General features: G+C 38.7%; 51 protein-coding genes (2 of these 51 only partly in view). 8 read left to right on the top strand and 43 right to left on the bottom strand.

The window, feature by feature from the left end:
• The 3 genes from M3175_RS11825 to M3175_RS11815 all read right to left on the bottom strand — a co-directional run.
• Positions 1-181, bottom strand: partial view of an MFS transporter gene (locus M3175_RS11825; protein WP_251519174.1) — the 5' portion only. 1,058 nt of this gene lie to the left of the window's left edge; the window shows 181 of its 1,239 coding nt (coding positions 1-181); the start codon lies at positions 179-181; the stop codon falls past the left edge of the window.
• A 124-nt stretch (positions 182-305) separates the two neighbouring features.
• A complete protein-coding gene (locus M3175_RS11820; RefSeq protein WP_251519173.1) occupies positions 306-1,259 on the bottom strand; it encodes a Gfo/Idh/MocA family protein in 954 nt (317 codons plus the stop codon).
• A gap of 151 nt (positions 1,260-1,410) precedes the next feature.
• Positions 1,411-1,647: a group-specific protein gene (locus tag M3175_RS11815; protein ID WP_251519172.1), complete on the bottom strand. Its 237-nt coding sequence runs from the start codon at positions 1,645-1,647 to the stop codon at positions 1,411-1,413.
• Positions 1,648-1,764: 117 nt separating this feature from the next.
• On the opposite strand from M3175_RS11815, the gene M3175_RS11810 reads away from it, so the two are divergent.
• Complete coding sequence (locus tag M3175_RS11810) at positions 1,765-2,376, top strand: YczE/YyaS/YitT family protein (protein WP_251519170.1); 612 nt, start codon at positions 1,765-1,767, stop codon at positions 2,374-2,376.
• A 16-nt stretch (positions 2,377-2,392) separates the two neighbouring features.
• Here M3175_RS11810 and M3175_RS11805 read toward each other — a convergent pair whose 3' ends face one another.
• Positions 2,393-3,784 carry a PAS domain S-box protein gene (locus M3175_RS11805; protein WP_251519169.1) on the bottom strand — a complete coding sequence of 464 codons (1,392 nt, stop codon included), beginning with the start codon at positions 3,782-3,784 and terminating at the stop codon, positions 2,393-2,395.
• A 122-nt stretch (positions 3,785-3,906) separates the two neighbouring features.
• Here M3175_RS11805 and M3175_RS11800 point away from each other — a divergent pair, with 122 nt between their 5' ends.
• Both M3175_RS11800 and M3175_RS11795 read left to right on the top strand, forming a co-directional pair.
• Entirely contained in the window at positions 3,907-4,959 is a 1,053-nt protein-coding gene (locus M3175_RS11800; RefSeq protein WP_251519167.1) for a M42 family metallopeptidase, read from the top strand.
• 73 nt (positions 4,960-5,032) lie between these two features.
• Positions 5,033-5,206 (top strand): hypothetical protein, encoded by a 174-nt coding sequence (locus tag M3175_RS11795; RefSeq protein ID WP_251519264.1) that lies wholly within the window; start codon positions 5,033-5,035, stop codon positions 5,204-5,206.
• A gap of 94 nt (positions 5,207-5,300) precedes the next feature.
• On the opposite strand, the gene M3175_RS11790 is transcribed toward M3175_RS11795, so the two are convergent.
• Complete coding sequence (locus tag M3175_RS11790) at positions 5,301-6,080, bottom strand: C40 family peptidase (RefSeq protein WP_251519165.1); 780 nt, start codon at positions 6,078-6,080, stop codon at positions 5,301-5,303.
• A gap of 444 nt (positions 6,081-6,524) precedes the next feature.
• Between M3175_RS11790 and M3175_RS11785 the strand changes: the two genes are divergently transcribed.
• A complete protein-coding gene (locus tag M3175_RS11785; protein WP_251519164.1) occupies positions 6,525-8,180 on the top strand; it encodes a glutamine--tRNA ligase/YqeY domain fusion protein in 1,656 nt (551 codons plus the stop codon).
• 130 nt (positions 8,181-8,310) lie between these two features.
• The gene (locus tag M3175_RS11780; RefSeq protein ID WP_251519162.1) at positions 8,311-8,772 is read left to right on the top strand and encodes a CBO0543 family protein; all 462 of its coding nucleotides are present in this window, start codon (positions 8,311-8,313) and stop codon (positions 8,770-8,772) included.
• Between the two features lie 33 nt (positions 8,773-8,805).
• Here M3175_RS11780 and ltaS read toward each other — a convergent pair whose 3' ends face one another.
• From ltaS to M3175_RS11665, 23 genes are all read right to left on the bottom strand, one after another.
• On the bottom strand, positions 8,806-10,782 hold the full coding sequence (ltaS, locus tag M3175_RS11775) for a lipoteichoic acid synthase (RefSeq protein WP_251519161.1): 1,977 nt from the start codon (positions 10,780-10,782) through the stop codon (positions 8,806-8,808).
• A 238-nt stretch (positions 10,783-11,020) separates the two neighbouring features.
• Positions 11,021-11,650: a precorrin-2 dehydrogenase/sirohydrochlorin ferrochelatase family protein gene (locus tag M3175_RS11770; RefSeq protein ID WP_251519159.1), complete on the bottom strand. Its 630-nt coding sequence runs from the start codon at positions 11,648-11,650 to the stop codon at positions 11,021-11,023.
• An 18-nt stretch (positions 11,651-11,668) separates the two neighbouring features.
• The gene (gene cobA, locus M3175_RS11765; protein WP_251519158.1) at positions 11,669-13,138 is read right to left on the bottom strand and encodes a uroporphyrinogen-III C-methyltransferase; all 1,470 of its coding nucleotides are present in this window, start codon (positions 13,136-13,138) and stop codon (positions 11,669-11,671) included.
• A 48-nt stretch (positions 13,139-13,186) separates the two neighbouring features.
• Positions 13,187-13,507, bottom strand: a complete 321-nt coding sequence (nirD, locus tag M3175_RS11760) for a nitrite reductase small subunit NirD (RefSeq protein WP_251519222.1) — start codon at positions 13,505-13,507, stop codon at positions 13,187-13,189.
• 76 nt (positions 13,508-13,583) lie between these two features.
• Entirely contained in the window at positions 13,584-16,019 is a 2,436-nt protein-coding gene (gene nirB / locus M3175_RS11755) for a nitrite reductase large subunit NirB (RefSeq protein WP_251519157.1), read from the bottom strand.
• 203 nt (positions 16,020-16,222) lie between these two features.
• Positions 16,223-18,931: a tetratricopeptide repeat protein gene (locus tag M3175_RS11750; RefSeq protein ID WP_251519155.1), complete on the bottom strand. Its 2,709-nt coding sequence runs from the start codon at positions 18,929-18,931 to the stop codon at positions 16,223-16,225.
• 244 nt (positions 18,932-19,175) lie between these two features.
• Positions 19,176-20,423 carry a M20 family metallo-hydrolase gene (locus tag M3175_RS11745; protein WP_251519154.1) on the bottom strand — a complete coding sequence of 416 codons (1,248 nt, stop codon included), beginning with the start codon at positions 20,421-20,423 and terminating at the stop codon, positions 19,176-19,178.
• 19 nt (positions 20,424-20,442) lie between these two features.
• The gene (gene ald / locus M3175_RS11740; RefSeq protein ID WP_251519152.1) at positions 20,443-21,546 is read right to left on the bottom strand and encodes an alanine dehydrogenase; all 1,104 of its coding nucleotides are present in this window, start codon (positions 21,544-21,546) and stop codon (positions 20,443-20,445) included.
• A 50-nt stretch (positions 21,547-21,596) separates the two neighbouring features.
• Positions 21,597-22,952, bottom strand: a complete 1,356-nt coding sequence (locus tag M3175_RS11735) for an aspartate aminotransferase family protein (RefSeq protein WP_251519150.1) — start codon at positions 22,950-22,952, stop codon at positions 21,597-21,599.
• Positions 22,953-22,983: 31 nt separating this feature from the next.
• The gene (locus tag M3175_RS11730; protein ID WP_251519149.1) at positions 22,984-24,450 is read right to left on the bottom strand and encodes a CoA-acylating methylmalonate-semialdehyde dehydrogenase; all 1,467 of its coding nucleotides are present in this window, start codon (positions 24,448-24,450) and stop codon (positions 22,984-22,986) included.
• A gap of 107 nt (positions 24,451-24,557) precedes the next feature.
• A complete protein-coding gene (locus M3175_RS11725; protein WP_251519147.1) occupies positions 24,558-26,207 on the bottom strand; it encodes a PucR family transcriptional regulator in 1,650 nt (549 codons plus the stop codon).
• A 73-nt stretch (positions 26,208-26,280) separates the two neighbouring features.
• Positions 26,281-26,502, bottom strand: coding sequence for a hypothetical protein (locus M3175_RS11720; protein ID WP_251519146.1), 222 nt, complete (start codon positions 26,500-26,502; stop codon positions 26,281-26,283).
• 14 nt (positions 26,503-26,516) lie between these two features.
• Positions 26,517-27,989, bottom strand: coding sequence for an NCS1 family transporter (locus M3175_RS11715; protein WP_251519144.1), 1,473 nt, complete (start codon positions 27,987-27,989; stop codon positions 26,517-26,519).
• A 92-nt stretch (positions 27,990-28,081) separates the two neighbouring features.
• Positions 28,082-29,497 carry a dihydropyrimidinase gene (gene hydA / locus M3175_RS11710; RefSeq protein ID WP_251519143.1) on the bottom strand — a complete coding sequence of 472 codons (1,416 nt, stop codon included), beginning with the start codon at positions 29,495-29,497 and terminating at the stop codon, positions 28,082-28,084.
• 22 nt (positions 29,498-29,519) lie between these two features.
• Positions 29,520-30,806: an NAD-dependent dihydropyrimidine dehydrogenase subunit PreA gene (gene preA / locus M3175_RS11705; RefSeq protein WP_251519142.1), complete on the bottom strand. Its 1,287-nt coding sequence runs from the start codon at positions 30,804-30,806 to the stop codon at positions 29,520-29,522.
• Between the two features lie 31 nt (positions 30,807-30,837).
• Positions 30,838-32,211, bottom strand: a complete 1,374-nt coding sequence (locus M3175_RS11700; protein WP_251519140.1) for an NAD(P)-dependent oxidoreductase — start codon at positions 32,209-32,211, stop codon at positions 30,838-30,840.
• 44 nt (positions 32,212-32,255) lie between these two features.
• Positions 32,256-33,140, bottom strand: a complete 885-nt coding sequence (locus M3175_RS11695; protein WP_251519137.1) for a nitrilase-related carbon-nitrogen hydrolase — start codon at positions 33,138-33,140, stop codon at positions 32,256-32,258.
• Between the two features lie 585 nt (positions 33,141-33,725).
• Entirely contained in the window at positions 33,726-34,556 is an 831-nt protein-coding gene (locus M3175_RS11690) for an STAS domain-containing protein (RefSeq protein WP_251519135.1), read from the bottom strand.
• A 56-nt stretch (positions 34,557-34,612) separates the two neighbouring features.
• The gene (selB, locus tag M3175_RS11685) at positions 34,613-36,493 is read right to left on the bottom strand and encodes a selenocysteine-specific translation elongation factor (RefSeq protein WP_285852247.1); all 1,881 of its coding nucleotides are present in this window, start codon (positions 36,491-36,493) and stop codon (positions 34,613-34,615) included.
• A 163-nt stretch (positions 36,494-36,656) separates the two neighbouring features.
• Entirely contained in the window at positions 36,657-39,794 is a 3,138-nt protein-coding gene (locus M3175_RS11680) for an AAA family ATPase (RefSeq protein ID WP_251519132.1), read from the bottom strand.
• Between the two features lies 1 nt (position 39,795).
• Positions 39,796-40,935 (bottom strand): exonuclease SbcCD subunit D, encoded by a 1,140-nt coding sequence (locus M3175_RS11675; RefSeq protein WP_251519129.1) that lies wholly within the window; start codon positions 40,933-40,935, stop codon positions 39,796-39,798.
• 150 nt (positions 40,936-41,085) lie between these two features.
• Positions 41,086-41,286 carry a cold-shock protein gene (locus M3175_RS11670; RefSeq protein ID WP_251519127.1) on the bottom strand — a complete coding sequence of 67 codons (201 nt, stop codon included), beginning with the start codon at positions 41,284-41,286 and terminating at the stop codon, positions 41,086-41,088.
• Positions 41,287-41,506: 220 nt separating this feature from the next.
• Complete coding sequence (locus tag M3175_RS11665) at positions 41,507-41,650, bottom strand: YvrJ family protein (protein WP_251519126.1); 144 nt, start codon at positions 41,648-41,650, stop codon at positions 41,507-41,509.
• Between the two features lie 195 nt (positions 41,651-41,845).
• On the opposite strand from M3175_RS11665, the gene M3175_RS11660 reads away from it, so the two are divergent.
• A complete protein-coding gene (locus M3175_RS11660) occupies positions 41,846-42,097 on the top strand; it encodes a phage holin family protein (protein WP_119708441.1) in 252 nt (83 codons plus the stop codon).
• Positions 42,098-42,384: 287 nt separating this feature from the next.
• Here the strand turns inward: M3175_RS11660 and M3175_RS11655 are convergent, their stop codons facing one another.
• On the bottom strand, positions 42,385-43,047 hold the full coding sequence (locus M3175_RS11655; protein WP_251519124.1) for a hypothetical protein: 663 nt from the start codon (positions 43,045-43,047) through the stop codon (positions 42,385-42,387).
• 165 nt (positions 43,048-43,212) lie between these two features.
• On the opposite strand from M3175_RS11655, the gene M3175_RS11650 reads away from it, so the two are divergent.
• A complete protein-coding gene (locus tag M3175_RS11650; RefSeq protein ID WP_251519118.1) occupies positions 43,213-44,877 on the top strand; it encodes a hypothetical protein in 1,665 nt (554 codons plus the stop codon).
• A gap of 53 nt (positions 44,878-44,930) precedes the next feature.
• On the opposite strand, the gene pepF is transcribed toward M3175_RS11650, so the two are convergent.
• The 11 genes from pepF to M3175_RS11595 all read right to left on the bottom strand — a co-directional run bounded on the left by pepF (position 44,931) and on the right by M3175_RS11595 (position 55,157).
• Entirely contained in the window at positions 44,931-46,718 is a 1,788-nt protein-coding gene (gene pepF, locus M3175_RS11645; protein WP_251519069.1) for an oligoendopeptidase F, read from the bottom strand.
• A 123-nt stretch (positions 46,719-46,841) separates the two neighbouring features.
• Positions 46,842-47,036, bottom strand: coding sequence for an IDEAL domain-containing protein (locus tag M3175_RS11640; protein ID WP_066049157.1), 195 nt, complete (start codon positions 47,034-47,036; stop codon positions 46,842-46,844).
• Positions 47,037-47,152: 116 nt separating this feature from the next.
• On the bottom strand, positions 47,153-47,803 hold the full coding sequence (locus tag M3175_RS11635) for a PspA/IM30 family protein (protein ID WP_251519067.1): 651 nt from the start codon (positions 47,801-47,803) through the stop codon (positions 47,153-47,155).
• A gap of 20 nt (positions 47,804-47,823) precedes the next feature.
• A complete protein-coding gene (locus tag M3175_RS11630; RefSeq protein WP_251519065.1) occupies positions 47,824-48,210 on the bottom strand; it encodes a hypothetical protein in 387 nt (128 codons plus the stop codon).
• 243 nt (positions 48,211-48,453) lie between these two features.
• Positions 48,454-49,329 carry a GNAT family N-acetyltransferase gene (locus M3175_RS11625; protein ID WP_251519064.1) on the bottom strand — a complete coding sequence of 292 codons (876 nt, stop codon included), beginning with the start codon at positions 49,327-49,329 and terminating at the stop codon, positions 48,454-48,456.
• Between the two features lie 72 nt (positions 49,330-49,401).
• Positions 49,402-50,916 (bottom strand): carboxypeptidase M32, encoded by a 1,515-nt coding sequence (locus tag M3175_RS11620; RefSeq protein ID WP_251519062.1) that lies wholly within the window; start codon positions 50,914-50,916, stop codon positions 49,402-49,404.
• 148 nt (positions 50,917-51,064) lie between these two features.
• A complete protein-coding gene (locus M3175_RS11615) occupies positions 51,065-51,676 on the bottom strand; it encodes a TetR/AcrR family transcriptional regulator (protein WP_251519060.1) in 612 nt (203 codons plus the stop codon).
• 11 nt (positions 51,677-51,687) lie between these two features.
• Positions 51,688-52,296 (bottom strand): TetR/AcrR family transcriptional regulator, encoded by a 609-nt coding sequence (locus tag M3175_RS11610; RefSeq protein ID WP_251519058.1) that lies wholly within the window; start codon positions 52,294-52,296, stop codon positions 51,688-51,690.
• A 266-nt stretch (positions 52,297-52,562) separates the two neighbouring features.
• The gene (locus tag M3175_RS11605; RefSeq protein ID WP_251519056.1) at positions 52,563-53,369 is read right to left on the bottom strand and encodes a Cof-type HAD-IIB family hydrolase; all 807 of its coding nucleotides are present in this window, start codon (positions 53,367-53,369) and stop codon (positions 52,563-52,565) included.
• Between the two features lie 101 nt (positions 53,370-53,470).
• A complete protein-coding gene (locus tag M3175_RS11600; RefSeq protein ID WP_251519054.1) occupies positions 53,471-54,601 on the bottom strand; it encodes a hypothetical protein in 1,131 nt (376 codons plus the stop codon).
• A complete protein-coding gene (locus M3175_RS11595; protein ID WP_251519052.1) occupies positions 54,594-55,157 on the bottom strand; it encodes a sigma-70 family RNA polymerase sigma factor in 564 nt (187 codons plus the stop codon). Before M3175_RS11595 ends, M3175_RS11600 begins: the two co-directional genes overlap by 8 nt.
• A gap of 221 nt (positions 55,158-55,378) precedes the next feature.
• Here M3175_RS11595 and M3175_RS11590 point away from each other — a divergent pair, with 221 nt between their 5' ends.
• The gene (locus tag M3175_RS11590) at positions 55,379-56,296 is read left to right on the top strand and encodes a Gfo/Idh/MocA family protein (RefSeq protein ID WP_251519049.1); all 918 of its coding nucleotides are present in this window, start codon (positions 55,379-55,381) and stop codon (positions 56,294-56,296) included.
• Between the two features lie 23 nt (positions 56,297-56,319).
• Here M3175_RS11590 and M3175_RS11585 read toward each other — a convergent pair whose 3' ends face one another.
• The 3 genes from M3175_RS11585 to M3175_RS11575 form a co-directional block, all read right to left on the bottom strand.
• On the bottom strand, positions 56,320-56,721 hold the full coding sequence (locus tag M3175_RS11585) for a PepSY domain-containing protein (RefSeq protein ID WP_251519047.1): 402 nt from the start codon (positions 56,719-56,721) through the stop codon (positions 56,320-56,322).
• Between the two features lie 101 nt (positions 56,722-56,822).
• Positions 56,823-57,365: a PepSY domain-containing protein gene (locus M3175_RS11580; RefSeq protein ID WP_251519045.1), complete on the bottom strand. Its 543-nt coding sequence runs from the start codon at positions 57,363-57,365 to the stop codon at positions 56,823-56,825.
• A gap of 53 nt (positions 57,366-57,418) precedes the next feature.
• Positions 57,419-57,671 carry the 3' portion of a sensor histidine kinase gene (locus M3175_RS11575; protein WP_251519043.1) on the bottom strand. Its footprint extends 1,112 nt past the window's final position, so 253 of the gene's 1,365 nt are visible here — the last part of the coding sequence; the start codon falls outside the window, past its right edge — the gene reads right to left on this strand; its stop codon occupies positions 57,419-57,421.

Raw genomic sequence — 57,671 nt, 5'->3', positions numbered from 1 at the left:
TGGCAAACATTCCAATAAATTGAGGAAGGGAATTCATTAATCCGATTTGATAATTGCTTGCTCCTAAGGCGCTGATGGCAAATAAAGTGAAGTAATTATTCGTAATATTTGTGACGATCGTTGAAGCGATACCATTTTGAATGCTAAGCTTTTCATTATACTCATAGGAAGAATGTTTCATACACTCAGCTTCTTTCTTTTTCCATTTTCACTATACAAAAATTATCATACTCCCAATCGGTTTCTCCCTGCAATAGGAATCTTTCGAATACCGAAAAAAGACACCCTGCAAGGTGTCTTTTGTGCTATTTTTTTAACATTTGCTCTAACACTTGTTGTACTTGATAGCCATGTTCAAACGTTACTATTTTTGCATCTTTTCCTTCAATGGCATTAAGAATCTCCATAACAATATCATGCTGTTCGGTCCTCTCAATCGGCAGAACTGTTGTCGGTTTATCTGGTGAACTCATAGAAAGCTGGCTCCAGTTTGTTAAATCAAGCGTACCCTTTTCTCCAAACACTTTAAATGAGAGATGCTCCTTCTGTCCAATTCCACTTACCCCGTTAAATAATACAGTTACACCATTTGGAAGTTTCATAAGTGAGACAAATGAGGTTTCGCAAAAAGACACGTCCTCAGGATAATCGACAAGCGATGTTACGTCTTGCAGTTCTCCAAGCATATCGTGAATCATGTGAATATAGTGTGGTGCAACTTCCCTTATAAAGCCGCCTTGCTCACGGCTAGAAATCCAATTATTTTTCTGCCAAGCACGGGGCCATTCGGTAAAATGTAAATGTACCTCTACTCTTTTTACCTCCCCAATTTCTCCAGTTATCACTTTATCTTTAAATAATTGATACACATTTGTATACACCATTGGAAAATTCATCGCATGTGTAACTTGAGCTTCCCTTGCTGCCTGGAGCATTTCAAGGGCTTCATTTAATGAATTGGCTAATGGTTTTTCACATAAAACATGCTTCTTTTGTTGTAATACGTATAAAGCAACTTCATGATGATATTTGGGAGGGACTGCAATATATACCAAATCAATCTCATTTTTCTGTAACATGTCTACATAGTCAGTATGTAGAGAAACGTCTTCCAGGTCTTCTTTGAGCGTCTGTAATTTTTCAGCATTCTGGTCACAAACAGCAACGAGCTCCACGCCTGAATGGTACTGGAATTTACGCAGAACACGTTCTCCAATTGCCCCAATTCCAATCATCGCTACCTTTACTTCCTTTTTCATGTCGACACCCCAAATTTTTTAAACATTATATTCATTATAGCTTCTCTTAATGAATTTTGAAATTTTCAATTTATTTCTATATAAATAGACGATACAACAGGTTTGTCCGGTTACAAAAAGAAAAGCGAACTTGATTGTCCGCTTCAATTTTTTATACATTATGTAACACCATATATAACCGGTTATTTCTTTGTTCTCTTTCTTCTTCTGTCGCAAGATCGTATTTCTTTAATAGATGAAACACATCATTTAAGATGTCCTGTGTATGTTCATGGGTAAAAAATGCTTCAAAAGAGGAAATCATGTCTGATGGTAAATACTCTTTTTGGGTTTCGTATTTGTTTCGAACGTCTTCAATGGGATGATTTAGTTTGCATTTGTTTTCCAAAATAACTACCTCCAGTATTTAAGCCTACTCTATATCATCTATAGCACAATTGGCAAGTTGTATGTTCATACTTAGTGTGGAGATAATAGTTTGTATTAGTTCAAAAAGGAGTAGCTTATGAAAAACAGAATTTTATTTTTTCTTATCGGAATTATGATACTTACTTTTGGTGTCTGCCTGATCATTCAAGCAGGTTTAGGTGCAGGTGCATGGGATGCGTTAGCGATTGGAGAAGCACGTGTATTTGGCCTTAGCATGGGGACATGTGTATTGATTAATGGAATTATCCTAATTATAATTAATTCCATTCTTCAAAAAAAGAAGCCAGAATATTTAGCTGGCCTTACAATTTTATCGATTGGTTTATTAATTGACTTTTGGTTTTTTGTCCTATTTGATCATTATCATCCTGAGTCACTTCTGTTAAAAATCATCTCACTTATTTGTGGAATTCTCATTTTGGGTCTGGGTATCTCTGTTTATCTTCAGGCCAAGCTACCATCAAGTCCCATGGATGTATTAATGGTTGCAATTCATGAGCGTTTTGGTCTCTCACTTGGATTTGCTAGGGTGATCGCTGAAGGGTCTGCATTTATTCTTGCCCTTCTCTTCAAAGGAGAAATTGGAGTAGGTACGATTGTTGTTACGTTAACTCTCGGGTATGTGGTTCAGCATTTACACCCATACTTTGAACGAATGTATCAGAAAAAAATGAGAGCTCACAGCTGATGAGCTCTCATTTTTTTTATGCCTCTTTTTCGATGTATGGGAACGAAATCGTAACCGTCGTTCCCTCTCCTTCTTTACTTTCAAAGCTAATCGTTCCATCATGGTTTTCTATGATATTGTAGCTTGTCATTAAACCTAATCCTGTTCCTCTTTCCTTTGTAGAGTAGAAAGGCTCTCCAATCAATTTGATCCGTTCTTCTGGCATTCCACAACCGTTGTCAATAATACGAACACAAAGGACCTCTCCACCTTCTTCAAGGTTAACCATAATTCTTCCCTTTTCCTCGATAGCGTCTAAAGCATTTTGTAACACATTATAGAACACTTGTTTCAGGGAGTTGCTATCGCCATTAATTTTTTTACTTAACTGTCTATTTTTTTGAAAAATAATTTCCTTGTTCGCTAAAAATGCCTGTGGTGTGAAAATTTGAATTACCTGTTCTAACAGTTCATTTACACAGATCGCTTCCATCTTCTTTTCCGCTGGCTTCGCAAGAGAAAGAAACTCAGATAGGATGGATTCAATTCGACTGATTTCATTTAGCAAGATGGCTGAGTATTGACTAGAAACCTCGGCACCTGAGTTAAGCAACTGCATAAACCCTTTTATCGGAGTTAAAGGGTTACGAATTTCGTGTGCAACTGCAGCAGCCATTTGCCCCACAACAGCTAATTTTTCCGACTTTCTTAGGAGCTCGTCGGTTTCTTTCCTTTTTTGAATATTACGTGTAACTGTAATAAATTGCGACATGGAAATGCATTCATCATCGATGACTTTTTTAATAGCTGTTTCCATCCATATATATGAACCGTTTTTCTTTTTTGCACGAAAGGAAATTGTTTGTTCTTCTAGCGTAACAACGTCCTGATCATCAGGATGTACGAGTTTCGGTGAGTAACAGCCAATCAATTCTTCTGGCTCGTAACCAAGCTCTCCTTTGATGGACGGACTAATATAAAGAATATGACCATGAGAGTCATGCAAACAAATAATATCAGAGCTGTTCTCTGCAAGAAGTCGATATTTTTGCTCACTTTGCCGTAATCCCTCATAAATCTTCGTGAATTCAGTTAGATCGTAAACCTGTCCTAAATAAAATACATGTTTTGTGTCGCGATCATGAATTTTAGACACTTTTAATCGGCCAGTTTTAATGGATCCATTTTTATGTATGTAGCGCTTCACCAACTCATATTCAGATATAATCCCCTTCTTTAATCTCTGAAATTGCCGATAATCCATTAGGAAATCATCAGGATGTGAGACACTTTCAATAGTAAGTGAAGCATACTCTTCTCTTGTGTATCCAAGAAATTGGCAGAAAGCATGATTTATTTCTAGATATGTTAAATCAGGTTCAATGATGACCTGTGGTAAGCTGGACTGATGAAATATATCTCTATACATCGGTTCTCTCCTTTTTCAATTCTCGTTTTCCATCTATATCCAAATTTATCCTTTTATAAAACTCACTGCTGTATTTTTTCCAATACGAATGCTACTATTTAGTTGAAAAGGAGGAATCATGCATGGCATACATAGATATAAACGAAACATTAGATTTATTAACCGAATTAGTCTCCATACCGAGTCCTTCAGGTAACACAAATGATGTTATTACATTTGTTGAGCAGTTTTTAGAGGGAATTGGAGTTGAATCCAAAAGGAATCGCAAAGGTGGCTTACTTGCAACGATTAAGGGGCGTGTGGACAGCCATCACAGAATGCTAACTGCGCATGTTGACACATTAGGGGCAATGGTGAAGGAAATTAAGTCAAACGGTCGTCTGAAGATTGATTTAATCGGTGGCTTTCAATACAACTCTATTGAGGGCGAGTATTGCCAAATTGAGACACGAAATGGGAAAAGAATTACGGGTACTATTTTAATGCGCCAAACGTCTGTTCATGTATATAAGGATGCAGGAAAAGCAGAAAGAAACCAAGAAAATATGGAAGTCCGTATTGATGAAGTGGTAAAAAATATAGAAGATGTTAGAAAGCTTGGAATTGAGGTAGGAGATTTTGTTTCATTTGACCCACGAGTAGAGCGAACAGAAAGTGGATTTATTAAGTCACGCCATCTCGATGATAAAGCAAGTGTAGCTATTTTATTACAATTGATCAAAACGATTAAAAAACAATCGATCGAACTCCCATACACAACGCATTTTCTTATATCTAACAATGAAGAAATCGGTTATGGTGGGAACTCCAATATCACACCCGAAACCATTGAGTATTTAGCAGTTGATATGGGTGCCATGGGCGATGGCCAATCAACAGATGAATACACGGTATCGATATGTGTCAAGGATGCGAGTGGTCCCTATCATTATGAACTTCGAAAACAATTGGTACAGTTAGCTGAAGAAAATAATATTGGGTATAAGCTCGATATTTATCCATATTACGGTTCTGACGCTTCTGCAGCGATTCGGTCTGGGCACGATATCGTTCATGGGTTAATCGGACCTGGTATCGATTCTTCTCATGCGTTTGAGCGTACTCATGAGTCTTCTATTGAGAATACAGGAAAGCTTTTGTATCATTACCTTCAGTCTCAAATGGTGCAATCATAAAGTAGGAATCTCTTGCCTCTTACTTAGAATAGATGGTGATTGATCGAACATACTATTCTTTGAGGTGAGTCATTTGAAAAATGAAGATATGACAAGTAGTGAATCGGAAATGAGACGAGCAAGCAAACGTGGTGCAGTTGAAGATATCATACATGTGGCATCAGATGAGGATGGTCATGATCTGCGTGTCTCCAACCGATTTGGAGCCAACTTAAAACAAGAAATTAACGATAGCGAAAACATGTAGTTTCAGGACGGAATATGTCTGTGAAAAATAAAAACCCGTCCACCCAGTTATGATGATCATGAACTGTGTGGACAGGTTCTCTTCTACTTTTACATTAAAAAGTAGTACGTGCTCCTAGGTAACGAGATTTCCAGTAAGTGTTGTTCATATCTGATATCGTTACACCTTGAGAAGAACTAGCATGGATAAATTGATTGTTTCCGAGATAAATACCTGCATGCGAAGGACCTGCTTTATACGTTGTAAAGAAGACTAAGTCCCCTACTCTAGGTGCTGATACAGACTTTGTAGCTCCCCAAATCGTCTCCACTGTGCGAGGAATAGAAACTCCTACTTTTGCAAATACATAATTTAAATAACCGCTACAATCGAAACCAGATGGTGTACTTCCACCCCAAACATATGGAACCCCAATATACTTTTTTGATTCTGCAATTAAAGCATTAATTGTATTAGAGGTTAAAGTTGTTGGTGCTGTAGCTGTACCAGACAATTTTAGTACCTGTCCAACATACAATGTGTTTGTTGTTAAATTGTTTAACGCTTTTAGTTGGTCAACAGTCATACCATTTCTTGTTGCAATACCCCAAAGTGTATCACCAGCTTTTACTGTGTACGTAGAAGAAGTGGTGCTTGTTGTTTCGTGAGTGTGTGGTGCAAGTAATGTTAATGTTTGTCCAACATATATGCTAGAAGTAGAAAGCTTGTTCCACTCCATAATTTGTGAGACTGATAGATTATTGTTTACAGCAATTCGATAGAGAGTATCTCCAGAAGATACTTTATATGTTTTTTCATGTGCGCTCGCTGTACCATTGAAGGATGTGAAAAGTAAACCTGCTGTCACTGCGGCTGCAAATAGTTGTTTTTTCATGTATTCCCTCCTGTTACTCTTGTTGATACCTTAATGATAGTTGGTATTTTACTAGAAAGGTATAACTAATAAATGGAGGGAATGTTATATTCAACCATGAACGGAATTTTTAATATATCTTTGAAAAAAGATCCTTTTATATTACATGTATATTACAGGATCGAATGTACGGCTGTAATTGTTTGTGATAGGAATGTTACAGAAATATTACAAGAATGAAATTTAAATGGGATACTTTTTTATAATTGGTCAGTATTACCAACAAAACGTTTACAGGTATAGGAATCGAGTTTCCTGTATATGAATATTAAAATAATTTTCTGAAAACAAGTCTTGACATTATTAACAAATCACCAATATTAAGGGTTTTTAATTATGTTGCTGATATATTATAATGAAAGACAAAAGATATTTAAAACAGTTACATAGAAAGGCTGATTTTGGTTGGAAACTTCAAATTTTATTAAAACAATTATTAAGGAGGATTTAGAAGCGGGAAAACATAAAGAGATTATTACCCGCTTCCCTCCTGAACCAAACGGATACTTACATATTGGTCATGCAAAATCGATTGTAATTAACTTTGGTTTAGCTGACGAGTTTAATGGACGTACAAATCTACGCTTTGATGATACGAACCCATTGAAAGAGGATCAAGAATACGTTGATTCTATTAAGGAAGACGTAAAGTGGCTTGGCTTTGAGTGGGAAGAGCTTCGATTTGCTTCAGACTACTTCGAGGAGATGTATAATAGAGCCGTATTATTAATCAATAAAGGTCTTGCCTATGTGGATGATTTAACGGCAGATGAGATTCGTGAATATCGTGGAACACTTACAGAGCCAGGGAAAGAAAGCCCTTATAGAACTCGTTCAATTGAAGAAAATCTTGATTTATTCGCTCGTATGCGCAAGGGAGAATTCGAAAACGGTCAAAAAGTCCTTCGTGCAAAAATTGACATGAGTTCACCAAATATTAACCTTCGTGATCCTGTTATCTATCGTGTTTCTCATGCAAGTCATCATAATACAGGTGATAAATGGTGTATCTACCCTATGTACGCTTTTGCACACCCATTAGAGGATGCAATTGAAGGTGTAACTCACTCATTATGTACAACGGAATTTGAAGATCAACGCCCTCTTTATAATTGGGTTGTTGAACAATGTGAAATGGAGTGCCAACCACAACAAATTGAGTTTGGTCGCCTAGGGCTTACCAATACGGTAATGAGTAAGAGAAAACTAAAACAGCTTGTTGATGAAGGCTTTGTTGATGGATGGGACGATCCTCGGATGCCAACGATTTCTGGGTTACGAAGAAAGGGCTATACTCCAGAAGCTATTCGTGAGTTTGTAAAAGAAACAGGAATATCAAAAGGATCAGGTGTGGTTGATTCTGCTATGCTTGAGCATTTTGTTCGTGAAGATCTAAAGTTGAAAGCACCAAGAACGATGGGCGTGCTTCGACCGTTAAAAGTTGTTATTACGAATTATCCTGAAGCCCAAGTAGAGATGCTTGATGCAGAGATTAATCCGGAGAATCCTGATATGGGCATCCGACAAATTCCGTTCTCTAGAGAAATATATATTGAGCAAGATGATTTTATGGAGAATCCTCCAAGTAAATACTTCCGCCTCTTCCCTGGTAATGAAGTGAGACTTAAGCATGCTTACTTTATCAAATGTGAAGAAGTCATCAAGGATGAGGATGGCAATGTTGTTGAGATTCACTGTACGTACGATCCAGAGACGAAGAGCGGAACGGGCTTTACGGGAAGAAAGGTTAAGGGTACTCTACATTGGGTGGAAGCATCACAAGCGATTCCAGCAGAGTTTCGTCTGTATGAGCCACTTATTTTAGACAACACTTCTGATGATGTAGAGGAGTCAGTAAACAAAACCTTCCTTGATAATGTAAATGAAAATTCATTACAAAAAATAAACGGATTCATTGAACCAAATATGTCTAACATTCAGGCTCATGATAAATTCCAATTTTTCCGTCATGGTTACTTTAACGTTGATCCAAAGGACTCAAAGTCATCACATATTGTATTTAATCAAATCGTCTCGTTAAAGAGTTCCTTCAAATTATAAAAAATAAGGTCAATCCAAATGGATTGACCTTATTTTAATTATCATGAAATTCTCATTAAAGTTTGGTAATAATAGAAAAGTATTAGTAAACGAAAAGAATTCATCATGCTATAGAAGATGGGTGTTTGGTATGGAGAAGAGAATATTAAAAGGTTTATTTATAATGGGATTATTTCTTGTTCCTTTTACTATCAAGGGTAAACATATAAAAGATTGGATTATTATCTTTTTATTAAAAGGATTTTTTTCCAGTATTATGGATACCTTCTTGATTAGACAAAGTAAAGTGTCTTATCCCAAGCGGTTTTTGCCAAGATATTTTCAGATTAATGTATTATTTGATTATTTACTTTTTCCAATCACTTGTGTCCTTTTTAATCAATCCACCTATCATTCAAACTTGTTAGGAATCATGATAAAAGCTCTATTATTTAGCATTCCTATGACAATTATTGAGACGATACTTGAGAAAAATACAAAGTTAATTAAATTTAGTAAACAATGGACATCCTTTCATACCCTCATCTCTGAAATGTTAACATTTATGGGGACTCGACTATTTATCGGTTTAATTAGAAAATACACTAAATAAAAACGGCAAGGAGATTACTCCTTGCCGTTTTTATTATTGGCTTATATCTTCTTGAGCTGGTACTTCAGACTCTTCAGTTTCTACTTCACTTTCTGTTTTTGCCTCAGCCTTGTTTGTATAGTCATAATCATTAGGGTTTACCGGAGTAAAACCATCTGGTGTATAGAAACGAAGCAAGTCTTTATTTACAATCACGTCAGATGTACGGAGCTTTTCTTCTGTTTGCTCCTTCATGCGAATGATCTCTTCTGTTTCCTCAATCCGCTCACCAGTTGCTGTATTGTAGAGTCTACCATCGATATAAGTAACAGATTCACTAATGAAGTTTCCGTTACGGAATGGTACAACTGCATCATGCTGTGGAGAAAATAAATCCGTACCAAGCTGTACATATTCCTTCGTGCTTACACCAAGTAAATGTAGAACAGTTGGCATTAAATCAATTTGACCACCGTATTGATGCATCGTTCCACCTTCAACACCTGGAATGTGTATGAAAAGTGGTACTCTTTGAAGTTGTGCACTTTCAAATTCATTTACTTCTTTATCAAGCACAATTGACATAGCTTTATTGTGGTTTTCTGAAATCCCATAATGGTCACCATACATAACGATCATTGAATTTTCATATAATCCACTTTCCTTCAGGTACGTAAAGAATTCGCTTAATGCTTCATCTAAATAACGTGCGGTTTGGAAATAGTTATCAACTGAAGTGTCTCCAGTTGTATGCTTTTCGATTGTTGCTTCCTCTTGATCCATTGGATACGGGAAGTGGTTTGATAAAGTAATAAATTTAGCATAGAAAGGCTGTGGTACGGACTCTAATAATGAAACAGATTCCTGGAAGAACGGTTTATCTTTAAGGCCGTAGTTAAGGACATCTTCTTCTTTTGCATTGTAATAGCTTAAATCATAGAACTTATCAAAGCCAAGTCGCTTATAAATTTCATCACGGTTCCAGAACGTACGGTTGTTGCCATGGAACACCGCTGATGTGTAGCCTTGTTGCCCAAGAATGGCAGGAGCTGCTTGGTACGTGTTACGTCCTCTTGTTGAGAATGCAGAACCTTGTGGTAATCCATATAATGAGTTTTCTAACATAAATTCAGCATCAGCAGTTTTCCCTTGCCCAGTCTGATGGAAGAAATTATCAAAGTAAAACGTATTGGAATCTCTTGTTAAAGAATTCATAAACGGAGTTACTTCTTGTCCGTTTAATTGGTAGTCGATTAGAAAGTTTTGAACAGACTCTAAGTGAATATAGATTACGTTCTTCCCTTTCGCGACACCAAATAATTCTGGATTTGGCTCAGCGTACAAAGCTCTTGTGAAGTTTTGCACTTCTGTAATGTCGTCCGTGTCTGCCATTGCACGTTGAGCAGATACACCCGTGCTTTGAATTGCATCATAAATGGTAAAGTTGTACATACCTAAATATTTTACAATATAGTTACGGTCAAATGTTCTTGTTAATAGCTGAGGTCGATCTGTCTCAGCAAGTCCAAGATTGACTGCAAAGAATCCAAGACCAGTAAGAAAAACTAGAGCAAGTTGTCGTCTTTTTAATTGTCCAACCATTGGTGTTACTCGCTTAGTTAGTAACAATGTAAGCAAAATCAATGTGTCTACGAAATACAATGAATCTGTTGGTCGAAGTAACGCTAGAATACTTCCTCCAAGATCCGATGCGTTACCTGTTTGAGTCAATGTTGGCAACGTTATGAAATCGGAGAAAAATCGGTAATACACAATGTTTGCAAACAATAAGAAAGTAAGAAGGAAATTAAATGTTACAAGCATTTTTAGTGATCTTTTCCCTTTGAATAATAAAGCAAGTCCTAGAAAGAGAATTGCTGAACTAATGGGATTTATAAATAATAAAAATTTCTGTATTCCATTATCAAGATCCAAGTTGAATTCAAATCGATAAGCTCCATATGTTTTAATCCACAGAAGAATAATTGCTACAATATAAAATTGTACGTGTGTTATTTTTTTGTTAAGCATATTTAGTCACCTCTTCATCATTAAAACCTTTATTATAATAGCTCATTTTTAGTAATTGTCAATATCTCTAATAGTAGCGAGTAACAAACAATAGTGTACAACATAGTTATTAACAAATTGTGACGACTCTTGTCTTTTCTTAAAAAATATTTAATAATCTCTTAAAAAATGCTTATAATTTTTAGCATTATGTTTACAAAAACAGATTATACCATAAAAAAAAGGAGTAAGGCACCCCTTACTCACAATTATTGTTGATCTCTTTGTAAATTTTTTGGAAGCGCTTTTCTCTCTCTTCCGTACGAAATAACGGATCTTCTACTAGCAATGAGAGCAACTTTCTTCTTTTAACTAGGTCCTTTACACTATCTTGAATATAGACACGCTTTTCCATCAGGAACTCTACATACTCTTCATATTCTTCACCATATAGGCCCTCTAGCTCATTTTTAATCTTTTTTGTTAAGCTTGGACTCGCACCAGAGGTTGTAACAGCAATGGCGAGCTTCCCTCTTCTAACGACAGAAGGTACGATTACGTTAGAAGAGGAATAATCATCTGCAAAGTTCACGAGTTGATGGGGACTGACCGCTTTCTGCAACTCACTACTCACAAGTGGATCATTGGTAGCAGAAATAATGTAAAAAGCATCTTCAATATCACTTAGTTCAAATGTCTTTTGGATCCAATGAACTAAACCATTGTTAACATAAGTAAGAATGGACTCAATGATAGTGGGACTTATGATGGTAATGACCGCTTCTGAGTGCAATAATCTTTCAAGTTTACGAGCAGCAATTTGTCCCCCACCGATTACATATACCTTTTTGTGTTTAAGATTTAAAAAAACAGGATATAAGTTTTCCATATCATCACCATTTGCTTTTTAGGAGTCGGACTTTTTTATTAAAGAAAATAAAAGCGATGGGATGGTGGCTTCTTTTGTTTGCGTTGCCCCTTGTATATCATGTACCAGAAGCGCATCCATCGTTTGATTTCCTAAGCAGTATATTTCCAGTTCTTTTACTGTATCTATTGTTAGAAAATCAGTTTTTTCAATTGCTTTTATGAATATTGGTACTGAAGCTGAACTTGGAAAGATGACTGTATTAAGCATAGAGTCGTCAATCATACGTTTAAAAATAGGAAGATAGCTTTCATCCACTTCTTTTATTGAGGTGGTAAAGGTTTCATAATTCCCAAAGTTTAAGACGTTTTGACTAGTTTCTTCTATATTAATACTATTTCCAATAAGGAGGATAGTCCCTCCTTTTCTTAGATTCTCAATAGGATTTGCTAACAGACCTTTATTCATCAGTTGATTTACTGATTTTCTCGACAAGCCATACAAATCAGCTTGAATGGAGCGAATATCTATTTTCTCATCCATCAAAATCTGGAAGAATTCGTCAACACTCTCCGGAGATGTAAATATGATGGAAGAATACATAGAAAGCTTAGATAAAATGAGGTGATCTGGAGTGATCTTTATGTGTTTCCACTTTGGGAACTCGATCACATCTGCTCCTTGTTCTTCTAATGCCTTTGCTATATTGCTTGTGTTCAACCCTGTTCTTGCTAGCAAAACTTGGCGTCCATACAATGGTTTTTTCTCAAACCAGCTGATTTTTTCTCTAAGAGAAGCAATGTTTCCAACAAGTGTGATGGCTGGATTCGTAAACTTTTCTTCCTCTACACGCTGAACGATCGTTTCTAGAGTACCTTCTAGTGTTTTTTGACGCCCAAATGTTCCCCACTGTATAAGCGTGACTGGTGTTGAAGCTGGTTTGCCATGTGAAAGTAAATTCGTACATATATGCGAAAGATTCCCTACTCCCATGTAAAATGCAATTGTATCAATTCCTTTTGCAAGACCTTCCCAGTTAAGTGAGGATTTCCCATCCTTTGATTTATCATGAGCCGTAACAATGGCAAACGATTCTCCATATTCTCGGTGGGTTACTGGAATACCGGCATAAAGAGGAGCAGCAATACCGGAAGTAATTCCAGGAATCATTTCAAACGAAAGCCCATTTTGAGCTAAAGCCTCTGCTTCTTCCCCTACTCGTCCGAATACACCGGGGTCTCCTCCCTTTAATCGAACGACGATTTTTCCTGCTGCAGTTTTCTCTACAAGAAGATCATTTATTTTTTCCTGCCTGAGGGTATGACGATCAGGAAGCTTTCCACAGTAGATAAACTCACAATTTGGCGGTGCAAAATCCAGAAGCTTTGGGTTTGCAAGTCGGTCATAAAGAATAACCTCCGCTCTTTGAATAGCTTCTAAGCCTTTTACTGTAATGAGACCAATATCCCCTGGTCCTGCTCCTACTAAAAATGCTTTTCCTGTTGTCATACAAACTTCCTCCCCTAAGGCAAATGGGGGCGAAGTCGCCCCCATCCTTTATATTGTTAATAAAATGCGATTATCTTCTACGTTTACTTCATACGTTTTTACTTGTCCTTCGTCTGGTGCTTGCACCTTTCCATCATTCAAAGAGATTTTCCAATCATAAAGGGGACAGTATACATAGCTTCCACTAACTAAGCCATCTGCCAATGTGCCTCCCTTTGGATGTGGGCTTTTGTTCTCAACTGCTTTTACTTCACCAGTTGATAATTTAAAAAGGACTATTTCTTTTTCGCCAAGTCTGATCACTTTTCCTGCTTGATGTGCTAAAGTTTGATAATTTCCGACATCAACCTTTGTTAATGTTTGTGGCATATCAATCACCAAAACCTTTCATTTAATTTTAACCATCATTTTCGTCTTCGTAAATATTAATTTTTCACTTACGATATTAGACTAAAACTACTGGGATTTCCTCTGTTTTGTAGTATTTTTCACGAATTTGTTGATTTTTCAATGCTTCGTTCCAAGGCTCTGAGTATCTAGTTAGGGAACGATCCAGTTTCGCTGTTAATTCTTTTCTTACTTCAGCATCCTGCAATACTTCTTTTACATGCTCTAGTCCCACACGTTCAATCCAAGTAGATGTACGCTCTAGGTAATTCGCGGTTTCACGGTAGTATTGAATATAAGAACTAATCATTTCCATTACTTCTTCTTCAGTCTTTAACGTACAGAGAAGGTCACCAGCACGAAGATCGGTTCCTCCGTTACCTCCTACATATAACTCAAATCCACCATCGATTCCGACTATCCCCATATCTTTAATTCCTGATTCTGCACAGTTACGTGGACAACCAGATACACCCATCTTAAATTTATGTGGAGTGTCTAGACGTTCAAATTTCTTCTCAAGGTCGATTCCGAGTTGCATTGTATCTTGTGTACCATAACGGCAGAATTGAGATCCCACACATGTTTTTACTGTACGTAATGTTTTTCCGTATGCATAACCAGATGGCATACCAAGGTCTTCCCAAACATTTGTCAGATCTTCCTTTTTTACACCTAGTAATGCGATACGCTGCCCACCCGTAAGTTTTACAAGCGGTATATTGTATTTCTCAGTTACTTCAGCAATTTTCTTTAAGTCATCAGCATTCGTTACTCCACCGTACATTCTTGGAACAACAGAATATGTGCCGTCCTTTTGAATGTTTGCGTGCATTTTTTCGTTAACAAGTCGAGAGTCACGTTCATCAAGGTATTCTTCAGGATGAATCATTCCTAAATAGTAGTTAAGAGCAGGACGACATTTGCTGCAGCCTTCCTCATTGTTCCAGCCAAGAACATTCATAACTTCTTTTGTACTCAACATACCTTTTTCTTTAATTTCAGCAACAACCTCGTCACGACTTAATGTTGTACAGCCGCAGAGAGTCTTTTTATTCGCTTTTGTTGCATCAAATGAATCACCCAAAGTGTAAGCAAGAATTTCACCAACAAGGCCCTTACAACGACCGCAAGAACGCCCGGCATTTGTGCAGCTAGATACTTGATCAACCGTTGTAAGCCCTTTTGTTTGAATGGCTTCAACGATGGTTCCTTTAGATACGCCGTTACATCCACACACAATCTCCGTATCTGGCATAGAGTCAACGCTCATGTCTGCTTGACCACCACCACAGCATCCAGAGTCTAAGATACTTGCGCTTGTTTTGCCACTTACATCTTCTTTATCAACAAGCATGCGGAACAATTTTGTGCTATCCTTTGTGTCACCGTATAGAACAATCCCTACCACTCGATTGTCTCTTACTAGTATCTTTTTATAGATCCCTTCAAATTCGTTGTGAACTTTAATTGCTTTAGTTGATTTATCATCAATAATTTCACCCGCAGAATATAGATCAACATCAGATACCTTAAGTTGCGTCCCTGTCACCGTTCCTTCGTAAGGTTCAACGTCCAATCCGAGTATTCTCTGTGCTAAAACCTTCCCTTGTTCATAAAGTGGAGCCACCATTCCATACGTAACTTCTCTATGTTCTGCACATTCTCCTACTGCATATACATTAGGTGTGGTTGTTTCCATAAAGTCATTTACGACAATTCCACGGTTTACGTTAATACCAGCCTCTTTTGCAAGCTGTGTATTTGGTTTAATTCCGACAGCCATAACGACTAGATCTGTTTCGATTTCTGTTCCATCACTAAATCGAAGGCCTTTTACGCGGTCATCTCCAAGAATTTCACTCGTTTGTTTTTCAAATAGGAACTTCATCCCTTGAGCTTCAAGTTCTTCTTTCAACATCGTTGCAGCAGTCTCATCTAGTTGTCTTTCCATTAAATGTGGCATCAAATGAACCACATGTACTTCCATACCAAGGTCAATTAAACCTCTTGCAGCTTCGAGACCAAGAAGGCCACCACCGATGACTACCGCTTTTTTATGTGTACGAGCTACTTCCATCATATTTTCACAATCTTGGATATCACGGAAGCCTGTTACGCCTTGTTTATCTGCACCTGGTACTGGTAGGATGAATGAGCTTGATCCTGTGGCAATAATAAGTTCATCGTAAGCCACGATTCTTCCTGTTGAAGAAATGACGGTTTTTAATTTTGGATTGATCTTCGCTACTGCTTCATTTGTATATAAAGTGATATTATTTTCACGGTACCATTCCCATTCATTTAGGAAAATGTCATCTACAGTAGTTTTCCCTTGTAATACATTTGATAACTGAATTCGGTTGTAGTTTGGATAAGGTTCGTTTCCAAAGATAGTTATATGAAAAGCATCGGGTGTTAGTTTTAGAATTTCCTCTACTACTCTTACTCCTGCCATCCCGTTACCAATAAGAACTAAATGTCGTTTTTCCATTTTGTTATGTCCTCCCCAGCTTGAGCTGTATGCTCGTTATTTCACAATCAACTTGATAGCTCTATTTTAACTTCTTTTATGTTGAAAACTTGTGAAGTTTGTCACACTTTCATGAACTATGTGAATGTATTCACATTTTGTTCAAAGTTTAAGGGGTGAATGAAAAAAGCTGGTGCATCTATTTGCACCAGCTTGAAAATTACTTATACTTCTTGTTTGACTTTAGGAAGTCCAGTAAATAAGAATTCATATTGCTTATAACGGACTGTGAATAGTTTAATGGGATCCTCAAAAGCGGTTGGATTATGCTGAAGCTTAGTTAAAGATTGCTCATACTGGCTGATCTTTTCTACTAAGTCTTCTGCCGTATGTGTTAACTCATCCTTTGGTTTTTGAAAGAATGATTCTAAGTCCCTTTGGATCGCCATAGCAAAAAAATGATAGGGAGCAAAAAACTGTTTGCTCACTTGTTTTGATACTTCTGAATAATCTTCCGTTTCCACATAGCGCTTGTACTTTTGCTGCAGCATGGCTTTATTTTGGCCGATGCCAGCGAACAGCTTACCAGCACCCTTTAGTAATAATTGTGTTGGATTATGCTTTAACATAATGTTGATGTGTTCTAATTGAACACCACTTGTCAACCGTCCAGTGTCTCTTCTCCAGTCATGAAGCAATTGATCATCTACTGGAAATTGGAATTTTTCAATTCCGTATAAGCCATTAAAACTTGTAGCCATTTCGTCTAAATAAGCACGTATCTGCTGTAATTCCTCTTTCGTAAGACCAATCCATTTTTGTAGGGAGGAGTAGAGCTTTGGAAGGGTGGTGTTTTGTAAATATTCCTCCATGCGCCTGTTCATTTCCTCGTTTAATTGAAGATGGATAGTGGCAAGGTTGCTTTGATCCGTAATAGTTTCAGCTGTTTTCTTTAGAACATTAGGTATGTCTGCTTCTACTTCTGTAGAGAGCTCCTGCAGGATCGTAACATAATTGCTCTTCAGTCTTTCTCCGACTTCCAGTTCCAGATCACCAAGCTGCATCGAAGCTCCACTAACCTTGGCTAACATTTCTTTATTCCATTGAATAACATTGATTAATTTTTCTTCTTTATCAGCTCGTTTAGCTAACAAATAGTGTAATGTTTCTTTAATAAAGTAAAGCTCATTTCTTGTTCTTCTTTCGTTGGATTGCTCCCTGTTAACATCTGTCAAAATGTTACTCCAGTCTACCGCATGAGAAGACGTGTATGGGTAGATGTCTGCATTTGAGAAGATAAGATTCAGGTTCTTCTTTATGGTTTCCATATAATAAGAAACGCCAGTCTCTTCTTCTACCGCATTTGGGATCGGAAGGATAAAAATGAACGGTTGATCGTTCGCTTGCTGCTTCATTTGTTTTATCACATTCAATTCCATATCGTTTAAGGGATTTTCCTCATTTAAAACATATATAATGCTATCAGCCATGTGTAAATTAACAGATAGAGAACTTCTTTCTTGAACCGTTCCACGATAAGGTGGTATGGACATTAATGACGTGTTTGCCACTTTTAACATTTCATAAGGTCCTTTAGAGTGGATGTAATGATCAGTTGACCCAATTTCCGTAGGGCTTTCTACTTTGTTGGATACCATAGAATTTACTTCGACTAATTCAGACTCAGGTAAGTAACTATACAACGCTAACTTAGAAGATAATTGGTCTACTTGTTCCTGTCCAAGCACATCACTTAAAATCGTTGTCTGTAGCTTGCTAGTTCCTGTAAACAATGTTATGGTGCTTTGTTTATTTTGTAGGTTCTCCATAATCCATTTCAACTTATTGCTTACCGGAAGATCTTCATCTTCAGCCCATGTAACGATACTAGAGAACAATTGTTTTGTCTGGTACACATCAATAAGTCCACTTGGTGCTGAATTCGATAATGCATGCTTTGCCTCTGTGACGGTGTCTTCATGGATTGTTCCAGGGAAAACTTCATTCCATGCAAGTGCTGCACATGAGGTAAACATAAAATGATTTGAATCTGCGAAACGCATCCAATTTCTAAGCAAAAATGGAATGATTTCTTGAATCTCGTTTAAGGAATACTTTCCATTTAAGAATAACTGAAATGTTTTTAAGTATTGCTGAGATAACAGCTTCCATGATAATTGTTCAGGGAGCTCAGAATGTAGCAGTAATGAATTAAGCTCGCTAACCCAATCGAGTAGCTCAGATTCGTCTTCGTAATTTTCCCAAAGCTTAAAAACAATTTTTTCGAATCGAATGCGATCAAGGCGTAGCAAGTACGATAAAAATGGCGTGTACTCTTCAGGCTTGAAAATGGTGGTTCGTTTTTCATCGCAATATCTTTTAATAACATCGATCCATTCTGGAGAATTAGTACGCATAAATTCTTTCATGGCAAGATTAATTGCGTTAGCCCAATCTTCTATTTCTTCAAAGAAAAGACGGGCAAGTTCAGTTACTCCTGGATAGTCGGGATGGTTGTTAATGATTTCGCTAATAATAGACGTTGCTTCATGGGTACGCCCATCTTTTACGTACAGTCTAAAAAGCTGTAACGAGACTTCTGTATGAAGTACGGTCGACTCGGTACTTACTCTTTTATAGATTTCCTCTGCAGTTGAGTATTGCTCTAACTCCAAGTAAGCATCAGCGATATTCTTTTTCGCCCATGGTGCTAATTCATTTTGAATGCTTTCCCATTTAAAGATCGCTGATTCAAAATCTTTGTATAGGAAATATACTTCCCCTTGCGCAAAACGGATCGGTGTTAAGTCAGGTACGTCCTTTTGTTGCTCCTTATAATAAGCTTCCCCAAGCGAACGTACGGGGAAATCCGTTTCTTGTTCAATTAGGGTTTGATAATATTTTTTCTGAACGAATAACTTCTCTGATGTCATAATAATTCCTCCATATTTTTTCTCCCCATTCATTTTAATAACCGACAGAGTAAAATATGCTATGATGCTATGTAACTCTTTATTGATTCTGTTAATTATAATATGATTCTACATATTTCGGAGAGAAATCTCCTTTTATGTCGTAAAATGAACAAAAACACCTAGCTCAAAGGAACTAGATGTTTGATGTGATTTGTCCACCTCAGACGGACAAAATAACAAATCTGTCCACGAAGGGTGTCTGTCACCCTTTGTAGTGGGTGACGGTACGGTAGAGGAGCTCGGTTCCGAGTGAGATATCCTCAATCGTAGAGAATTCCTTAGGATTGTGACTGATTCCGTCCTTGCATCTCACAAAAATCATGCCATATTCGCATGCATAAGACATGGAAAGAGAATCGTGAAAAGGACCACTCATCAGTTCAATTGGATTAAGACCGATCTCTTCACTTTGTTGCCTCATGATAGTCATTAACCTTTCAGAGCAATACCTTGGTTCACTATTGGTGTCTTCCGTAATGGTACAATGTAAACCATGTGTTTCAGTTATTTCTTTGATTTGATTTCTTAGGTTTGCTTCAAGTACATGTCTTCTATTAATATCAATATCTCGTAAATCCACTGTAAAGGTTACTTTCTCAGGGATAATATTGCGAGAATCTGGGAAAACCTGTAGACTTCCGACGGTTCCAACAGTTGGCGCATTTGGATCCTGACTGGCTAGCTCGTTTAGTGCGACAATGACTTTAGCAGCACCAACTAGTGCGTCTTGGCGCATGGACATCGGAACGGAGCCAGCATGACCGGCAAACCCTTCTAACTCAACAGAAAGCCAAAGCGGCCCAGATATACCCGTCACAATTCCAACAGGAACCCCCTTTGCTTCTAAAATAGGACCCTGTTCAATATGGAGCTCCAAGAAGGCACCAATGCTCCCTTCTTTATACTTTGATTCCTTGAATCTAGTTGGATCACAGCCAAACTCAATTAGAGCCTCTCTTCTTGTTACTCCATTTTTGTCCTTCCTCTCAAGCTCTCCTTCTTCTAGCTTGCCAAGAATTCCTCTTACCCCAAATAGGCCTTTGTTAAATCGACATCCTTCCTCATCACAAAAGGCAACTACTTCGATGGGAGTATCCGGGACTATATTTTTTTCTACCATCGTTTGGACCACTTCTAGAGCACCCAATACACCAATTACTCCATCAAATCTTCCTCCATAAGGCTGTGAATCGATGTGAGAGCCAACCATTAATATAGGTGCATCTGGATTTTTTCCTTCTATCCTGCCAATTAAGTTTCCAAAATGGTCAATTCTTGCCCTTAAGCCTGCATCCTCCATCCACTTTTTAACTTTCTCCACTGCTTGCTTATCTTCCTTCGAGAGAGCTAAGCGACAAACACCTGTTTCGGAAATCTTTCCAATCTCCGCAAGCTCATGTATTCTTTTTTCTAGCCGCTCTTTATTGATGGAAAGTGTTTGTAACGTCATCTATACCCCTCCTCGCCTATTAAATGGTGGAAACGTACGGAAGATTATGTGCCATAGCAACCCCTTCGTAAGCAACCTTTCCATCTATGACATTTAATCCTTTAAATAATGCCTTGTTTTCAGCAAATGCAATTTTATAGCCTTTGTCTGCTATTTCAATAATATATGGAACCGTAACATTTGTGAGTGCAATGGTTGACGTTCTTGGAACAGCCCCAGGCATATTGCCAACTGCATAATGAACAACACCATGCTTCGTATAGGTTGGATCGGCATGTGTGGTCACATGTGTAGCCGTTTCAAAAATTCCTCCCTGGTCAATGGCCACATCAACAATGACAGAGCCTTCCTCCATAAGCCGAACCATTTCATCTGTTACTAACTTAGGAGCTTTCATACCAGGAAGAAGAACTGCACCAATGACTAAGTCCGAATCCGCGACCGATTGGCCAATCGTATATGGATTCGACATAAGTGTCGTAATAGACGAGCCAAAGATATCATCTATTTCTCTTAATCTTGCCGCACTCACATCAAGGATCGATACTTTTGCACCTAGACCAATGGCAATTTTGGCTGCATTTGTTCCAACCACCCCTCCACCGATGATCGTCACTTTCCCACGATTTACACCAGGAACACCACCGAGGAGGATCCCTTTTCCACCTTTGCTTTTTTCTAAATAGGTGGCCCCAATTTGGGCAGCCATTCTTCCTGCTACCTCGCTCATTGGTGTTAATAATGGCAAGCTGCGATCGGGCAGTTGAACGGTTTCGTAGGAGATGGCTACTACCTTTTTCTGAATGAGAGCTTCTGTTAAAGTGAAATTGGCAGCTAAGTGCAAATAGGTGAATAAAATTAATCCTTCATAAAAATAAGCATATTCACTTGGAATGGGTTCTTTTACTTTGATGACCATTTCGCATGCCCAAGCTTCAGCGGCTGTTTCAACGATACACGCTCCCGCTTCTAAATACTCTTCATCAATGAAACCTGAAGCCAATCCGGCTCCCTTTTCTACGAAAACATGATGACCTTTTGTGCTTAATTGAAGGACGCCAGCAGGTGTAAGAGCAACGCGGTTCTCTTGGCTTTTGATTTCTTTTGGTACTCCGATTTTCATAGTATTCTTCCTTTCTAGTAATTTTGGAAAACGCACGATGCTCTAAGTTTTTAGACGAGCGCCTCTAGTTCAGTAGTGACAGTTGTAAATAAGAAGTCGAGATCTTCTTCTTTTATGGATAATGGGGGAGATATCGTAAGAACATTATTAAATCCAGCTACGGTTGCCCCGTTCTTCCCAATTATAAGTCCATTTTTCTTACAGCCAGCGATCACTTGGTTTACCATATCCACATCTAATGGTTCCTTAGTGGCTTTATCCTTCACGAGTTCAATTCCTATTAACAACCCTTTTCCACGAACATCCCCTACGAACGGATGGTTTCGTAAGCTTGAATTCAATCTCTGCTTTAGTTGTTCTCCTAAATTTTTGGAACGATCAAACAGTTTCTCGGTTTCCATGATCTCTAGGTTTTTTAGTGCAAGAGCACAAGCAGCCGGATTCCCACCAAAAGTATTAACATGGCGGAAATAATCGTATTCTTCACTGCCTTTAAAAGCTTCATAGATTTCCTTTTTGACAGCTGTAGCTGATAATGGAAGATAGGCGCTTGTAATGCCTTTTGCCATCGTAATAATATCAGGCTTCACTCCGTAATTCATAAAGCCGAATGCTTTCCCGGTACGACCAAATCCGCAAATCACTTCGTCAACAATTAATAGTGCCCCGTGTTTTTCACACGCTTCCTTAACACCCTTCATATAGTTATCAGGCGGAATAAGGATGCCTCCACCGGTAATGATCGGTTCCATGATAACCCCAGCAATCGTTTCGCTGAGCTCCCATGTCATTACTCGCTCGATATCTTTGACAGATTCGAGTTCCGAGGCTGGACTATCCATTTGATCCTTTGAGCGATAAGAGTCAGGTGGTGGGACATGAATGAAACCAGAAGCTAGTGGTTCATATTTGTACTTACGTTGGGCCTGCCCGGTTGCAGCAAGTGAACCCAGCGTGTTGCCATGGTAGGCTCGATAACGAGAGATGAATTTATATCGTGAGTGGTTCCCTTTTTGCTGATGATATTGTCTAGCAATTTTAAAGGCTGTTTCATTCGCTTCTGAACCACTATTCGAAAAAAAGATCACGTATTCGTCGCCTAAAAGCTCATTAAGCTTTTCAGCTAACTGAATTGCAGGGGTATGGCTTTGGGTGAGTGGGAAATAAGCCATTTTCTTTAACTGCTCATACGCAGCATCGGCAAGCTCTGTCCGACCATATCCTACATTTACACACCAAAGGCCAGCCATTCCATCTAAAAAACGATTTCCCTCATGATCCGTTATCCAAGAGCCTTCTGCTTTTTCAGCAATCATCGTACCGTTTGGATTGTAAGGTTTCATAGAGTGCCATACAAAGTCTTTATCTTTTGTTAGAAAATCTTCTCCCTGCTTCATTTGAGCCATAACATATTCCCCTTTCTCACCCTGTTAGGTTTTAGTAGTCGAAACGGGATGTAATCATTTTCTTTCTTGTAAAGAAATTGACGCCATCCTTTCCATTTACATGTAGATCTCCATAAAAGGAGTCTTTCCAGCCGGAAAATGGGAAAAAAGCCATTGTTGCCGGTACACCAACATTGATTCCAAGCATGCCAGAATCTGCTTCTTCTCGGAATTGACGAATTGCAGCTGCGTCCTTTGTGTAAATGGTTGCTCCATTTCCATAGCGGGACTTGCGAATAAATGATAATGCTTCATCAAGGTCCTTTGCTCGTAATAGGCTTAAAACAGGGGCAAATATTTCATCCTTAGCTATTTTCATATCTGGAGTAACATGGTCGAAAATAGTGGGTCCAAGAAAGCTGCCTTCCTGATGCTGTTCCATCTCTGCTCGACCGTCGCGAACGAGAGTGGCCCCTTCTTTTACACCGATATCAATGTACTGTAACACCTTCTCACGGTGAGAATCACGGATAACGGGGGTTAGTAGTACCTCCTCATCCAGACCATTTCCGATTAGTAATTCGTCTGCCTTTTCCTTAAGTGCAGCAACAAACTTCTCTCCATCTCCAACCACAACGACTGCACTACATGCCATACATCGTTGGCCTGCACTGCCGTAAGCAGAGCTAATAATATGAGAAACTGCTTTTTCAAGATTGGCATCAGGCATGACGACATGATGGTTTTTAGCACCAGATAATGCCTGAACTCTTTTCCCTTGTGCTGCTGCACGCTCGTATACATACTTTGCAACTGGCTGTGACCCAACGAAGGAAATCGCCTTTACATCCTCATGTTCTATCAGCCCGTTTACTACATCATGTGCGCCATGAACAATATTTAGCACTCCTTTAGGTGCTCCGGCTTGAGTAAATAATTCAACTAATTCACTTGCTAAAAGAGGTGTTCGTTCTGATGGTTTTAGGACAAAAGTATTTCCACAGGCAATCGCTAGTGGGAACATCCATAGTGGAACCATCATTGGGAAGTTAAAGGGCGTAATTCCACCGACGACCCCTAAAGGATAACGATACATTTCGGAGTCAATGTCTTCAGCAATATTGGATAAAGTTTCACCCATCATTAATGTAGGAGCTCCCGCTGCAAACTCGACACATTCAATTCCACGTTGAACCTCTCCATATGCTTCTTTATACGCTTTTCCATTTTCTTTAACGACTAGCTCAGCTAGTTTTTCATGGTTTTCAGTTAATAAATAATGGTATTTATATAGAATTCTTGCTCTCTTTGGCACGGGAGTATTTTTCCAAGTTTGAAAAGCCATATTTGCTGCTTTTACGGCTTGGTCAACGTCCTCTTTAGAAGAAAGGGGAACGGTTGCGATCACCTCTGAGGTTGCAGGGTTAAGCACCTCTAATGAATCCGAACTACAAGCCTCAACCCATTCACCATTAATATAGTTTTTGAGCTTTACCGTATGCTTTTTAATAACTGTCATTCCTGCATCCCCCTTATAAAAAAATTAGTTATCTTCTAGTATTATTATCAAGGATATGCTGCCTTTGTGGCATTAGACGTTTTGTAAAAAAATGCTTGTGTTAAATTTTACATTTTGCCTTCATTGGGGAACACCTGGGGCACTCCTTTTTCCTTCTTTAATTGGGAAGAAAGAAGGAACTCGTGAGACAGAATCATGAACTCTATAGCAAGCCTTTTTTCATGATGTAAAAAGTCATCACCAAGAAGCTTTTCTAATTTTTCAATCCGATGGTAGAGCGTTTGGCGAACGATAAATAATCGCTTAGCCGTTTCCTGTTTGGACCCGTTACAAGCTAGATATGTTTTTAACGTTTCTAATAACTTTCCATTGTACATATCGTCATAGGTTAAAACGGGCTCAAGATACTCCATAACAATTTCTTGTAGATTAATATGTTTATTTAATAAGGAAATAAGGCGGAAAATATGCAGATCATCGTAAAAATGACTTTGAGAAGGTACGGTTAACCGGTCTTGGATGCGGATCGTTTCTAAGGAGGCTAAATAGCTTTCGTGAACATGGGATAATTGTGTAACAAATTTTCCTACTCCGAGTACAAAAGGACTTGTTTGGTTGGCCATTTTGATATCTGATTTTTCTAATCGTTGAATCCCTTCCTTCATCCGGGCCTTCCACGTTGATGCATTTCGTTCGTTGATAAAGATAAAAGTAATGGTATGCTTTTTTTCAATTGAAAAGAGTGTAAATCCTTGAGGCTCAAAGAAAGCACGTACGTATAAATTAAAATAGGTGATATCAAGCATGGAAAAGTCTGAGATTGCTTCTAACTTAAATTGACATACAAATGCCCCCTTTGGCTTAATCTTTGGGAAATGATAAGCCAAATAGTCATGAATAGCATCTTCGCTATGCTCCCCATCGAGCCAACCTGTAAGCCATTCAGACTCCTCAATCCGCTTCTTTTCTTCTACGTATAATTGTCTTAAAAGGAGTTGTGCCAGCGCAGTTGCGGTTCGATCGAGTATTAAGTGATCAAATTCTGTGAGCGTGCGGTTTTCTGCAATTAAATATAATTCTGCATATGTATCTCCTAGTATTTGAATCGGAACTTTTGACATCGTTTGTGAGGCAAGAGCAGTACCTTGATTTAACTCACTATGAATCATGTGGATAAATTTCTTTTTTTCACTTGCTTTTACATCCGGTGAAAATTGTATTTCTTGATTGTTGAAGACGATCATAACTTGAATCTGTAAGTATTCCTTGGTAAACTGAAGGATTTCCTTTGTATGGCCGAATGTTAGCAGTTTTTTGTTAAGTTCCTGTGTGTAGCTTTCGAGCTCTGATATCATTTGATATTGTCGATTGATTAGGAGAGCATGTATATCTTGAGTGATTTCTACGAATGGTACTTCGTTGTGAAAAATGAGTAACGGAAATTGATGTAGGTTGCAAAGCTCAATCACTTCATTAGGAATATGTTTGGCGTAAGTACCAAGTTCAATGCATAAGCCAGAAGCGTGTACTTCAATTAATTGCTCCACTACGGATAAAAATAACTCATTGTTGTCATGAAGTAAGGCACAAGTGGATAAAATAAATTCGCCTCCACGCAGTAGATTACGAATATTGGTTACTTCTACAATATGTACCCACTTTACTGGACGTATAAGTCCCTCTTCCCCTGCAAGAATTTCAATATCTTCAAAATGATTTCTTCTTAATAAATCTCCTACTGTAATATACGATTTCAAGGAACAGCCTCCTTCCAATTCAATAGTAAAAACGTGAGTCACGCAGACTTTGTCTGAGTGACTCGCGTTTGTGTTAAGCTCCTTTTTGCTGCTTTATGATCATCACGGAGAAATACTTACGCCCTTCAGCTGTAGCGACATGCAAAGTGACGGTTTCTTTTTCTTCCGATTGCTCGTTTACAAAGTCAACAAAGGATCCACTTAATGTTTCGGTGACACTTTTAATCGTAAATCCTTTTTGAATGAAAAAATCAACCTTCTCTCTCTCTTGTAGAAATTGTTGGTATTCGGACATGAGGCCTCCCCCTTTTATACTTGTGTGTTAATCGGCTCTGTCAAAAGAACCGATTCTTCTCCTGCTTCTATATCCCAATCACGCCCGACGGTGATACCGAGGTATTTTTCGTCGCTAGGATCTACGATCTCAGCTTGCTCATATTTTTTAAACCACCAATACTTGGCTAAGAAATAGTAAATAATGGCTCCTACTAAGAATCCAACAATAAAGGAATAGGTTGATAAATAATATGCTGCTGCGCCTCCAATGATCCATGAAATCATTCCAGCAAGATTGACACCATTCATGTATTTGAACTGACCATTTGCTTCGTAAAGGTCTGCAACGTGAACTCTTCTTTTGCGAATGACATAATAATCGGTAAATAAAATACCAACGATGGCTGATAATACCCCGCCGATCACGAGTAGAGCTGGAACGATCACTCCAAATAAGCTCCAAGGCTGAACGACAATCCCAATCACACCGGCAATGATTACTCCAACCCAGAACGGAACTTTCGGACCGCCAACATTGGAGAAAATCGTAGCTGCTGGTATAACATTTGCTGATGTATTGGTTGACCATTGTGCTAAAACGATCATCAGGAGAAGAATACCTAGAATAAAGCCAGTAGCTGCTTCTTGTAGAGCGACGACCGGGTCATAATTTAAAACGGCAATATAGGATACGGCACCGATAATGACCATAAACGTGTTTGTAATCGGCATGGCAATGATATTTCCAAAAATTTGAGCTTTGTTTCGTTTAAACCAATTTCTTTCGTTTTTAGGTGCTTTGATAAAACGGGATAAAGAAGGCATATCTGCAGCAAGAGTAGCCCAAAATCCCATATTTGCCATAACAACGACCATAAATGCGGTTAAGGCAGCACCACCTGTTACTGGATTTTCTACCCACGTCCAAACGTCTCTACCTTGCTCAATCGCTTTGTCAGATAGGGATGTATACATCCAGGCAGAGATAATAATAATGATAGGGGCGGCCAGGTCGGCAAACCGTTCAATTGCTTTTATCCCTAAGGCCGTATTCACAAGTTGAACGGTAGCAAACAATACGAAGCAAATAAACCAATTATCAAATTGAAAAAGTGCATTTAGTATTCCGTTCATGGCGGTTGCACCAAAGTACGTATTAATACCAAACCAACAAGCAGCGGTTACTCCACGAACGATGGAAGGGATATGAGTACCGATCGTTCCAAACGGTGCTCTCATATAGACGGGGAAGGATAATCCATGTTCGATTCCGATGTCTCCAATAATAGTCATAAAGATTCCAATTGCGACTGAACCAATGATCGTTGCTACAATTACCCAGCCAAGAGGAAGACTCTGTACACCAGAGCCACCAATCGCAAATGCTGCTAAAACGACTGCCATTCCTACCCAAATAATTGAAAAGCCGAGAGATCCAATTTTCTTATCGCCGTGGGAAATGGGAAGTAAATCTGGAGACTTTAAATAACCACTACTTTTTTTCATGAAACCACTCCTTTTCTAGTTTTTAATATATAAAATTTTCTGGTTATGAATATCACAGAAAATATATATCCTTCCCATTTGCATTCTTTGTTTTAAATTGGTACGGACTTGTTTTCAGGTTCTAGCGTTTTTCCGTACCTTGCTCGTTTAATGTATTGTCCTCCACCAATCTTTCCGACAAAGGCTTTGTCACGGATTACAAATTCTCCTCTAGATAGAACCGATACAGGTTCACCAATTACCTCGATTCCTTCGAAGGCATTGTAATCAACCGCCATATGGTGCGTTTTTGCTGAGATCGTCCGCTCAACATTGGGATCAAATATGACGATATCAGCATCTGATCCGACCGCTATGGTTCCCTTTTTCGGATAAAGACCAAAAAGCTTTGCAACCTTTGTCGATGTGATATCTACAAACTGGTTTAAAGAGATTCTTCCTTTTTTCACACCTTCAGAAAACAAGATGGATAATCGGTCTTCGATGATGGGACCTCCATTTGGGATTTTAGAAAAGTCTCCCTTACCGAGACTTTTTTGACCATTAAAATCAAAGGAGCATTGGTCGGACCCTATGGTCTGTAGCTCGCCTGTTTTGAGAGCATTCCATAATACATCTTGGTTCCATTTTTCACGCAATGGCGGTGACCACACATATTTGGCTCCCTCAAAATTTGGTTTTTCGAGATAGGATTGATCAAGAACTAAGTATTGTGGACAAGTTTCTCCCCAAATATCAATTCCTTTTGAGCGAGCTTCTGCTATTTTCTTAGCTGCCTCCGCACAAGAAACATGCACGACGTACAGTTGAGATTCAGCTAGCCCTGTTAAAGTGGCGGCTCTTCCCGTTGCTTCCCCCTCTACCTCCGGTGGTCGGGTCAATGCATGGTAAATAGGGTCTGTCTGATTTAGGTCAAGTGCTTTCTTTGTTAAGTAGTCAATCACATCCCCATTTTCGGCATGCACCATTACGAGAGCGCCATGCTCCTTTGCCGCTAACAGGGTTCGGAATAAGGTCTCATCGTCCGCTTGGAATACATTTTTGTATGCCATAAATACTTTAAAGGATGTGATTCCCTCCTCTTTCATGATTGTAGGAAGCTCTTCAAGTACTTCGTCATTAATTTCACCAATCATTAGATGGAAGCTGTAGTCAATAACCGCTTTTTCTTTCGATTTATCGTGCCACACTTTTATTGCATTTTTTAAAGGTTCACCCTTATTTGTTAAACAAAAATCGATAACGGTAGTTGTTCCACCAAATGCTGCAGCGATGGTCCCTGTTTCGAAATCGTCCTTTGTTACTGTGCCGCCAAAGGGCATATCTAAATGGGTATGGGGGTCGATTCCACCGGGGAACACGAATTTCCCCTTTGCATCGATCACTTCTGCGTCATTTGAAAGGAGGTTCTCACCAATTTGACGAATTGTACCGTTTTCGATTAGGATGTCAGCCTTATACGTATCTGTCGCTGTTACGATTGTTCCGTTTTTTATTACTTTCTTCAAGTCTGTTTCCCCCTTTAAAAAATTATCTTTTTATCACATCAACATTGCTTGCGATGGCACCTAACGCCGCTTGCCTCTCGTTCCAAGTCATTGGTGGAAGTTCATTCGGCAGCTCAACCATGTCGATCGCACCGTCAACAGGACAAACAATCGAGCATAAATTACAGCCGACACAATCTTCTTCACGGACGCGCAAAATACTTTCCCCGTTCGCTCCTTTTAACCTATCAATGCATTGGTGAGATGTGTCCTCACAAGCGATATGACATTTATTGCAGTTGATACACACATCGTTATTAATTCTCGCAACGATTTTATAATTAAGATCAAGATTTCCCCAATCAGAGTATTTAGGTACAGATTTACCCACAATATCCATGACAGAAGCGATTCCTTTGTCATCTAAATAATTGTTTAAGCCTTCAATCATATCCTCAACGATCCGGAAGCCGTGGTGCATGGCAGCTGTACATACCTGTACTCCTGTCGCTCCCATCAACAAAAACTCCACTGTATCTCTCCAATTTGAGATTCCGCCTATTCCAGATATCGGAACATTGATATGAGGATTTCTTGCACATTCGCCGACCATATTTAACGCGATTGGCTTTACAGCGGGTCCGCAATATCCACCGTGAGCCCCTTTACCAGCAACGTGAGGAATGGTGTTCCAAGTATCAATATCGACACCTGCTAAGCTATTGATGGTGTTGATCATGCTGATGGCATCTGCCCCGCCCCTCGTTGCTGCCTCAGCTGTAACGGTGATATCGGTAATGTTCGGAGTGAGCTTAACAATGACAGGTGTCTGGGCAACTTCCTTCACCCAATACGTTTGCTTTTCGACTAGTTCAGGTACTTGACCAGAGGCTGAACCCATTCCTCTTTCCGCCATGCCGTGCGGACAACCAAAATTAAGCTCTAATCCGTCCACCCCTATGGCCTCCACCTTTTTGACAATTTCATGCCACTTTTCTTGTTTTGGCTCCACCATGAGGGAAGCAATAATCGTATGATTGGGGAACTTCTTTTTTGTTTCCGCAATTTCCTTCAGATTCACCTCAAGAGGTCGATCGGTGATCAGTTCAATATTGTTAAAGCCCGCCACCCTTTGTCCGTTAAAGCTAACAGCTGCAAAGCGAGATGAAACATTCAGAATCGGTTCTCCTAACGTTTTCCAAACAGCACCACCCCATCCCGCCTTAAAGGCTCTCTGCACTTGATATCCAGAGTTTGTCGGGGGAGCTGAAGCGAGCCAGAAAGGATTCGGTGATTGAATGCCTGCCAAGTTAATACGTAAATCTGCCATCATCATACCTCCTTAAATTGATTGCCCTTGTTTAGGCCGTTTCAGATACGGTTTTGGTAATCATTTGGTGAATGGCGTGTGCAGTTTTCTTTCCTTGTTGGGCTGCGGAAACTACCATCGCTTCTCCTTGACCTTTTCCAAAAATTACATCTCCACAAGCAAATACCTTTTTGTTGGAGGTTTGGTAGGTGTTTTCATTAATTGTAACGACTCCACCATCATGCTCGAGGTTCATCTCTTCGATAAGATCTACGTATCTAGACTGGCCAATCGCTTTTATAACAGCGTCCACTTCTAATTGGAATTCAGAGCCTTTTACCGATACAGGCTTCCTTCGCCCATCCTCACCTGCTTCGGTTAGTTCCATTTTGATACATTCGATTGCTTTGACGTTCCCAAGTTCATCTCCAATAATTCTAACGGGGGCGGTTAACCATCTGAACTCGACTCCATCCTGCTTGGCAAATTCATATTCAAAGTCATATGCCGTCATTTCCTCTAGCGTTCTTCTGTATAAAATCTTTACATTTTCTGCGCCTAGTCGAACAGAACAAGTAGCGCCGTCAATTGCCGTATTACCGGCACCAATAACAACAACTTTTTTACCGAGGAACTCATCAGTAATGGGATTTGTTTTCGTTTGTCTTACAAACTCAATCGCATCATATACCCCTTGTAAATGTTCTCCCTCAATCCCTAAATTAGGAACACTAGACATACCAATAGCTAATATAACAACATCATAGTTTTCTAGAATTTCTTGGACAGAGATGTCGATGCCAACCTTTGTGTTCGTTTTAATTTTTACATCGACACTTTCCACTTGTTCGACTTCCCAATACGATACTTCCTTTGGCAGTCGGAACGAGACAATTCCGTACGTATTCAATCCGCCAGCATGTTCAGCTGCTTCAAAAATTGTTACGTCATAGCCAAGGATGCCAAGCTCCCTCGCGGCTGATAATCCGGCAGGTCCACCACCGATAATAGCGACCCTAGTACCGTTTTTCTTACCAGCTTTAAAAAGGGCTTGATTATTTTTCATTGCCCAATCTGTTGCATATCGTTGTAAGTTACCGATCATAATTGGTTTAGTAGAATGGTTGAGTACACATGCCCCTTCACATAATTCTTCTGTTGGGCAGACTCGGGAGCAGCTTGCGCCAATTGGATTGGCTGACATGATGGTGGTTGCGGAACCTTTTAAATTTCCTGAGGCTATTTTCTTAATGAAGGTTGGGATATCAATCCCCGTTGGACAGGCAGTAATACAGGGTGCATCATAGCAATAAAGGCAGCGATTTGCTTCTTCTGCTGCCTCTCGATTGGATAGTCCAGGATGAACCTCCTGAAAGTTAGCGGCTATATGGTCATAGGAAATTCTCGATTGTTTTACCGTACTCAAATGTAAATACCCCCTCTAAGCTTTTTCGTGTTTACTCTTGCACTCTAAATTGAGGTCATTTTTTCATACGTTTCCGGACGTCTATCACGGTAAAACTGCCAAACATCTCTTACTTCACGAATCATTTTTTTATCCATTACTCCAATAATTACTTCATCTTTGTCTCGGCTACCCATGGCCACAAAGCTTCCTCTTGGATCAACAAGGTACGATTGGCCATAAAATTCGCCCATATTCCAAGGGCCTTCGTAACCAACCCGATTGATTGCGGCCACGTAGTAACCGTTGGCAACTGCATGTGCAGGTTGTTCAAGCTTCCACAAGTATTCGGAGGTACCAGAAACGGTGGCGGAAGGGTTAAATACGATTTCGGCTCCATTAAGACCTAATACTCGAGCCCCTTCTGGAAAGTGTCGGTCATAACAAATGTACACTCCGACTTTTGCAAATGCGGTATCAAATACGGGGTATCCTAGATTTCCAGGCTTGAAATAGTATTTCTCCCAAAAACCATACCCTTGATCGCCTACAGCCACATGCGGAATATGGTGTTTGCGGTATTTTCCTAGATAAGAGCCGTCCGCATCAATAACGGCTGCTGTATTATAATAGGTGGCAATACCCTCACGCTCATAGATTGGAAGAATAATTACGACTCCCAGTTCTTTAGCAAGCTCTTGAAAAAGCTTTGTTGTGGGGCCATTTGGGATTTCTTCTGCCGCATCATACCATTTTGTATTTTGCTCAGAACAAAAGTAGGGTCCGTAAAAGATTTCTTGCAAGCAAACAATTTGTGCTCCTTTTTCCTTTGCTTGACGAACGAGATTGATATGTTTTTCGATTGCTTTTTGTTTATGAACCTCAACGGGTTCTTTTCCATCCACATCATTGCTTGCCTGAATTAACCCAATGGTAACTTGATCTGCCATTCGCTTCGTTCCCCCTAATCCGAAATCATTCTATTCTATTTTTTTCAAAAATAATAAAACTAATGAATCATAGCTGCCTTTCATTTTCACGCACATCTTGTACATTATATTTCTTGTAAATGGACAGTATCCCTCCTGTTTTTATATTAAATGCAGAAAAATCAAAACTTTTAATTAATTTTACATTTGCTCATTAACCATCGCATGATACATTATGTAAAATCCTTATGACCCATAGCTAGTCATTTTGTCAAATATGTCTGGTAGGTTGGGAGATATTTTGACGAGAAGTTCTACGGAGTTAATAGAATAAGTTTTTGTAAGAAGATTAATTGTCATTGTGGAGAATGAAAAGAAAAAACGTACATGTCTTTCTTTAGGATCTGTGAAATTATGTAACAAAATTGGAATTAAGCCCATTATAATACTTGTCACCTAGTGACTGAGAACTATTTTGTCAGATATCATTACGTGCTTTTTTATCAAATAAAAAAACCACTCCTCGTCAAAGAAGTGATTTTGGAACTGTCCGCCTCAGGCGGACAAACACCCCTGTTTTGTCCACGAAGGGTGTCTGTCACCAGCTTAGCGGTTGGCGAGTGCTTTGGCGAGGGTGGATACGATTTTGACTTTATTGAAATTGAGTCCGAGTTGGACCGAAGTTTGGGCGATTTCTGGGCGCAACCCAGAAAGAACGGTTTGCACTCCGATTAGATCAAGTGCTTCGATTAGCTGAAATAACTTGTGGGCAACCATTGTGTCAATCACTACGACCCCAGAAAGATCAATAAACAACACGGTTATTCCCTTGGAAGAACATTGCAATAACGTATTTTCTAATATAAACCTCGACCGATTGGTATCGATTTCTCCAATTAATGGCAATAATGCTGCGTTATTATCGATAGCTATAACGGGAGAGGCTAATTCATTAATTAATTCCTGCTGTGCACGTAGTCGGATCTCAGTATATTCATTTAATTCCTCAACAAATCGTAACATCACCAGCTTAAAGGCTTTAATGATCATACGATTCCATATATCTATAGTATGACGGTCATATGTCCCCTCATGTACGGATGAAAACTCTTGAAGAAAATCAAGATACTGATCTTGTACTCTAAAAAATTCTCTCAAAGTATAATGGTTGGGTGTTTGGAAATGAGGTTCATCCTTAACAATTTCTAGTATCCACGTTTGAATATCCTGGGTGAATTGCTCTTCATCTTTAATAAATATTTCGCAAAGTTGTAAGTGAAAACGATAGTTTTGTTGTTTTAAGTTTTCAATGACGGAAGGATCCTTGGAAGAATACACACCGGCAGGATCGCTTTTATCCAACGAAGCATACCAGTCCTCTGTTAGCTGCCAAGATTTATCAAGTAAAAACTGATGAAGCTCTTTATTCCTATGCATGCATGTTTCCCCCTATGTAATCGTGAAAGTAGCATCATACAAAAAGATGCTACTTCTTATAGCCACACTCGCTTGTTTTCCACTCGTCTTGTGATTCCGTTTTCATCTAATCGCTCTAGAAAAGGAATCATATATTTTCGAGACAATCCGAGTACTTCCTTTGCTTTCCCTACATCAAACTCATTTTCTGTTCCAGCTTGAAGTGTTTTCACAGCTTCTGTAAAAACATCACCATGATAAAAATAGGATTCGTCAAGAGGAATAATCATTTCTCGCTCAGTCCAATATCTTTTAACGTCCTCGACTAAGGCTTCTGGAATTCCTGCCTCTTTTATATAGTCATTTAAATACTTTACTTGAAGACCATCTCTTTTTAAATCATTTAGTAGGTTGTCTGTTCGTTTTTCCCAACTTGAAGGAACGTGAGGAGTAAAGGTGGCTAAAGATACAAATACACCCTTTCGTTGAAACAGTTTCGAAGCAGTCCCCTGTTCTATTACATATTCCACTAACGGCCTCGAATACCATTTTTTTAAACCTTGTAAAAGCTCGGCTTTATTTACCCCATTACGTAGTGGGAACTGTTTATGGTAATCATTTAATCGGTCAAATAATTCTTCCTCAACCTCTTTTATGATTGCTAGTAAGGTGTATTCCTTGTTACTGTATGAGATAAATTCATTTCCAGTAAGGGCAAGCGAAACTGTCTCCTTATCGAGAGAAGTGCGCTTAATGAGTTCATCGATTGACAAGCTCTTAGCCTCGATTAGTGCGGCAGTAATGCGCTCGGTCGGTGATCCTTCTTTCTTTTTCGCGAGCTCTTCAATCGTTTGATGCCCGAATCGGTACTTCTCACCTTTAGGATCAATAACCCATCCCCCACCGATTGTTTCCTGTGGGCTCGGTCTGCGTAAAATAAATCGATCTCCACGCTTTGTGACAATTTCCTCCTCAAGTCTTAATTGGCAAAGGATTTCCCCACCGTTTTCTTTCAGTTCATTACGGTCAAAAAATACAATTCTACCCATTACTTCCGCTGTTCCTATATGACACTTAATCGGCATTCTTTGCTTTACCAGATGTTCAAGATCTTCTACCATTTGAATGGAAACGTCAATTGTACGTGTAATAATAAAATGCTCGGAAGATACAAGTACATCCCCGCGATCAATTTCCTCTTTGGTTACGTTTGACAAATTTATCGCAACTCTTTGACCGGCGAACGCTTGTTTAGCTGGTTGGTGGTGTACTTGAAGCTGCCTTGCTTTCACCTCAATTCCTTGAGGCATAATGGTAAGAAGTTGACCTTCCTCAACAGCTCCTTCATACACGGTTCCTCTTACAACCGTCCCCTGTCCTTTCACGGTGAACACCTGGTCAATTGGCAAGCGAAAAGATCCTTTTGCATCACGAACGTCTTGTTGTTCTAACGAATGTATAATTTGTGATTTAAGTTCGTCAATTCCTTTATGTGAAAGGCTATCAACAAGGACGTAAGGTGAATTTTCAAAAACCGTTCCACTTAATTCTTTATATATATCCTCTTTCACTAATTCCGAAAATTCCTCGTCCACCTTGTCCATTTTCGTGATTGCAACAATACCTGACTTTATTCCTAAAAACCCAAGTATTTCTAAATGCTCCTTTGTTTGTGGCATAACTCCTTCATCTGCTGCAACAACAAGGACGACCAAATCAATTCCTGCCACCCCAGCAATCATTTGCCTAATAAATCGCTCATGTCCAGGAACATCAATGACTGATATTTGTATATTTTCATCTTCATATAAGGGGGCAAATCCTAGTTCTATGGAAATTTGCCGTTCCTTTTCTTCTTTTAAACGATCGGTATCAACATTGGTCAGTGCCTTTGTGAGTGTTGTTTTTCCGTGGTCAATATGTCCTGCCATTCCTATTGTGAAATATCGTTTTTCCAAGTCTGCACCTACTTTAATGTTCTACACTCTTTTACTTTAACTTTAAAATGTTAATTGCTCAACCATTTTGGTATACTCAATAGCCTTTGGCATTACAAATCAACCCATATTCCTCGTATTAATAAAAAACCAGGAGTAAAGGTACCTTTACTCCTGGTTTTGATTAATTAATAAATTGGAAATAAGTAGTACTCCCACTTTGGCTAGCAACAACCTCTAATCGAGCATCAATTCGTTCCTTTAGCTCAGGAACGTGCGAAATGATCCCAACAAGACGTCCGCTACTTTGAATGTCAATCAGTGCCTCAATCGCCTGGTCAAGGGATTCAGGATCCAACGTACCGAAGCCTTCATCAATAAACATCGTTTCGAGTGAAACCCCACCCGCATAATTCTGGACAACATCAGCAAGGCCAAGTGCTAAAGAGAGCGAGGCTTTAAAGCTCTCTCCACCAGATAATGTTTTCACATGACGTTCTTGCCCCGTATACGAATCAACAACGAGGAGCTCAAGTCCGCTTTGAGTATTCCCTTTTGATTTATCCAATTTTCGAAGCAGTTGAAATCTTCCGCTTGTCATTTTTAGCAATCGTCCATTCGCTTCTCTTAATATGTCATCTAAAAAAGAACCGAGTACGTATCTCTCAAAGGTAATTCGTAGATTATTGTTGCCTTTTGAAATATCCGCAAGATTACCAATCATTTTATATTGTTCTTCATATTGCTTCATTTCTTTGTTCAAGGAATAAATCGTTTCTAATATTTGTTCGTTTTCTCGCTTTTTAAAACTTAAGTCACTCTTTTGACCATCCATATCCTTAATTTCCTGTGTCATTTTTTCGATGAGGTCAGTTAATGCCTGAATATTAGGCATTGGAACATCCTTTAATAGTGCTTCTAACTCTGTGTAGCGATCAGTTACCGAGCGAAGAGACTCACGATAGTTTGAAATCTCTGCTTCCATTTGTTGGAGTTCCACTTCGGATCGCTTCGCTGATTCATATTGTTTATAGTTTTGAAAGCCTTGTTGTTCCAGTTTTTCTATAAACACTTCTCGCTCCACTTGAAGTTCGGCTTGCTTCGTCTCTTTTGATTGCTGGACCGAATGAAGCTGTCCTTCGATTGTAGAAAGGGAAACTTTAGAATTTTGCACGGCCATTTGGGCCTGTTCGAGCTTGGTGTTGAGTTCGTTTAACTGTTTTTGCTGACGATTTACTTCTTGCTCGAACCGATCAACTGAACGAATTGTTTCTGGTATTATTTCTTGCAGTCTAGTAAAATGACTGTTTTTTTCAACAAATGAGAGTCTAGCTTCCTGGTAGGCTTCGTCTAGCTCTTTTGCTTTTAGTGTCCATTCCGCCTTTGCCGTTTCTAGTTTCTTTAGGCCTTCCGAGATTGTATCCAGCTGTTCGAGACCTGTTTGTAGCTTTAGTTGTTCTGCCTCGACATCTCTCTTCTTACTTAAAACAGTCTCTTTAAAAGTTGAAAGGTTCTCAATCAAAAATTCAGGCTTATTTGCTTGTAAAGACACTAGTGTTTGAGAGACTAATAGTGTGGAGGCTTCCACACTCGATTGTAACTTGAATACTTCTGACTGTCCTATGTTTCTCTCATTCTCAAGTCCTTCGAGTTGTTGTTTCGCCGCCTTCAAATCGGTTTCATTTGGAATGGCTTTATCTACCTGATGAGTAGGTTTTGGATGATGTTCTGAACCGCAGACAGGACAAGGAGCACCGTCTTGAAGCTTACTGGCTAATATGGAAGCTTGTCCATGCATCCAGCTGTTTTCTAGTTCCTCTACGAGAGATTTAGAATCTAAGTAGCGTGCAGTTGTCCGCTCAAACTCCGCTTTTTTTTGATTGAATTTCTCTTCTAGAGTGAACAGGCTTTCTTTCTGTTTTTCTAAAGTAGAAATTAGATCTGCTTCACGTTTTAACTCGTCAAGAAGGCTTTTGTTTTCAAGGAAAACAAGTTTACTTGCATCTATTTCTTCTTTTTTCTCTGTGTATAATTTAAGACGATGGTCAATTTCGGTTCCCTTTTTTTCGGCAGCTAGCTTGTCTTCTTCTAGCTTTTTCCACTGTAGTTGAAGGTCGCGAATTTCAGCTTCCAGCTTTGCATAAGAGTGTACATCTTCCTTTAATGACCTCAGCTTGTGAATACCTTCCTCTAATGCTTTCCTTTCCGGTTCTTTTCCTTTTTCTGCTCGCCATACTTCTTCAAGATTATGCACTTGCTCCAGCAATGTCTTTTGCTTTACTAGCAAGTCATTTGCTTGGGCTTCGTAAGTAGTCAATTCTTTTTTTAATCTAGCACATAATTGTTCTTGCTGTAGCAACAATATCGCTTTTTTTCCTAATTCCACGTCATTCTTTTTCTTCTCAAACAATTCCTTTTGGTTTTCAAGATGAAGCTTGTTCTGACGAGCCGTTTCCTTTGCTTCGAACTGTTTAATAAGTGTCTCTGCATCATAAAGCTTTTTTTGTTCTACTTGACGAAGCTGATCTTTTTCTACAATTTCCTTTTCAAATAAGGATATTTGCTCTGCCATTGCTTGAATTTCTTCTATTAATGCAGGAACAATGACAAGATCATTTGTGCTGCCCGCTTCCATATACTCCTTCAAATCATCTGTAAACAGGGCGTGGATTTTTTGAATCGCAAGATTGCGGTCCGCAAGCTGTTTTTCTACTGCTGCTTTTAAAGATGCGGCTTCTTCTTTTAGCTTTTCCTCAATTCTTTTATACAGCTGCGTGTGGAATAAGCGTTGTAAGATCGCTTCTTTTTCTTTGCTGTCAGAGGTTAGTAGCTTTCTAAATTCTCCTTGAGGAATCATAATGATTTGGCGGAACTGATTGCTGTCAATCAGCATGATTTGTTTGATCTTTTCATCCACATCACGAACATTTGATGCGATGATTTGCTTCGTTCCATCCTCATCGTATACATATAACTCTGCTTTTGCTCCGATAGAGGTAACCCCATCACCACGCGACTTTTTCTTTTCCTGTTGAGGAGAACGACTAATCTCATACGTTTTGCCACGAAGACGAAATTCCAATGATACCTCTGTTAATGTATCATTATCGGCAAATTGGCTACGAAGCTCTGGTCCATTCCGATCTTCACCACTCGCTTTTCCGTAGATGGCATAGCTAATTCCGTCAAAAATGGTAGTTTTTCCTGATCCTGTTTTCCCAGAGATAACAAACATTGTTCGATTTCCAAGCTCGAAAAAGTCAATCACCTCTGTGCGAGAGTATGGGCCGAATGCCTGCATCGTTAGTTTCAAAGGTCTCATGTTATTGTTCCTCCTTTAAGACACTCTCGATGACCCCGGCCATAATCCTTTTCTTTTCAGGCGAGAATTCTTCTGAAGTCATTTCTTTATAAAACTGTTCAAACAGATCGAGTTCTGATTTTCTTTCCTGTCCAATCCCGGTGAGTAATTTCTTTTCTTTCATATCCTTTAGCACGGTCTGTCTTTCTAAGTGAAGGACATTTGGATAGACATGACGAAGCTTTCCAATTGGATCAAGTAATGCCCCTTGGTCTAGTAACGTAATACTTAAATAATCATCTACTTTTTGTTTTTCGTAAAAGCTTGTATCCAATAGTTCATCTAAGTATCCCACGAGTTCTCGCATGTCCTGCTTTGGTGTTAACGAACGGTAACGAATGGAAAAATCACCTTTATCATCCATTTCTACGATCTGAATAGATTTCTTTTGCTTTGCTTCTGAGAAGGAATATTTTAATAGAGATCCAGAATAGAAGATTTTATCATGCTTAATCGCATCGGGACTGTGCAAATGGCCTAACGCTGTATAATGAAATGGAGAAAATAAATCCTGAGTGACACATCCGGACCCTCCTACAGATAAGGATCGCTCTGAATCCGTCGACTCTCCCCCTAATACGAAGGCATGTCCAATGAATACATTTGGTGTGTTTGGATTTAACTGCTCCTCTATTTTTCCGATGATTCTTTTCATTGCTTCCTGATGGCTATGAATGCTATCCTCATTTAATAGTTGTCGAATAATACCAGGCTCAGCGTATGGTACACAGTAAAAGTTTACCCCATTAATATGAACAGGTTGAAAGTCCGCATCTGGTTTACCTGTTAAGTACAATTGGCTATTTCGATACCAGGAGGTTCCAAAGGATAAACGTTCGGCACTATCGTGATTCCCAGCTATGGCTACGACGGGAATGTTTAGACCTACATTGATTTCGAAGAATACTCGATCAAGCAGCTCAACCGCTTCTGTTGGTGGAACAGAGCGATCGTAAAGGTCTCCTGCTATGACAACCGCATCTGGCTGTTCCTCTGCAACCACTTGAATAAATTGGCTTAATACTTCTTTTTGGTCGTCCGTCATATATATACCGTGGACGAGCTTTCCTAAATGCCAGTCCGCTGTATGAATAAATTTCAAACTTTCCACCTCGTTTGTTTAGTGTATTTCTCTATTATAACAGAACGTGCATTCGTTTTTCTTTACATATTTTTGTAAGTTCATCTTTTTAGCAAAATAAAAAAGCAGCTTAACCGCAAGTGGTTAAAACTGCTTGAAAGGTTATAGGAATTATTTTTTTGTTACGTTAGAAGCTTGAGGTCCACGTGCACCTTCTACTACTTCAAAAGTTACTTCTTGACCTTCTTCAAGTGTTTTGAAGCCTTCAGCTTGGATGGCAGAGTAATGAACGAATACGTCGTTACCGTCTTCAGCTTCGATAAAACCGAAACCTTTTTCAGCATTGAACCATTTTACTTTTCCGTTTTTCATCTGAAAATCCCCCTAATGGCTGTTGAAAGCCATGCCTTAAATTTACCATTTACAACGTATAGCATTTGCAAACATTACGCATCTAAACGTGGAACAAAGTCGTACAAAAACTCTAACACGGTGCAGAACGGTTACCATAAATTTAGCATCATCACCTATTTCTGTCAATAATATCTGACCTTTATTGTCTATAAAATTTAGAAAGTTAGGAAAATTATTGCTAAGTGATTTCGCGAATTCGGTCGGGTAGACTTTGGATGGATTGAACGACTGCATCCAACTTTGCTTCTACTCGATGAAGCAAGTATAAAGTCACTACAATCGGAAATCCTACATCACTGATGAACGCAATAAGCGGTTCCACTTGACTCAGCTCCTTTCTATTTGTATTTGAAGGGCTAGGTGTTTTATCCCAAGTAACCCTCTACCTTCTATATACAATCGACCCGCAGATATGGACAGGCATTGAAATAATATTTTTTTATTTTGAGGACATGAATGCAAACCAACAACGACAAGCCTTCATATCATGTTAGTAGCACGATTAGGAGGTGAGAAAATGGATTTAGCATCGTTTTTAAATGAAAATTACTATATGCTTGTCCCAGCTCTCTGGGTTCTTGGATTTGCACTTAAACGTACACCTAGCGTACCGAACTGGTCAATTATTTGGGTCTTATTAGGATTTTCCCTTGTATTCGGAGTAATTGCGTGGGGCTTTTCCTACACAGGAGTAATTAACGCGATCATCGCAGCGGGAATAGCCGTACTCGGCCACCAAATGGTCAAACAAACAATTAAAAAAGGGTGACAGACACCCTTCGTGGACAAATATAGGGAAAGTGTCTTTTTAGGGTGTCTGTCACCGCTCGTGGACAGATTTGCTGGTTTTGTCCGTATGGGGTGGACAGGTGCGTGATGGATTTTTGGTTTTAGGTTTTATTTTTATTATGTGCGGGTATATAAGGAATGGAATAACAAGATTTTATTCCCATCCACTCCCCCCTGGATGAGATATGGATAGGCTGCTTGATATGCGGAGGCAAAAATCCTTTTCCAATGAAAAAAGCCACCCATTTAGGCGGCCCTTTTATTTGATTAGAACGATACGAGAATCCATTCATCCTGAATAAATACGCTATATCCAGTGTAGTTCTCACCTTCTACACTAATTGTTTCCCCTGTGGAGGCGACTTTTCGAATATCGTCCACGATAGGTCCTACTAGGTTAAGCTCTCCAGTTTTCTCAAAAATAAGAATCAATAATTCTACATTTGTCATTGGTATAGCTTTAATTCCGGTAGACATCTGAAATAGTACTTCCCCGTTCTTGACTATCGCAAAAACATCACTATTTGGGATAGCATAAAACCCAGCCTCTAATTCACTCGCGACATTTATATAAACAGAAAATTTTTCATCTGTAACTTTCTCATATGTTGATCCAAACAACTCGATTGAATCCGGTATACTAGCTTCTTCTTCCCCTTTGCTCACGACCTCCGTCGTTTCTACAGCAGCTTCTGAAACAACCGCTACCACTTCCATTACCTCTTCCTCTTCGGGAGCAACTAAAAATGCCGACTCATTATCCATTGTTTTTCCTAGGGAGACCTCTGCTCTTTTCGGAACATCATGACTTACACTTGGTGATGATCCCTGATCGGCTGTAACATTTGCACCGACATCTAAAAAACGTGAAAAACTAACAACAATAACAACGAAGAGCAGTGATAAAACGGTCAAAACTTTCTTTTTCAAATGACTCCCCCCTAAAAATAACTCCATATCTATTAGACGATTTCAAAGATAAAAAGTTTCAGATTTTGGTAAAAATATTACAAGCCTATTACAATTCTTAAAAACCTGAAACAAATAACCTATTATACCCGTAAACCATATAAAATCACCGAAAGGAGTTTACCAATGGGGAACATTCTAATCTTTTCACTGCTTGCAGGAATTATTTCGAGCATTCTGCTTATCCCTTTTTCTAAAATGACAAAAGAAACGAAAGTTACAGGGATCGCATTGGCATTTACAGCGTTTCTTGTTCTGATGGTGTTCGGATTCTTTTATTTCACAAAATTGGATCAAAACTTCAGTACTCTTTGGTCTTTAATACTTTTGGCATCAATTGGAGGAACGATCGCTTCAAAGGGAAAGGAGCAAAAGTTGAAAGGGATCATCTCCCTCGGAGCACTTGGCATGGGAATTTATTTTTTATCTGCCTTTGTGTTCAATGCAAATGAGAAGTATGAGCTTTCCAAAATGGACGAGAAAGTCGAGATTCCGGCCTTTGATGAAAGTGTGACTCCAGCAAGTGTACCGCCCCAATTTGCTAGAAATAAAATGAGAAAGGCTTTTGGACAGGTTCCCAATACGAGTTATTATGAACTCGGTAATTTACAAATACAGAAAGTAAATGGACAATTTGTCTACATCGCTCCTGTTGAGTTCTCAGGCTTTTTCAAATGGATTAAAGGCGAGGAAACACCGGGTTATTTTACCTTAAGTGCAACAGATTCCTCTGCGAATCCTAAATTTGTTCAATCTGGCATGAAGTACACTCCTTCTTCCTATTTTCAGAAGAATTTAGAACGTCATATTCGTCTCAACTATCCAAAGAACATTTTCTACGGTGATGTGCAACTTGAAATCGATGATGTTGGTAAGCCTTATTATATTCGAACATATGGAAGTTTTATTTCGGCGCGAAACGGTTTTAAAGCGGAAGGAATTGTTCTTGTTGATCCCTCGACTGGAAAAGCAGAAGCGTTTGATCTAGAGTCAGCACCAGAATTTCTTGATGGTTCCGTCTCTCCTGAAGCTGTGAGTTTACAAAATAGTTATTACGGCAATTTTGTACATGGATTTTGGAATAGCTTCTTTGGGAAATCAGATGTTAAGTTGCCTTCTGATGAAGGAACGGAGGCCAATGTAAGCCCAATTTTTGATGAGGACGGTGTGATGTACTACTTTACAGATTTTACGAGTCCGAAAGAAGGAGTAGATTCTATGCTTGGATACTCCTTAACAAATTCACGGACCGGCAAAGCCACCTTTTATACTGGGAATTTAGAAGAATCATATATGGATTCTCGAGGAGCTCTTGAAATTATCGATAAAAAATTCATTGAGAAAAAATGGGATGGAGAAATGCCTGTTCTTTACAATTTCTATGGAGAAGCAAGCTGGCTCACTCCTGTTCTTGATTCCAATGGTTTTCTTCAAAATTATTTTATCGTTTCAGCAGCAAACCCTGAAATATCATCCTATGCAGAAACACCTAACGAAGCGTTAAAAAAATATAAGATAGCTTTACAACGAGAAGGTAGTAAGCTAGATGGAACCTCAAAGGCAGAAGAAAGGGAAACGAGTGGTGAAGTGCTTCGGGTTTATAAGGAGCGAATCGGAGATTATACGGTTGTATCCTTCCTGCTTAACAATCAACAGAATTATTCTGTTTCATCAGAAAATAACCCACTAGCCATCTACTTAGAGCGTGGAGACAAAGTAACTATCACGTATTTGGATTCGGGCGAGGACTTTCTCCAGGTGAAAAAGTTAACAATTGATAGTATGAAATAAAATGGAGGACGAACCAATTTGGTTCGTCCTTTTAGATAGGTAAAAAACGAGGCCTATATACTAGCAAATTCGTCCACAAGCTCAGCAAACTTTTTCATCGCTGATTCGATGGGTTCACTATTCGTCAGATCCACGCCGGTTTTCTTTAAAAGCTCGAGTGGATAATCAGAACTTCCGCTTTTTAAAAACTCTAAATACGATTCAAGGACCTTTTCATCGCCAGACAGTAGATTCGAGGCAATATGGATGGCGGATGCGTAGCCAGTCGCATATTTGTATACGTAAAACGGACGATAAAAATGAGGAATTCGTGACCACCCGTACTTGACTTCCTCGTCAAAAATAAGTACTTCTCCATTGTATTCTCGAAAAAGCTGTTCATACGTTGAATTAAATACATCAACGGTTAATGGAGTTCCCTGCTCCGCCATTTCATGTGTCTTTTTCTCAAATTCTGCAAACATGACCTGTGTAAAAAATGTTCCTTTAAATTGATCAATAAAATGGTTTAATAGATGCTTTCGAATGTCAGGATTCGTTTCGTGTTGTAGTAAATAATTGATTAAAAGTACTTCGTTTACGGTGGAAGCTACTTCAGCTACAAAAATACTGTATCTTGCAGAAATTTGCGGTTGATACTCCGCACTTAATTTACTATGAACACCATGCCCACATTCATGGACGAGCGTAAACATGCTATCCAAATCATCTTGATGGTTTAATAATATATACGGGTGAACGCCATAAATTCCAAGATTATAAGCTCCAGACCGCTTCCCTTTTGTCTCACGAACGTCAATATAGCGAGAATCCTTGAAGGTTTTTAGTGTTTCAATATAATCACTTCCAAGAGGAGCTAGTGCTTTTATCATCGTTTCGTACGCTTCTTCGTACGTGATGTCCATTTTCACTCCACTTACGATTGGAACGCTCATGTCATAAGCTCGAAGTTCATCGAGGTTTAACTTTTCCCTCCGAATTTGATTATAACGATGCATCGGTGCAATATGTTGTTTTGTTGACATAATTAAATTATCGTATACTTCTTTTGGAACATTATCTCCAAACAATGATTTTTCAAGTGCAGATGGATAATTACGAAGCTTCGACATCGTCACATTATTTTTTATTGAATTCGATAGTGTAGAAGCTATTGTATTTTTTAGCTGAATATAAGGTTCGTAATATGCTTTATACGCTTCTTTTCTTTTCTCACGGTTCTCATCTTCAATCAACTTTGAATATAATCCACGTGTGAGTTCGACCTTTTTTCCGTCCTCCTGTGTCACTTCTCCAAACTTTATATCCGCATTGTTGATCATTCCATAGATGGTGCTTGGTGCGGAAAAAGCCTCCCCAAGCTGGGAAACGAGCTCTTCTTTTTCCTTAGATAGAACATGCGGCTTGTAACGAAACGATTCTAATAAATCCTCTTCAAAGTAACTCAAGCCCTTCTCTTCTTCAATAAAGGCTTTTAAATCCTTCTCTTCTAAACTCAAGAGATAAGGCATAAAAAATGACGTTGAGGAACTTACTTTAATACCTAGGCCTTTCATACGTTCGAGGTAGCTTTGTGACTCCGTGACACGAGTGTCTTCATCCACCCTTAGCATGCTGTAGGCATACAAATGATTGAATTTATAGGAAAGCTCCTCCTTTTTCTGTAAAAATTGAAAGAGGCTGGCTCCATCCTGGATCTTGCCATCAAAAGCTTTTAATTCACTCGTCATTTCTTCGACTTGCTTAAAATCTTTCTCCCAGGATGCTAAATCAGGATAAATATCTTCTAAATTCCACTTTTCTTGAGTGGGTACTTGCTCTCGAGATGTATAGGTAGTCATAGGCGAAAACAACTCCTTATGTATGTAATATTTTCTATTTATATCCATTATACGCCAATACAAATCGAATAACGTATAAAAAACAAAAACCACACAATTGTGTGGTCGTCGATTAATTTTTAATTACATTAAATTTTTTAATTCGTCTGTTAGTCGGAAAAACTCTTCTTTATTTCTCGTGGCTAAGGAATCATCAATTTCCTTTCTTAACTTATCTTTGCGATAATCAAGTAGTGCTTGACGGATGACCATATCTGCGGCTGACGACAATTGTTCTTCAGTTGGTTGTTGTGGTGAATTTAGCAAATACTTTTCCATTGGAAATCACTCCTTAACCTTTTTTCTATAATAACATTTGTTTTCTGAAAATTCAATAATTAAATAATTTATTTTTTCGGAATACTTTTTGTTAAGGAGTGATCAGAGTGTTCGTATTAGTTGTTCTTCATCTTCTCTAATTCTTTTTGGACTTGTTCTTCAAGCTCGTAATCATATACTTTATTTATGTCAACGGACGGTTGAAACAGTTCTCTTGCCTTTGATTTTGCTTCAAGAGCAAGGATTTTCTCTTCAGCACGTTCAAATCCCTTCACGGCACTGCCAGGAGTAAAAGTCGCAAATGATTGTTCGATGGATTCAGTCACTTTTGCCACATGAGCTCTTGAAATAAGAAGCTGCTGCTTATATTTTAATTCCTTATATTTATTCTTATAATCTTCAATTAGCTGAACTAGTTTTTTCGTTTGTTGTGACAGAGCTTCAAGTTGTGAAGCATATACCTGTTCCTTCTTTTCAAGTTCAATTTTATCTAAGATTAATTGTTTCGCTGTTTCGTCGTCCCCTTTTTTAACAGCTATTTCAGCTTGTCCCACTCTTTTTTCTATTAATGCTCTAGTTTCATTTAATTGGGCTTCTTGTTTCTTCTCAAAAAACAATTGTTTGGCTAAAGCTTCTTCCCCTTTGGCAATATCCTGTTCCATTTCACGTAGATGCTGCTTTAGCATCACAATTGGATCTTCCATTCGGTCTAGTACATCATGTAAGTCTGCGGTTGCGATTGTTTTTAAACGATTAAATAATCCCATTTTATAGTTCCTCCTCTTATTCATTCCATTATGGTTCTTTTTCTACTTTTTGTTACTAAAAATAAAGCTAATCCAATCATCCCTACTGCAAATAACATAGGTAATAAGGAAATGATGGAAAAAGCGAACAATAGTAAACCTGATAGCTTAACTAAATTCAGCTTTTTCGTTTTACTCCAAAGGAGCCAACCGATGAACGCAGTAACCATTTTAATGATTGTAAGTATCGTTGACATACTAAGTGCCATTAAAAACGGTAGTGGATTATAATTTACATTCCAGTTACTTACATCTGGCAAGGATTGTACCCATTGTGTTGTTCCGTTTAGATAGGGAGCTGTATAGACTCCTATACTAAAAGCAACTGCAAGTAAAAGGAAGAAAAGCAGCCACTGAAACTTTTTCAATCAACTACACCTCCTCTCCCTATGAACCGGATTCGCAGCCTCATTTATGAGTTATTCATTGGAGGGGGGATTCCAAGGTTTCTCTTTCGCTGAGGCTACTATATCCTGGGCTTGTTACTATCATATCGAGGAGATATGTCAAAACTATTAACGATCCTTTACGAAATGTAGGAAAAGAGAGGAACAATTCATTAATGATCCAAAAAAACCTTACTCATCTTGTAGAGTAAGGTTACGGATTGGTTAGCTTAGGATTTGTTTCATATAAACAAGATGAACAACGGGTTCAAATCCCATCTCTTTTAATACACCATGAGTAGTGGAACTGCTCAATTTCGGTAAGTTAGGCACATAGTGACGAATATGGTCACTGGAAGGATGAAAAGCTTCTGCTAATAGAGACTGTATGATTTCTTTTTGATCGCTTCTACTTCGATCTGCTTCACATTGATACAAAGTGGTACCTGTATGCATTCCTTCCTCTGAAAATATCTTACGGAAATAGGCATAACCAAGGGCATTTCCAAAGGTATCTTCGGCAATCAATGCTTCCCCATCTATAACGCTTTGCCAGTGGGTTTGCCAAGGGTTTTTTCCTTGGTAGAACGGTAGATTGCCTACTTCTTCAAGTGAAACACTTTTTACTTGAAAACCGTTTGACCTGACGACTGGTGTGTGACCTTCTTTCTTTTCTAAGCATTCGAGGTGGTCAATAATGTCGTACCCAAGAGATTGATAGAGAGCAATGGCTCCCTTATTTTCGCTAATAGCCTCTAGTGTCGACACTTTCACGTTATTTTCTTCAAGAATATCTAATGTGGCTTCGAGCATTCTTCTTCCGATACCTTTGCTTCGGTAATCCTTGTCGACTGCTGTTCCACCGTTCCAGCCGATTAATTCACCTTGAAACTCTCTGATACCATTTACAATTAATCCAACTGGTTTATCATTCCAGAAGGCAACAACGGACAATTCATCAGAAAGTCCTTCGGAAGCCATTCTAGCCATGAATTTTTCGGTAGTCATTGTTAAATCGAAGTAATATCCCTCAAAGCCTATATTCCATGCCTCAACTGCTTCTGAAATCTCACAATCTTTTAATCTTTTGATTTTAAACATTGGTATCTCTCCTTAAAAGAGGGTGTGCCTGAAAGTGGGAAACTCTCTTGATTTGGCACACCCTTCTAGTATCTACAGCTGATACACTCGACTATATTTTTCTTCAAGATATTCAACCAAATAAGTGGCATTTAGTTGCTCACCTGTCACAGAAACAATTAATTCATTTGGAGTATATAACCTTCCGTGTTGATGAATTCTGTCCTTTAACCAACTCATGATTGGTTGTGAATTACCGGTTTCTAAGTATTGGTCGAATTCCGGGAGTTCTTTTTTCATCGTTTTTAATAGTTGTGCCGCATACAGATTTCCTAATGAATACGACGGAAAGTAACCGAAGCCACCGAATGACCAGTGAACATCCTGAAGTACACCTAAAGTATCTGTTGGAGGGACAATTCCTAGAAACTTTTCCATCTTCTTATTCCAAACAGCTGGGAGTTCGCTTACCTCTAGTTTTCCTTCAAATAATTCCTTCTCAATTTCATACCGCAGCATTATATGCAGATTATACGTAAGTTCATCTGCCTCCACACGAATAAATGATGGATGCACCGTATTAATTGCCTCGTAAAATTCTTGTAATTCAACGTTATGAAGCTGAGCGGGGAAAAATTCCTTAAGCTTTGGCAAAAAGTATTGCCAAAAGGCCTCACTTCGTCCCACCATATTTTCTAAAAAGCGAGACTGTGATTCATGAATTCCAAACGAAGTACCCGAGCATAGAACGGTTCCCTCTAAATTTGAGCTAATTTGCTGCTCGTAGATTCCATGACCCGCCTCGTGGATCGTACCGAACAAGGCAGAAAGGACATTGTCTTCTAGATAGCGAGTCGTAATTCGAACATCCCCGGTGTTTACCGTCTGGGCGAATGGATGCACCGTTTCATCGAGTCTACCAGCTTCCAGATCAAAGCCTAATTGTGGGAGCATGTAGAGGTTAAATTCTTTTTGCTTCTCAATGGCAAATGGCTGTTTCACGATTTTTACTGGTGTCTGATGTGTGGCAGCTTTAATTTTATTTAACAGTGCTATGCTTTTCTCTCTTAAGCTAGCGAAAAGTGGATCAAGTACTTCTACCGTTAAGCCGGGCTCAAATTCATCAAGTAATGCATCATAAGGATGCTTCTCATACCCGTAATATTCAATGAATTTCTTTTTAATTTCTACGATTTTTTCTAAATAAGGGAGAAAAAGACCGTAGTCATTTTTTTCACGAGCCTCTTCCCATGCATCATTGGCATCGCTGCACAAGACGGAATATTCCTTATATAGATCAGAAGGAATACTCTTTGAGCGGTTGTAAAAGTGCTTTCGTAAACGGATTTTCGCTTTTGTTACTGTATCAAAATTCTCATTGCTTTCTGACAACTGATCTAAAAGTTCTCCCATTTCCTGAGAGATCATATGCTCGAATATTTCTGTTTGCAATGCCCCGTATGCTTTTGAAAACTGGGCTCTTCCCTTTTTTGGTGCGATTACTTTTTGATCCCATGAAAGGAGACCAGCGATACTTTCTAAGTGTGAAATTTTTTCGTCCAATGCTTGGAATCTTTCAAGAGCCGTATGTAAAACCGATTGAGTCATAGCCAAACACCCCTCTAATGATTTTAACCGACTGATCGGTTTATTTTCATTATATGGAACATTCAGAATATTATCAAGTGTAAATAATCGGTCAATTTTCGCGAAAAAATGCGTAGTTTCAAAGAAGGATTTTAACATACCGATAAGTCTATTTAGTGATCTTAGTTAGGAAGGACTGCTTCTGATCCCTTATGATCGATTGATACGGAAGCTCAGGGAATAGAATTCGTTGCATATTTGCCGCATCAATAAACGACCAAAACATATGAGTATAAATATCAATATGGATATTTAACTTGAGCTCTCCCGCCTCTTTTCCTTCTTGTAAAATCGATTTCACTAATTCGAATTTCATATTTTTATGTAATTCATCTAAGAGGGTCATCATATCAGGGTTTCGAGATGCGGACAATTGAAAATCAAGTTGTACGAAAAATGCTTCCTTTTGCTCTTCGCACATTGGTTCTAGCTGATAATAATGATCAAACAGATAGGCTATTTTTTCAAGATTTGTAGGAAGGGTTTTTATTTGCGACTCAATGGGTTCTATTTCTCGAGTCACTATCCCTTTCATCAGTTCTAGGTATATTTCTTCTTTGCTTTTAAAATAGTTGTAAATCGCTCCTCTTGAAAGTCCAGAATGTTGAACAAGCTGATCCATAGACGTGATGTGATAGCCCTTTTTCGCAAAGCAATGCTGTGCACTCAATAATATATGATTTCTTCTTTGTCTCTTATGTTCTTCAGATACGATTGGCATAGTACCCTCCTTTATTCCGATTTTAATTCTTCTAAATACATATCTTTTAATTCCCTTAGCACATCGTAATATGGAAATTCATCATATACCGCATGAAGATTGACACCATCGATAATCGTCCAAAATCTTTCAGCGTATAGTTGAGATGGAATATCCTGTTTGAATTCACCTTGTTCTTGTCCTTCTTGAATAATGTCATTTACTAAAGCAACCAATTTTCTTTTTCTCTCATGAAGTTGTTGGAGAAGGTCAGGATCCCTTGTGCTATGAAGATTAAATTCGTAGAAAACAACAATATATTCTAACCGATTACGGTCAATGGGATTTGCAGATAAATATGCGTTAAATAGATAATCGATTTTGCTACTTGCTGTTCGATGTTTGGCAAAGTGTTTATGGTATTGAACAAAGTTTTTGTCAGTTGCACGTGTAAGAAGGTCTAAATAGATTTCTTCCTTGCTTGAAAAATAATTGTAGATTGCACCTTTGCTCATCCCACAATGGGCAACAATATCATCCATTGTCGCCGTTTGAAAGCCTTTTTTCGCAAAGCATTCAAACGCACTGTCTAAAATCTGCTCTTTTTTTTCTTCTTTGTACTCTTCGGAAACGATTGGCATAAGCTCCTCCTTTATTTTTGTTATGATTGAATGGTGAATCGCAAATAAATTAGTTTCTTCGCAAATAAATATTAATAATCGCAAGTAAATTCTGAAAATAGAAAATAAATATTTTTAATCGCATATAAATTTCATGAATCGCAAATATTTTCCGATAATAGCAAATAAGTTCTGATTATCGCAAAAATATTTGAAAACAACAAGTGATTTTTTGAAAAAATCGTCCCCTCCTGCTCAAAAACAAGAGGGAAACGACCAAAAACTGCTTATAATAGCTTTAAAATATGGTAAATCGCGTGAGAAACTCCATCTTCATCATTTGATTTTGTTACATACGTAGCTTTTTCCTTTACTTCAGTCGGTGCATTCTCCATGGCAACCGATGCTGTTGAGATTTCGAACATTGGTAAGTCGTTACCTCCATCACCAAATGCATAAATCTCAGAAAACACATGATTATGCATCAAAGCATAGCGCTGAATCGCTTTACCTTTATGAGCTTCTTTTGACATAATCTCAACATTATTTGGAAAGGAAGAAGCCAAAGTTAATTCTTCAAAATCGGATAATTTTTCCTTAACGAGCTGAATTCTCTCAAGCTCTTCATAAGAAACTACCGCAATACATTTGAAAATCTTTAAATCCTCGATTTGTAAAATATGGTCATAATCGTATGAAAGGAATAGCTCTTTTAGTTCTTCATCACTTTTGCCTCTTAATCCAGGAAGTGTACAAGGGAACCCTCCGTGATTTGTATATACCAATATTCCTACAGAAAGCTTTTTTAATTCTGTCAGCATTTCCTTATAAACAGCAACAGGTATCGTCGTTTCGTATAATAAAGAACCGTCCTTCCCATAAAGCGCGGATCCATTTAACGTAAGAATTGGACAATTCAGCTCGCGAATCGCATTAACTTTCACAACATCAGCATAAGCTCGTCCTGTATTTAAGATCACCTCTACCCCTTGCTCTTGAAGCTTTCGGATCGTTTTTTCGTTTTCAGCAGATACCTCATGCTCTGAATTGAGCAAAGTACCATCTAAATCAAGGGCAACACATTTCACACACATTCACACCTAACTAGAATTGAATTTTTGTAATATTTTTTAACATATCTTATTTTTACATAAAAACGACCACCTATCAATTCGAATAGGTGGCATTTTTTAAATTATTGAATAGGTAGCCAGTTTACGCACCAAATTCCATGTTTATTTTTAGATAATCCGAACCCTAAGCCGGTTGTTTCTGCTTCTATACTAACTGAAGCAGAAGTTTCATCAATTATATGCTCAAACAAGGTTCCTGATTTTACTTTTTCTAACAAGCTGTTGCTAGGATTTTGTTGTTTGGCAACAAGATAATCCTCATACGTTTCAAATACTTTTAAGTATTCTTCATCGTCAATAAAAAGTGAATATTGTGTTTCATAATCCTGGATTTCCTCCGCATAAAAGAAAAGCTGGAAAACCTCTGATGGAGATAATCCACTTAATATTTGTTTATCTTTGGTGTCCTTGAATTGTTCATATCGTTCAAGAAGAACGGCTGATAGTTCCAGTTTCTGACTTTGATCTACTTGAATATGAAACGGTGTGGATTGAACTTCGGGTTCTTCCGGTAAGACAATTTCCTTTAAACTTACTGTATCTGGTAGCGTTTTTCCTTTTAAATACCTAGCCGTATAGTTGTCAACAATGAGTGTAACATCCCCTATATCGATGCGATTTGTTCCAAGCCCGAACACGGCTTTTAGTTTTCGTTGCTCATTTGCTGCGAAAGTAAGATCTGGATGTCTACCCTCCTCTACAGGCAAGGATTGTAAGGAAAGCTTATCCGGGGTAAACAAAATTTGATCCGGGCGCTCTGAATCATCTATATCATAATATTTTAGAGTACCAGTAATTTGAGCTTCTCCTTGAAAAACAGCATGCAATAACGCGCCTTGTTCACTTTTTCCCCCGTCGTAAGGTCCCTTTTTTAGGAGGCTCCAGCCATTTAACACCTCACCATCTTGTAGGTTAGGGTAAAACTTTTCTACATCTGCAATAGTGTTATTTTGTGATGATTTATTGTTGTTTTGGATATTTGATCCAATGATTCCACCGATAAATATTAAAAACCCCGCAACAGCAATAGAAGTGACCATTTTTGGAACAAATTGTTTAGACTTTTTTGTGCTTTTTGTATCTCCAGATCGTATTTTTCGGAGAACTCGTTGCTTTTCTAGTTCTGTGAACACGGATTTTTCAGAAGCAGTCGTATGAACGGCCTCTTTCACCTGCGTATGAATATCAGCCATGTTGTTCTCCCCTTTCATTATTTAAGAAGCGTTTACATCTTTCTTTTCCTCGAAATAGTCTTGTTTTTACCGTTGCTAAAGGAAGTCCGAGTGCTTCACTAATCTCACTGTAAGAAAAATCTTGATAATAATGCAGCAAAAATACTTCTCTATATTTTACAGGCATAGCCATAATGGCTTTTGCGAGTTCTGAGCGCACATCCTTTTGCAAAAGCAGGTCCTCTGGTGATTTCTCCCCACTCTGTTTAAAGGAGAATAACTTTTCATTGATTACGAGATTTCGATAATGCCAGCTTTTTAGGTAGTCTTTACTTTTATTAATCGCTATGGTGTAGATCCATGTTTTGAAAGATGATCGTCTTTTAAACAACAATAGTTTCTCATAAACCGTGATAAAAACTTCTTGAGTAAGATCACTGGCAACCTCCCAGTCTTTTACATAGGAGTAAATCATTCGTTTTAATTTTGTTCCGTACTCATCCATCACCATTTCGATGATTTTCTCACGTTCATATATTCCAGCTAGGGCTTCTTCTATTTCTTTTTCTAAGCTCAAAATTCAAGCCCCTCCTTTTTTAACAAACTACTACCTTATTGGGTTTCCGTGCGTTAGACGAGACAGTTAACGAAACGGTTTCACTTTTTTTACTATATCATGTAAAAAAATAGGAGCACCTTTTTTCCTTAGGTAAAATAGTGAAAACCACAATGGTTGACGGACGTTCCATTCCCTCTATATGATGAAAGAGGTACATAAATGGAAAAGGGTGGTATCACATGAAATTGAAAATTGGTATGATAGGGCTTGGCAATATTGCACAAAAGGCATATTTACCTATTCTGTCTAGAGAGACAGATTGGGAGTTTGTTGGTTCCTTTACTCCAAATAAAGAAAAGAGAAGTTTGATTTGTAAACAATATCGGATCGAGGAGTTTTCAAGTGTTACTTCTGTGGCTGATGCGTGTGATGCGGTGTTTGTTCATAGTTCAACAGCTACACATTATGACATTATCTCTACTCTTCTCTTAAAAGGTAAGCATGTATACGTGGATAAGCCCTTAGCAGCGACTCTTGAGCAAGCGGAAAAATTAGTGGAATTAGAGCATTCATCAGGCTGTAAATTAATGGTGGGTTTTAATCGTCGTTTTGCACCTATGTATGTGAATGCGAAGGAACAATCGAAAGAACTTGCATGGGCGAGATTTGAGAAGCATCGTGCGAATAGTGTTGGTCCACATGATATAGAATTTACGATGTTAGATGATTACTTGCATCTTGTTGATACGGTCCGTTGGTTGGCTGACGATGATCTTACTCTTCAGCATGGAACGTTGCATAAAAATGAAAAAAATGAGATGATTTTTGGCCAACATACATTCTCCAAAAAAGACGGAATCCATCTGACGACGGCCATGCATCGAAATGCTGGTACGGGATTGGAGCAACTGGAGCTTGTTACGAACGGGGCCATTATACGTGTAAAGAATATGAATACGACTGAGAGGGAAGCTGGTGATACCATCTCTACTTCTTTCCCAGGGTCTTGGGATTCCACATTGAAACAACGCGGATTTGAAGATGCTATCCATCATTTTATTCATTGTGTTGAAAATGATATAACGCCGTCAGTCGATGGTGAAGAAGCGTTAAAATCACAACAATTAGTCATGAAATTAATAAACCCCCACTTGTGAAATGTGGGGGTCTTTGCATTTAATTAATCATCATCTCTGTCATCGAAAAAGTCAGTATCCATTTCTCTAATTTCTCCTGTCATGGCGTCAATTTCATAGTCCATCTCCTTGTCACCATCACGGATTTCAATTTCGTATGTGTAATCATCGTCAAGTTCGACTTTTGTCACTGTACCTGGTGATTCTTTTAATGCAACAGCGATGGCCTCATCCTTAGTAATTTTCGCTTCTTGGGATGTTACAGATGAGCTATCGTCTGTTTTTACATTTGTTTGTATAGGTCCAGTAGAAGGGCTAGTTTTTACCACATCCGTGACAATCTTTTTCGAATCGTCCTCGATTTTATCAATCGCTCCTACCCCGATTGCTCCAGCTAGTACAACGAAGCTTACAATACCAATTAATAATGCATTTCTTTTTTTCATTTTGTTTCCTCCTTACTGTTGATACTCTTATCATAGCCAGCAAAAATGAGGAAACTCAGATAAGAAAATGAGAAATTGATGAGAAAATTAATAGAAACGATTTAATCATCCCAAGTGACACTCATGATTTCCCCTGTTATGGAGTGAACTTGTATGGTGGCTTCCTGCTGGTCATTTGCTTCAATCTCGACCAAGTAATATGAGACACCACTTGATTGCTCGAATTCTACCTCCTCCACTGTTCCAGCCATTTTTTCTAATGCAATCTCTATGGCTTCTTGTTCCGTAATCTGACTTGGAGGCTCTTTCATAGGTCCTTCTTCGGGCGCCTGATTGCCTTGTTCAGTCTTAGTGTCAGAGTTGTCATTTGGAGGACTTTTTGTTTTTGTCATAGTTAAAATGTCCCCGGACCCTCGATCAAGGACAAGTTCATACTCCCCACCTGCTAATGACAGAGTAATAAGAAACCGATCGTCCATTTCAAGAGTTGATATCACTTCGCCTGTATATAATTGTTTTACTTTTTCTTCGGCCTCACTAGCGGATAATTGACTTGCAATTGAGGAGGTTTGTAGTAAGACTCCAGCGATGATTGCGATTACACCAACAAAAATAATAATGATGACCCATTTATTTAGCCTCATTTTTCTCCCTCCGTCTGTATGGTGATACTAGTATACATGTGAAAAATGAGAATTTACTGAGAGTTAGTGGTGTTGAAAAGAATACGAGCAGTTGTACCGTATCCTTCCCTACTTTCTATTTGTAGCTTTATATTCATTGCCTCTGCTAACTCTTTGGCTAAGGAAAGGCCCAATCCAAAGCCACCCGTCTTTCTCTCCCTTGCTTTGTCTACGCGGTAAAAACGATCAAAAATCTTTTCTAAATCTGTATCAGGAATCCCAATGCCAAAATCCATTATCTCCAAAAATGCAAGATTCTCTTTTGTA

Source organism: Robertmurraya korlensis, from assembly GCF_023715225.1.
Lineage (GTDB): Bacteria > Bacillota > Bacilli > Bacillales > Cytobacillaceae > Robertmurraya_A.
The sequence above is the reverse complement of the archived record's forward strand: the minus strand, read 5'-3'. Positions and strand labels throughout refer to the sequence as shown.

Bases quoted from the DNA above. Each gene is read 5' to 3' on its own strand.
- M3175_RS11820 (WP_251519173.1), bottom strand. From the start codon at position 1,259: ATGAAAAAGGAAGTAAAGGTAGCGATGATTGGAATTGGGGCAATTGGA.
- M3175_RS11810 (WP_251519170.1), top strand. From the start codon at position 1,765: ATGAAAAACAGAATTTTATTTTTTCTTATCGGAATTATGATACTTACT.
- M3175_RS11805 (WP_251519169.1), bottom strand. From the start codon at position 3,784: ATGTATAGAGATATATTTCATCAGTCCAGCTTACCACAGGTCATCATT.
- M3175_RS11800 (WP_251519167.1), top strand. From the start codon at position 3,907: ATGGCATACATAGATATAAACGAAACATTAGATTTATTAACCGAATTA.
- M3175_RS11790 (WP_251519165.1), bottom strand. From the start codon at position 6,080: ATGAAAAAACAACTATTTGCAGCCGCAGTGACAGCAGGTTTACTTTTC.
- M3175_RS11780 (WP_251519162.1), top strand. From the start codon at position 8,311: ATGGAGAAGAGAATATTAAAAGGTTTATTTATAATGGGATTATTTCTT.
- ltaS (WP_251519161.1), bottom strand. From the start codon at position 10,782: ATGCTTAACAAAAAAATAACACACGTACAATTTTATATTGTAGCAATT.
- M3175_RS11770 (WP_251519159.1), bottom strand. From the start codon at position 11,650: ATGGAAAACTTATATCCTGTTTTTTTAAATCTTAAACACAAAAAGGTA.
- cobA (WP_251519158.1), bottom strand. From the start codon at position 13,138: ATGACAACAGGAAAAGCATTTTTAGTAGGAGCAGGACCAGGGGATATT.
- nirD (WP_251519222.1), bottom strand. From the start codon at position 13,507: ATGCCACAAACATTAACAAAGGTTGATGTCGGAAATTATCAAACTTTA.
- nirB (WP_251519157.1), bottom strand. From the start codon at position 16,019: ATGGAAAAACGACATTTAGTTCTTATTGGTAACGGGATGGCAGGAGTA.
- M3175_RS11750 (WP_251519155.1), bottom strand. From the start codon at position 18,931: ATGACATCAGAGAAGTTATTCGTTCAGAAAAAATATTATCAAACCCTA.
- M3175_RS11745 (WP_251519154.1), bottom strand. From the start codon at position 20,423: ATGACGTTACAAACACTTTCCATCAATAAAGAGCGGCTAGAAAAAAGA.
- ald (WP_251519152.1), bottom strand. From the start codon at position 21,546: ATGAAAATCGGAGTACCAAAAGAAATCAAAAGCCAAGAGAACCGCGTT.
- M3175_RS11735 (WP_251519150.1), bottom strand. From the start codon at position 22,952: ATGGCTCAAATGAAGCAGGGAGAAGATTTTCTAACAAAAGATAAAGAC.
- M3175_RS11730 (WP_251519149.1), bottom strand. From the start codon at position 24,450: ATGACAGTTATTAAAAAGCATACGGTAAAGCTCAAAAACTATATTAAT.
- M3175_RS11720 (WP_251519146.1), bottom strand. From the start codon at position 26,502: ATGTCCGAATACCAACAATTTCTACAAGAGAGAGAGAAGGTTGATTTT.
- M3175_RS11715 (WP_251519144.1), bottom strand. From the start codon at position 27,989: ATGAAAAAAAGTAGTGGTTATTTAAAGTCTCCAGATTTACTTCCCATT.
- preA (WP_251519142.1), bottom strand. From the start codon at position 30,806: ATGGCAGATTTACGTATTAACTTGGCAGGCATTCAATCACCGAATCCT.
- M3175_RS11695 (WP_251519137.1), bottom strand. From the start codon at position 33,140: ATGGCAGATCAAGTTACCATTGGGTTAATTCAGGCAAGCAATGATGTG.
- M3175_RS11690 (WP_251519135.1), bottom strand. From the start codon at position 34,556: ATGCATAGGAATAAAGAGCTTCATCAGTTTTTACTTGATAAATCTTGG.
- M3175_RS11680 (WP_251519132.1), bottom strand. From the start codon at position 39,794: ATGAGACCTTTGAAACTAACGATGCAGGCATTCGGCCCATACTCTCGC.
- M3175_RS11670 (WP_251519127.1), bottom strand. From the start codon at position 41,286: ATGAAAAACGGAAAAGTAAAATGGTTCAATGCTGAAAAAGGTTTCGGT.
- M3175_RS11660 (WP_119708441.1), top strand. From the start codon at position 41,846: ATGGATTTAGCATCGTTTTTAAATGAAAATTACTATATGCTTGTCCCA.
- M3175_RS11650 (WP_251519118.1), top strand. From the start codon at position 43,213: ATGGGGAACATTCTAATCTTTTCACTGCTTGCAGGAATTATTTCGAGC.
- pepF (WP_251519069.1), bottom strand. From the start codon at position 46,718: ATGACTACCTATACATCTCGAGAGCAAGTACCCACTCAAGAAAAGTGG.
- M3175_RS11640 (WP_066049157.1), bottom strand. From the start codon at position 47,036: ATGGAAAAGTATTTGCTAAATTCACCACAACAACCAACTGAAGAACAA.
- M3175_RS11635 (WP_251519067.1), bottom strand. From the start codon at position 47,803: ATGGGATTATTTAATCGTTTAAAAACAATCGCAACCGCAGACTTACAT.
- M3175_RS11625 (WP_251519064.1), bottom strand. From the start codon at position 49,329: ATGTTTAAAATCAAAAGATTAAAAGATTGTGAGATTTCAGAAGCAGTT.
- M3175_RS11620 (WP_251519062.1), bottom strand. From the start codon at position 50,916: ATGACTCAATCGGTTTTACATACGGCTCTTGAAAGATTCCAAGCATTG.
- M3175_RS11615 (WP_251519060.1), bottom strand. From the start codon at position 51,676: ATGCCAATCGTATCTGAAGAACATAAGAGACAAAGAAGAAATCATATA.
- M3175_RS11610 (WP_251519058.1), bottom strand. From the start codon at position 52,296: ATGCCAATCGTTTCCGAAGAGTACAAAGAAGAAAAAAAAGAGCAGATT.
- M3175_RS11605 (WP_251519056.1), bottom strand. From the start codon at position 53,369: ATGTGTGTGAAATGTGTTGCCCTTGATTTAGATGGTACTTTGCTCAAT.
- M3175_RS11600 (WP_251519054.1), bottom strand. From the start codon at position 54,601: ATGGCTGATATTCATACGCAGGTGAAAGAGGCCGTTCATACGACTGCT.
- M3175_RS11590 (WP_251519049.1), top strand. From the start codon at position 55,379: ATGAAATTGAAAATTGGTATGATAGGGCTTGGCAATATTGCACAAAAG.
- M3175_RS11585 (WP_251519047.1), bottom strand. From the start codon at position 56,721: ATGAAAAAAAGAAATGCATTATTAATTGGTATTGTAAGCTTCGTTGTA.
- M3175_RS11580 (WP_251519045.1), bottom strand. From the start codon at position 57,365: ATGAGGCTAAATAAATGGGTCATCATTATTATTTTTGTTGGTGTAATC.